52 protein-coding genes, 6 tRNA genes and 1 pseudogene (2 of these 59 running past the window's edge) are annotated in these 54,865 nt (G+C 71.8%); 39 read left to right on the top strand and 20 right to left on the bottom strand.

Annotated elements, in window-relative coordinates; translation table 11 throughout:
• From ACZ6BB_RS14180 to ACZ6BB_RS14170, 3 genes are all read left to right on the top strand, one after another.
• A protein-coding gene (locus ACZ6BB_RS14180; protein ID WP_471615493.1) for an aminotransferase-like domain-containing protein crosses the window boundary here: on the top strand, positions 1-504 show its final stretch. Its footprint begins 939 nt before the window's first position; the window shows 504 of its 1,443 coding nt (coding positions 940-1,443); its start codon lies beyond the left edge, outside the window; its stop codon occupies positions 502-504.
• A gap of 17 nt (positions 505-521) precedes the next feature.
• Positions 522-959 (top strand): GNAT family N-acetyltransferase, encoded by a 438-nt coding sequence (locus ACZ6BB_RS14175; protein WP_471615492.1) that lies wholly within the window; start codon positions 522-524, stop codon positions 957-959.
• Positions 960-1,085: 126 nt separating this feature from the next.
• Positions 1,086-1,661, top strand: a complete 576-nt coding sequence (locus ACZ6BB_RS14170; protein ID WP_471615491.1) for a histidine phosphatase family protein — start codon at positions 1,086-1,088, stop codon at positions 1,659-1,661.
• Positions 1,662-1,676: 15 nt separating this feature from the next.
• Here ACZ6BB_RS14170 and ACZ6BB_RS14165 read toward each other — a convergent pair whose 3' ends face one another.
• The gene (locus ACZ6BB_RS14165) at positions 1,677-2,126 is read right to left on the bottom strand and encodes a DUF6314 family protein (protein ID WP_471615490.1); all 450 of its coding nucleotides are present in this window, start codon (positions 2,124-2,126) and stop codon (positions 1,677-1,679) included.
• 161 nt (positions 2,127-2,287) lie between these two features.
• On the opposite strand from ACZ6BB_RS14165, the gene ACZ6BB_RS14160 reads away from it, so the two are divergent.
• A complete protein-coding gene (locus ACZ6BB_RS14160) occupies positions 2,288-4,771 on the top strand; it encodes an alpha-L-arabinofuranosidase C-terminal domain-containing protein (RefSeq protein ID WP_471615489.1) in 2,484 nt (827 codons plus the stop codon).
• A 41-nt stretch (positions 4,772-4,812) separates the two neighbouring features.
• Here the strand turns inward: ACZ6BB_RS14160 and ACZ6BB_RS14155 are convergent, their stop codons facing one another.
• A complete protein-coding gene (locus ACZ6BB_RS14155) occupies positions 4,813-5,595 on the bottom strand; it encodes a LysR substrate-binding domain-containing protein (RefSeq protein ID WP_471615488.1) in 783 nt (260 codons plus the stop codon).
• Positions 5,596-5,695: 100 nt separating this feature from the next.
• Between ACZ6BB_RS14155 and ACZ6BB_RS14150 the strand changes: the two genes are divergently transcribed.
• Both ACZ6BB_RS14150 and ACZ6BB_RS14145 read left to right on the top strand, forming a co-directional pair.
• Positions 5,696-6,100, top strand: coding sequence for a DUF5997 family protein (locus ACZ6BB_RS14150; protein WP_471615487.1), 405 nt, complete (start codon positions 5,696-5,698; stop codon positions 6,098-6,100).
• Between the two features lie 232 nt (positions 6,101-6,332).
• Positions 6,333-7,856: a hypothetical protein gene (locus ACZ6BB_RS14145; RefSeq protein ID WP_471615486.1), complete on the top strand. Its 1,524-nt coding sequence runs from the start codon at positions 6,333-6,335 to the stop codon at positions 7,854-7,856.
• Positions 7,857-7,916: 60 nt separating this feature from the next.
• Here ACZ6BB_RS14145 and ACZ6BB_RS14140 read toward each other — a convergent pair whose 3' ends face one another.
• On the bottom strand, positions 7,917-8,657 hold the full coding sequence (locus ACZ6BB_RS14140; RefSeq protein ID WP_471615485.1) for a VOC family protein: 741 nt from the start codon (positions 8,655-8,657) through the stop codon (positions 7,917-7,919).
• Between the two features lie 156 nt (positions 8,658-8,813).
• Between ACZ6BB_RS14140 and argC the strand changes: the two genes are divergently transcribed.
• The 5 genes from argC to ACZ6BB_RS14115 are packed head-to-tail and all read left to right on the top strand — an operon-like array spanning position 8,814 to position 13,659.
• On the top strand, positions 8,814-9,845 hold the full coding sequence (gene argC / locus ACZ6BB_RS14135) for an N-acetyl-gamma-glutamyl-phosphate reductase (RefSeq protein ID WP_471615484.1): 1,032 nt from the start codon (positions 8,814-8,816) through the stop codon (positions 9,843-9,845).
• Positions 9,842-10,996 carry a bifunctional glutamate N-acetyltransferase/amino-acid acetyltransferase ArgJ gene (gene argJ / locus ACZ6BB_RS14130; RefSeq protein ID WP_471615483.1) on the top strand — a complete coding sequence of 385 codons (1,155 nt, stop codon included), beginning with the start codon at positions 9,842-9,844 and terminating at the stop codon, positions 10,994-10,996. The genes argC and argJ overlap by 4 nt, the downstream gene beginning before the upstream one ends.
• Complete coding sequence (gene argB / locus ACZ6BB_RS14125; RefSeq protein WP_471615482.1) at positions 10,993-11,901, top strand: acetylglutamate kinase; 909 nt, start codon at positions 10,993-10,995, stop codon at positions 11,899-11,901. Before argJ ends, argB begins: the two co-directional genes overlap by 4 nt.
• Positions 11,898-13,115 (top strand): acetylornithine transaminase, encoded by a 1,218-nt coding sequence (locus ACZ6BB_RS14120; RefSeq protein WP_471615481.1) that lies wholly within the window; start codon positions 11,898-11,900, stop codon positions 13,113-13,115. The genes argB and ACZ6BB_RS14120 overlap by 4 nt, the downstream gene beginning before the upstream one ends.
• Before the next feature lie 7 nt (positions 13,116-13,122).
• Entirely contained in the window at positions 13,123-13,659 is a 537-nt protein-coding gene (locus ACZ6BB_RS14115; protein WP_013004946.1) for an arginine repressor, read from the top strand.
• 102 nt (positions 13,660-13,761) lie between these two features.
• On the opposite strand, the gene ACZ6BB_RS14110 is transcribed toward ACZ6BB_RS14115, so the two are convergent.
• The 5 genes and pseudogenes from ACZ6BB_RS14110 to ACZ6BB_RS14090 all read right to left on the bottom strand — a co-directional run.
• Positions 13,762-14,556: an FAD:protein FMN transferase gene (locus ACZ6BB_RS14110; RefSeq protein ID WP_471615480.1), complete on the bottom strand. Its 795-nt coding sequence runs from the start codon at positions 14,554-14,556 to the stop codon at positions 13,762-13,764.
• 4 nt (positions 14,557-14,560) lie between these two features.
• Positions 14,561-15,640, bottom strand: coding sequence for an FMN-binding protein (locus ACZ6BB_RS14105; RefSeq protein WP_471615479.1), 1,080 nt, complete (start codon positions 15,638-15,640; stop codon positions 14,561-14,563).
• Between the two features lie 204 nt (positions 15,641-15,844).
• Complete coding sequence (locus ACZ6BB_RS14100; RefSeq protein ID WP_471615732.1) at positions 15,845-17,182, bottom strand: ferredoxin reductase family protein; 1,338 nt, start codon at positions 17,180-17,182, stop codon at positions 15,845-15,847.
• Between the two features lie 180 nt (positions 17,183-17,362).
• A complete protein-coding gene (locus ACZ6BB_RS14095; RefSeq protein ID WP_471615478.1) occupies positions 17,363-17,950 on the bottom strand; it encodes a pyridoxamine 5'-phosphate oxidase family protein in 588 nt (195 codons plus the stop codon).
• A gap of 656 nt (positions 17,951-18,606) precedes the next feature.
• Positions 18,607-19,434: pseudogene (locus ACZ6BB_RS14090) on the bottom strand (hypothetical protein); the annotation flags it as partial.
• 206 nt (positions 19,435-19,640) lie between these two features.
• Between ACZ6BB_RS14090 and argH the strand changes: the two are divergent.
• The 4 genes from argH (at position 19,641) to ACZ6BB_RS14070 (ending at position 24,333) form a co-directional block, all read left to right on the top strand.
• A complete protein-coding gene (argH, locus tag ACZ6BB_RS14085; RefSeq protein ID WP_471615477.1) occupies positions 19,641-21,071 on the top strand; it encodes an argininosuccinate lyase in 1,431 nt (476 codons plus the stop codon).
• A 123-nt stretch (positions 21,072-21,194) separates the two neighbouring features.
• A complete protein-coding gene (locus tag ACZ6BB_RS14080; protein WP_471615476.1) occupies positions 21,195-22,166 on the top strand; it encodes an aldo/keto reductase in 972 nt (323 codons plus the stop codon).
• 80 nt (positions 22,167-22,246) lie between these two features.
• Positions 22,247-22,813, top strand: a complete 567-nt coding sequence (locus tag ACZ6BB_RS14075) for a TetR/AcrR family transcriptional regulator (RefSeq protein WP_471615475.1) — start codon at positions 22,247-22,249, stop codon at positions 22,811-22,813.
• Positions 22,810-24,333 (top strand): MFS transporter, encoded by a 1,524-nt coding sequence (locus ACZ6BB_RS14070; RefSeq protein ID WP_471615474.1) that lies wholly within the window; start codon positions 22,810-22,812, stop codon positions 24,331-24,333. Before ACZ6BB_RS14075 ends, ACZ6BB_RS14070 begins: the two co-directional genes overlap by 4 nt.
• A gap of 270 nt (positions 24,334-24,603) precedes the next feature.
• On the opposite strand, the gene ACZ6BB_RS14065 is transcribed toward ACZ6BB_RS14070, so the two are convergent.
• Positions 24,604-25,278 (bottom strand): lysophospholipid acyltransferase family protein, encoded by a 675-nt coding sequence (locus ACZ6BB_RS14065; RefSeq protein WP_037725637.1) that lies wholly within the window; start codon positions 25,276-25,278, stop codon positions 24,604-24,606.
• A 331-nt stretch (positions 25,279-25,609) separates the two neighbouring features.
• On the opposite strand from ACZ6BB_RS14065, the gene ACZ6BB_RS14060 reads away from it, so the two are divergent.
• The 3 genes from ACZ6BB_RS14060 to ACZ6BB_RS14050 all read left to right on the top strand — a co-directional run bounded on the left by ACZ6BB_RS14060 (position 25,610) and on the right by ACZ6BB_RS14050 (position 27,958).
• A complete protein-coding gene (locus ACZ6BB_RS14060) occupies positions 25,610-26,800 on the top strand; it encodes a glycerophosphodiester phosphodiesterase (protein WP_471615473.1) in 1,191 nt (396 codons plus the stop codon).
• Positions 26,801-26,908: 108 nt separating this feature from the next.
• Complete coding sequence (locus ACZ6BB_RS14055; protein WP_471615472.1) at positions 26,909-27,415, top strand: RNA polymerase sigma factor; 507 nt, start codon at positions 26,909-26,911, stop codon at positions 27,413-27,415.
• A 45-nt stretch (positions 27,416-27,460) separates the two neighbouring features.
• Entirely contained in the window at positions 27,461-27,958 is a 498-nt protein-coding gene (locus tag ACZ6BB_RS14050; RefSeq protein ID WP_471615471.1) for a GNAT family N-acetyltransferase, read from the top strand.
• 66 nt (positions 27,959-28,024) lie between these two features.
• On the opposite strand, the gene ACZ6BB_RS14045 is transcribed toward ACZ6BB_RS14050, so the two are convergent.
• Both ACZ6BB_RS14045 and ACZ6BB_RS14040 read right to left on the bottom strand, forming a co-directional pair.
• On the bottom strand, positions 28,025-28,462 hold the full coding sequence (locus tag ACZ6BB_RS14045) for a hypothetical protein (protein ID WP_471615470.1): 438 nt from the start codon (positions 28,460-28,462) through the stop codon (positions 28,025-28,027).
• A gap of 1 nt (position 28,463) precedes the next feature.
• Positions 28,464-28,823, bottom strand: coding sequence for a hypothetical protein (locus tag ACZ6BB_RS14040; RefSeq protein ID WP_318807939.1), 360 nt, complete (start codon positions 28,821-28,823; stop codon positions 28,464-28,466).
• A 419-nt stretch (positions 28,824-29,242) separates the two neighbouring features.
• Here ACZ6BB_RS14040 and ACZ6BB_RS14035 point away from each other — a divergent pair, with 419 nt between their 5' ends.
• The 8 genes from ACZ6BB_RS14035 (at position 29,243) to ACZ6BB_RS14000 (ending at position 41,324) form a co-directional block, all read left to right on the top strand.
• Entirely contained in the window at positions 29,243-30,277 is a 1,035-nt protein-coding gene (locus ACZ6BB_RS14035; RefSeq protein WP_471615469.1) for a methionine ABC transporter ATP-binding protein, read from the top strand.
• A complete protein-coding gene (locus tag ACZ6BB_RS14030; protein WP_471615468.1) occupies positions 30,274-31,005 on the top strand; it encodes a methionine ABC transporter permease in 732 nt (243 codons plus the stop codon). Before ACZ6BB_RS14035 ends, ACZ6BB_RS14030 begins: the two co-directional genes overlap by 4 nt.
• Positions 31,006-31,082: 77 nt before the next feature.
• The gene (locus tag ACZ6BB_RS14025; protein ID WP_471615467.1) at positions 31,083-31,913 is read left to right on the top strand and encodes a MetQ/NlpA family ABC transporter substrate-binding protein; all 831 of its coding nucleotides are present in this window, start codon (positions 31,083-31,085) and stop codon (positions 31,911-31,913) included.
• A gap of 204 nt (positions 31,914-32,117) precedes the next feature.
• Entirely contained in the window at positions 32,118-32,756 is a 639-nt protein-coding gene (locus ACZ6BB_RS14020; RefSeq protein ID WP_471615466.1) for a GNAT family N-acetyltransferase, read from the top strand.
• A 127-nt stretch (positions 32,757-32,883) separates the two neighbouring features.
• Positions 32,884-34,095, top strand: coding sequence for a precorrin-6y C5,15-methyltransferase (decarboxylating) subunit CbiE (gene cbiE, locus ACZ6BB_RS14015; protein WP_471615465.1), 1,212 nt, complete (start codon positions 32,884-32,886; stop codon positions 34,093-34,095).
• A 347-nt stretch (positions 34,096-34,442) separates the two neighbouring features.
• On the top strand, positions 34,443-38,972 hold the full coding sequence (gene cobT, locus ACZ6BB_RS14010; protein WP_471615464.1) for a nicotinate-nucleotide--dimethylbenzimidazole phosphoribosyltransferase: 4,530 nt from the start codon (positions 34,443-34,445) through the stop codon (positions 38,970-38,972).
• 193 nt (positions 38,973-39,165) lie between these two features.
• A complete protein-coding gene (gene cobA / locus ACZ6BB_RS14005; RefSeq protein WP_471615463.1) occupies positions 39,166-40,398 on the top strand; it encodes a uroporphyrinogen-III C-methyltransferase in 1,233 nt (410 codons plus the stop codon).
• 107 nt (positions 40,399-40,505) lie between these two features.
• The gene (locus tag ACZ6BB_RS14000; RefSeq protein ID WP_471615462.1) at positions 40,506-41,324 is read left to right on the top strand and encodes a TrmH family RNA methyltransferase; all 819 of its coding nucleotides are present in this window, start codon (positions 40,506-40,508) and stop codon (positions 41,322-41,324) included.
• A 63-nt stretch (positions 41,325-41,387) separates the two neighbouring features.
• Here ACZ6BB_RS14000 and ACZ6BB_RS13995 read toward each other — a convergent pair whose 3' ends face one another.
• A complete protein-coding gene (locus ACZ6BB_RS13995; protein ID WP_471615731.1) occupies positions 41,388-42,707 on the bottom strand; it encodes a serine/threonine-protein kinase in 1,320 nt (439 codons plus the stop codon).
• 196 nt (positions 42,708-42,903) lie between these two features.
• Between ACZ6BB_RS13995 and ACZ6BB_RS13990 the strand changes: the two genes are divergently transcribed.
• The 4 genes from ACZ6BB_RS13990 (at position 42,904) to ACZ6BB_RS13975 (ending at position 45,364) form a co-directional block, all read left to right on the top strand.
• A complete protein-coding gene (locus tag ACZ6BB_RS13990) occupies positions 42,904-43,143 on the top strand; it encodes a hypothetical protein (protein WP_383888046.1) in 240 nt (79 codons plus the stop codon).
• A gap of 254 nt (positions 43,144-43,397) precedes the next feature.
• Positions 43,398-43,598 (top strand): hypothetical protein, encoded by a 201-nt coding sequence (locus ACZ6BB_RS13985; RefSeq protein WP_020114444.1) that lies wholly within the window; start codon positions 43,398-43,400, stop codon positions 43,596-43,598.
• A 437-nt stretch (positions 43,599-44,035) separates the two neighbouring features.
• The gene (locus ACZ6BB_RS13980) at positions 44,036-44,983 is read left to right on the top strand and encodes a phosphotransferase family protein (RefSeq protein WP_471615461.1); all 948 of its coding nucleotides are present in this window, start codon (positions 44,036-44,038) and stop codon (positions 44,981-44,983) included.
• An 87-nt stretch (positions 44,984-45,070) separates the two neighbouring features.
• Positions 45,071-45,364 carry a TFIIB-type zinc ribbon-containing protein gene (locus ACZ6BB_RS13975; RefSeq protein WP_471615730.1) on the top strand — a complete coding sequence of 98 codons (294 nt, stop codon included), beginning with the start codon at positions 45,071-45,073 and terminating at the stop codon, positions 45,362-45,364.
• Positions 45,365-45,446: 82 nt separating this feature from the next.
• On the opposite strand, the gene ACZ6BB_RS13970 is transcribed toward ACZ6BB_RS13975, so the two are convergent.
• The 5 genes from ACZ6BB_RS13970 to ACZ6BB_RS13950 form a co-directional block, all read right to left on the bottom strand.
• Positions 45,447-45,518, bottom strand: a tRNA-Val gene (locus tag ACZ6BB_RS13970).
• A gap of 34 nt (positions 45,519-45,552) precedes the next feature.
• Positions 45,553-45,624, bottom strand: a tRNA-Val gene (locus ACZ6BB_RS13965).
• Positions 45,625-45,664: 40 nt separating this feature from the next.
• Positions 45,665-45,736, bottom strand: a tRNA-Val gene (locus ACZ6BB_RS13960).
• A gap of 1 nt (position 45,737) precedes the next feature.
• Positions 45,738-45,811 (bottom strand) — tRNA-Cys (locus ACZ6BB_RS13955).
• 40 nt (positions 45,812-45,851) lie between these two features.
• Positions 45,852-45,924, bottom strand: a tRNA-Gly gene (locus tag ACZ6BB_RS13950).
• A 157-nt stretch (positions 45,925-46,081) separates the two neighbouring features.
• Between ACZ6BB_RS13950 and ACZ6BB_RS13945 the strand changes: the two genes are divergently transcribed.
• Genes ACZ6BB_RS13945 through ACZ6BB_RS13935 form a run of 3 tightly spaced genes read left to right on the top strand, consistent with a single transcriptional unit; the run spans position 46,082 to position 48,821 of the window.
• Positions 46,082-47,125, top strand: a complete 1,044-nt coding sequence (locus ACZ6BB_RS13945) for a chorismate-binding protein (protein ID WP_471615460.1) — start codon at positions 46,082-46,084, stop codon at positions 47,123-47,125.
• Positions 47,122-47,943, top strand: coding sequence for an aminotransferase class IV (locus tag ACZ6BB_RS13940; protein WP_471615459.1), 822 nt, complete (start codon positions 47,122-47,124; stop codon positions 47,941-47,943). Before ACZ6BB_RS13945 ends, ACZ6BB_RS13940 begins: the two co-directional genes overlap by 4 nt.
• A 53-nt stretch (positions 47,944-47,996) precedes the next feature.
• Positions 47,997-48,821 (top strand): GNAT family N-acetyltransferase, encoded by an 825-nt coding sequence (locus ACZ6BB_RS13935; RefSeq protein ID WP_471615458.1) that lies wholly within the window; start codon positions 47,997-47,999, stop codon positions 48,819-48,821.
• Between the two features lie 162 nt (positions 48,822-48,983).
• Here ACZ6BB_RS13935 and ACZ6BB_RS13930 read toward each other — a convergent pair whose 3' ends face one another.
• The gene (locus tag ACZ6BB_RS13930) at positions 48,984-49,502 is read right to left on the bottom strand and encodes a DsbA family protein (RefSeq protein WP_471615457.1); all 519 of its coding nucleotides are present in this window, start codon (positions 49,500-49,502) and stop codon (positions 48,984-48,986) included.
• A gap of 160 nt (positions 49,503-49,662) precedes the next feature.
• Between ACZ6BB_RS13930 and ACZ6BB_RS13925 the strand changes: the two genes are divergently transcribed.
• Positions 49,663-50,118: a hypothetical protein gene (locus ACZ6BB_RS13925; protein WP_471615456.1), complete on the top strand. Its 456-nt coding sequence runs from the start codon at positions 49,663-49,665 to the stop codon at positions 50,116-50,118.
• A 178-nt stretch (positions 50,119-50,296) separates the two neighbouring features.
• Positions 50,297-50,449 (top strand): hypothetical protein, encoded by a 153-nt coding sequence (locus ACZ6BB_RS13920; RefSeq protein WP_013004980.1) that lies wholly within the window; start codon positions 50,297-50,299, stop codon positions 50,447-50,449.
• Between the two features lie 100 nt (positions 50,450-50,549).
• Here the strand turns inward: ACZ6BB_RS13920 and ACZ6BB_RS13915 are convergent, their stop codons facing one another.
• Both ACZ6BB_RS13915 and ACZ6BB_RS13910 read right to left on the bottom strand, forming a co-directional pair.
• The gene (locus ACZ6BB_RS13915) at positions 50,550-51,110 is read right to left on the bottom strand and encodes a CGNR zinc finger domain-containing protein (RefSeq protein ID WP_471615455.1); all 561 of its coding nucleotides are present in this window, start codon (positions 51,108-51,110) and stop codon (positions 50,550-50,552) included.
• A gap of 322 nt (positions 51,111-51,432) precedes the next feature.
• Positions 51,433-51,846, bottom strand: coding sequence for an SsgA family sporulation/cell division regulator (locus ACZ6BB_RS13910; protein WP_257850025.1), 414 nt, complete (start codon positions 51,844-51,846; stop codon positions 51,433-51,435).
• Positions 51,847-52,037: 191 nt separating this feature from the next.
• On the opposite strand from ACZ6BB_RS13910, the gene ACZ6BB_RS13905 reads away from it, so the two are divergent.
• The 4 genes from ACZ6BB_RS13905 to ACZ6BB_RS13890 form a co-directional block, all read left to right on the top strand.
• The gene (locus ACZ6BB_RS13905) at positions 52,038-52,517 is read left to right on the top strand and encodes a TIGR02611 family protein (protein ID WP_471615454.1); all 480 of its coding nucleotides are present in this window, start codon (positions 52,038-52,040) and stop codon (positions 52,515-52,517) included.
• Between the two features lie 78 nt (positions 52,518-52,595).
• Positions 52,596-52,667: transfer RNA gene (locus tag ACZ6BB_RS13900), tRNA-Val, on the top strand.
• A gap of 555 nt (positions 52,668-53,222) precedes the next feature.
• Positions 53,223-54,512 (top strand): ABC transporter substrate-binding protein, encoded by a 1,290-nt coding sequence (locus ACZ6BB_RS13895; RefSeq protein WP_471615453.1) that lies wholly within the window; start codon positions 53,223-53,225, stop codon positions 54,510-54,512.
• Positions 54,512-54,865 carry the beginning of a carbohydrate ABC transporter permease gene (locus ACZ6BB_RS13890; protein WP_471615452.1) on the top strand. The gene runs 648 nt beyond the window's last position, so the window shows 354 of its 1,002 coding nt (coding positions 1-354); the start codon lies at positions 54,512-54,514; its stop codon lies beyond the right edge, outside the window. Before ACZ6BB_RS13895 ends, ACZ6BB_RS13890 begins: the two co-directional genes overlap by 1 nt.

Here is a 54,865-nt window from a genome sequence, read left to right as displayed (position 1 = left end):
GTCTCCTCGCTCACCAAGGCCACCTCGCCCAGCTTCCGGGTGGGCGCCCTGGCCGCCCGCGGGCCGGTCCTGGAACGGCTGCGCGCCATCCAGGTCGTCGACACCTTCTTCGTCCCCCGCCCCCTCCAGGAGGCCGCCCTCGAACTGGTCGGCTCACCCGCCTGGCCCCGCCATCTGCGCGCGGTCTCCCGGGAGTTGCGCAACCGCCGCGACGCGCTCACCACCGAGCTGCGGATGCGCCTGCCCGAACTCGCCCTGCCCCACATCCCCTCCGGCGGCTACCACCTGTGGCTGCGCCTGCCCGACGGCACCGACGAGCCCGACCTGGTCGCCGCCGCCCTCCGCGCGGGTGTCGCCGTCACCCCCGGCCGCCCCTACTTCAGTGCCGAACCCCCCGCCGGACACCTGCGGTTGAGCTTCGCGGGTGTCGCGGGGGCGGGCGAGATCGCGGAAGGGGTACGGCGGCTGGCGACGGCCGTAAATTGGTCGACAGCGGGCCTGTGACCTGCGAACGTCCAGCCATGAACGACGAGCCGGCCCTCCCCGGGGGCTACGAGATGTCCGACGACCCCGACCGCCTGGACGTGGCCCGGGTTCACCACTGGCTGTCCACCGACGCGTACTGGGCCCTCGGCCGCCCCCGCGAGAAGCTGGAGAGCGCGATCCGCGGTTCCCTCAACTTCGGTGTGTACGCGGAGGGTTCGGGGGAGCAGGTCGCGTACGCCCGGGTGGTGACCGACCGGGCCACGTTCGCCTGGCTCTGCGACGTGTACGTCGACCCGTCGGTGCGCGGGAAGGGGCTGGGCACCGCCATGGTCGCGGCCGTCCGTGACCACCTGCGGCGGTACGGGCTGCGGCGCGTCCTGCTCGCCACGCACGACGCGCACGGGGTCTACGCCAAGCTCGGGTTCGAGCCGCTGGCCGAGCCCGACCGGTGGATGGCGCTGGTGTCCGAGTGAGGCCCGGGCGTGCGGACGAGTGCGTCGGGTGCGCGGACGAGTGTGTCGGGTGCGCGGCGCGATAGCCCTGGTAACTCCTGAGTAACGCCTCTTGACCTGCGCAGTCTCCCGTTCCACCATCGCCGCATGCCACTTCGGGTCACGTTCGTCGCCGCCGCGCGCTGCTCCTCGCTGCTCGCGGAACGCTTCGAGGACGACCGGCCGCTGGACCAGGCCGGCTGGGACGAAGTGCAGCGCGCCGCCCATGAGCTGGTGCCCCTGGCGGCGGCCGAGCTGCGCTACTGCTCCCCCACCCCCCGCAGCCGGGCCACCGGGGACGCCCTCGGCTACGCCCCGCTGGCCCAGCCCGCGCTGCGGGACTGCGACATGGGCCGCTGGCGCGGCTTCACTCTCGGTGAGGCCATGGCGCGGGAGCCCTCGGCCGTGGACACCTGGCTCGCCGACCCCCGCTCCACGCCGCACGGCGGGGAGTCGCTGACCACCTTCATCTCCCGCATCGGCGGCTGGCTCGAGACCCGGCCCGCCGAGGAGGGCTGCCGGATCGTCGCCGTGGCCGAGCCGTCCGTCCTGCGTGCCGCCCTGGTCTACGCGCTCAAGGCCCCGCCGTCGTCGTACTGGAACATGGACGTCGGCCCCTTGTCGACGGTCACGGTCGCGGGTCACGCGGGCCGCTGGAACCTGCGGCTGGGCGCCGCGCGGTAGACGGGCGCCGGCCCCTCAGCGCGCTCGCTCGCGGGTGAGGTCGGTGACCATGAGCAGGTCCTTCGCGGGGCCGCCGACCCGCCAGAGCGTCCGCCAGCGGTCCTCGTCGTGGACCTCGAACTCGCCCCGGTAGAGATCGGCGGCGCACGGATGGTCCGTACGCCAGTGGCCGGTGGTCAGGTCCAGGTCGTGGAAGGGGCGACCGTCGCCGAAACGCACGTCCGCCGTGCCGGGGGCGGAGCCCGGCAGGAAGCGCAGGGTGCGTTCGGCGGGGCGGGAGACGCCCTGCCACACGAAAGTTCCGGCCTCCCGGTGGAGCAGCCCATCGCCGTTCAGCGGGCTGAAAATGGTACTGCCCGTGAACACCCCCTCGGCCCCGCTCGTGAGGTCCCGCACCGATCGCACGACCCGCCAGCTGCCGGAGAGGTACGCCAGGGCATCGGGAACTGGCAGGAAATCGCTCATCCGTCCTTCACTTCCGACACTTTCGGTACCGCGCGACCCGTTGACGCTGCTCCGGTCACCTCCCTATCTTGCCGTTCGATGTGCTGATCATTGCCTGATATTTCGAACAACTCCCTGTTCCTCACGCCCTCATGCCCCCCACCCCGAGCCGCGGAGTATTCATGTCACGCAGCACCCGCGCCCGTTGGAGACTCGGCCTCACCGCCACCGCCCTCCTGACGACGGCCGCCCTGGTCCCGGCACCCGCACACGCCGAGGAAGTCACCGACTACGCGATCACCGTCGACCCCTCCACCGAGGGCGCGAAGATCGACGACACGATGTACGGCGTCTTCTTCGAGGACATCAACCGGGCCGCAGACGGTGGTCTGTACGCCGAGCTGGTCCAGAACCGGTCCTTCGAGTACTCGACCGCCGACAACCGCGCCTACACACCCCTCACCTCCTGGTCCGTCGACGGCACCGCGCGGGTCGTGGACGACGCCGGCCGGCTCAACGAGCGCAACCGCAACTACCTCTCCCTGGGCGCCGGTTCAGCCGTCACCAACACCGGCTACAACACCGGGATCCGCGTCGAGAAGGGCGAACGGTACGACTTCTCGGTGTGGGCCCGCGCCGAGAGCCGTACGGCGCTGACCGTCACCCTCCAGGACGCCGACGGCGCCCTCGCCGAGGCCACCGAGGTCACGGTCAAGGGCGGCTGGGCGAAGTACAAGGTCCGCCTCAGGGCGACGCGGGCCAGTTCCGACGGCCGGCTGACCGTCTCCACCGCCGGTGCCGCCGCCCTCGACGAGGTCTCCCTCTTCCCGCGCGACACCTACAAGGGCCACAGGAACGGTCTGCGTGAGGATCTCGCCGAGAAGATCGCCGCACTGAAGCCCGGCTTCGTCCGCTTCCCCGGCGGCTGCCTCGTCAACACCGGCTCCATGCAGGACTACAGCGCGGCCTCGAACTGGGAGCGCAAACGCTCCTACCAGTGGAAGGACACCATCGGCCCCGTCGAGCAGCGCGCCACCAACTCCAACTTCTGGGGATACAACCAGAGTTACGGACTCGGCTACTACGAGTACTTCCAGTTCTCCGAGGACATCGGCGCGATGCCGCTGCCCGTGGTGCCCGCCCTGGTCACCGGCTGCGGCCAGAACAGGGCCACCGAGGACGACGCCCTGCTCCAGCGGCACATCCAGGACACCCTCGACCTCATCGAGTTCGCCAACGGCCCCGTGACCAGCGAGTGGGGCGCCAAGCGCGCGAAGATGGGCCACCCGGAGCCCTTCCACCTCACCCACCTCGCCGTCGGCAACGAGGAGAACCTGCCGAACGAGTTCTTCGCCCGCTTCAGCCAGTTCCGGGCCGCCATCGCGGCGAAGTACCCCGGCATCACGGTGATCTCGAACTCCGGCCCCGACGACACGGGGGCCACCTTCGACACCGCCTGGAAGCTGAACCGCGAGGGTCACGTCGACATGGTCGACGAGCACTACTACAACAGCCCGCAGTGGTTCCTCCAGAACAACGACCGCTACGACTCCTACGACCGAAGCGGCCCGAAGGTCTTCCTCGGCGAGTACGCCTCCCAGGGCAACGCCTTCAAGAACGCCCTCTCCGAGGCCGCGTTCATGACCGGCCTGGAGCGCAACGCCGACATCGTGAAGCTCGCCTCCTACGCGCCGCTCCTCGCCAACGAGGACTACGTGCAGTGGAGCCCCGACATGATCTGGTTCAACAACCACGCGTCGTGGAACTCCGCCAACTACGAGACGCAGAAGCTCTTCATGAACAACGTCGGCGACCGCGTGGTCCCGTCGACGGCGACCGGCACGCCGGCCCTCTCCGGCCCCATCACCGGTGCCGTGGGCCTGTCCACCTGGGCCACGACAGCGGCGTACGACGACGTGCGGGTGACCGCGGCCGACGGCACGAGCCTGCTCACCGACGACTTCGGCGGTGACGCCTCGCAGTGGACCCACACCGGCAGGGGCAGCTGGAGCATCCAGGACGGGCAGTACACCCAGACCGACGTGGCCGCCGAGAACACCATGGTCTCGGCCGGTGACACCGCCTGGCACGACTACGACCTGAAGGTGAAGGCCACCAAGAAGGCGGGCAAGGAGGGCTTCCTCGTCGCCTTCGGCGTCAAGGACACCGGCAACTACTACTGGTGGAACCTCGGCGGCTGGAACAACACCACCAGCGCGGTCGAACAGGCCGTGGACGGCGGCAAGTCCTCGCTGATCTCCAAGCCGGGCACGATCGAGACGGGCCGCACCTACGACATCGAGGTCGAGGTGCGCGGGCGGAAGGTGACCCTGCTCCTCGACGGCAAGGAGTGGGGCAGCTTCACCGACGACAAGCCGGCCGAGCCGTTCCGCCAGGTCGTGACGCGGGACGCGGAGACCGGTGAGCTGATCGTCAAGGTCGTCAACGCCCAGCCGTCGGCGGCGCGTACGTCCATCGACCTCGGGGACGCGCAGGTGCGTTCCACCGCCCACGTGACCACGCTGACGGCCGCGCCGGAGGCGGTGAACACGGAGACGGCCACACCGGTCGCGCCGGTGAGGTCCACGTTCGGCGGGGTGGCCGAGAAGTTCAGCTACACGTTTCCGGCGAACTCCGTGACGTTCCTGCGGATCAAGAAGCGGTGAGGGGGCCGCGGCCTCCGCAGCAGTGGTGAGGAGGCCGGGCCCTAGGAGCGACGGCGGGGCTTTCCGGTCCTGCCGCCGCTCTTGGCGTTCCGGTTGCCGCCCGTGCCGCCACGGGGCTTGCGGGGCGCCGGCTTGCCTGCCGTGGGCTGGCGGCGGGCGCCGCCCTGGGCCGGGCGCCCGTCCTTCGGGGGCTGCTTCTCCGCCGGGTCCTTGGCACGGCCGCGTGAGCTGTTGACCGTACGGCCCCGGACGATGCCGATGAAGTCCTCGACCAGGTCGGTCGTCGCCTCCTGCGGCCAGGACAGGGCGACGCGGGATTCCGGGGCGTCCGTGACCGGGCGGTAGGTGAGGTCCTTGCGGTGGTGGAGCCGGGCCAGCGACTGGGGGACGACGAGCAGGCCGATCCCGGCCGCCACCAGCTCGATCGCGTCCGCCGTGGTGGCGGGACGCTCGAACGCCGGCTCTCCCGGCGGCCGCTCCCAGCCGAGGGTGTCGTCGAGAGGATGCAGGACGACCTCGTCCGCCAGGTCCCCGGTCGTCACCTCGTCGACCGCTGCCACGACATGGTCCCTGGGGACCACGACCACCGTGGTCTCGGCGTAGAGAGGGATCGCGCTGAGGTCGTCACCGTCCACCGGGAGCCGTACGAAGCCGGCGTCGGCGCCGCCGTCCCGCAGCACGCCGAACGCTTCGGCGGGGGAGACCTGGAGGAGGGTCAGGGGGACGTCGGGCAACCGCTCGTTCCAGATCCGCACCCACTTGGTGGGCGTCACTCCCGGGACGTAAGCGAGCCGGAACGAAGGGGATGCTTCCGAGCCTGTCACAGCACCAGGCTAACGGGCGGGGGCACCGGACCGGTCATCGCGGGCGGTGACCGCGGCGGTCGTGGTCGGCGGTCGTGCAAGCGGTCGATACCCTTGACCCATGACGTCGCACCAGACCGCCCAGACCATGAAGCCCGCCACCGCGGCGAAGAAGCTGGGTGTGTACCTCCAGGCCACGCCCGCCGAGTTCCAGGAGGGCGTCGTCTCCCGCGCCGAGCTGACCGCGCTCCAGACGAACCCGCCCGCCTGGCTGGAGGAGCTGCGCCGCAACGGCCCGCACCCGCGCCCCGTCGTCGCCGAGAGGCTGGGCGTCTCCATCGCGGGCCTCGCACGCGGCGGAGTCACCGAGGCCCTCACCACCGAGCAGATCGAGGCGCTCCGGCAGGACAGCCCGGAGTGGCTCCAGAAGGAGCGGGCCACCCAGGCCGAGGTCCGCAAGGAAGGCGCCCGCATCAAGAAGCGCAACGCGGAGCGGGCGGACCGGTCGGACGACCGCCGTTCCTGACCCGTCGTTCCCGACCTGTCGTTCCTGGCCTGTCGTTCCTGGCCTGTGATTCCTGACCCGTCGTTCCTGACCTTTCGTTCCTGAGCCGTCTGCCGTCTGCCGTCTGCCGTCTGCCGTCTGCCGTCTGCCGTCCGCCGTCCTGGGCGGGTCCGGGGCGTGGTCCGGCCCACGGGTCCCGCGGCCGGCGGAAATTCGTGAGCCGTCCGGCAGGGGCCCGGGGCAGGATGCCCCCGTGAACCACCTCCTGTGCGGGCTCGCCGTCAATCCGGCTCTGCCGGCCGAGCTGGTCGACCGGCTCGTCGCGCTGGCGGACGACGACGTCGACCACCACCTCACCGGCCGGGACGATCTCAGCCACGCGCAGACCCTCCAGCTGGCCTCGCGGAGCGAGCTGAACGGTGTGCAACTGGCGTACGGGGGCCGGCTGACCGCCGCCGACGTCGACCCCGCGGCCCAGCCGCGTGTCGCCCTCGCCCTGCTCGACGAGGGTGCCGGCGACCCCGCGTGGGCCCGCCTCCTCGCGGCGGATCCGGTGGTCGAGCACCGGGAGAGGCTGGCCGCCTGCCCCGGGCTGCCCGAGGACGTGGTGGAGACCCTCGCGGCCGATCAGGACATACGGGTCGTCGTGGAGCTGGCCCGGTGGGCCCCGCCGGACGTGGCCGCCCGGCTCGCCGGGCATCCGCATGCCGAGGTCCGCCGGGCGGTGGCGGCCAACGAATCGGCGCCGCCGGACGTGCTGGCGGCGCTCGTCGACGGGGAGGTCCTGCCGCCCGCGCGGCACTGCCTGGTCTGCGACCGCGACGAGCCGCCGTTCACGCACGACCCGGACTGCGCGCGCCACGACTGCGAGCTGCGGCCGGGCGCCTCCTGCGACGGCTCCCACGCATCCACCGCGCTGGACACCCTGTGGGCGGCCCTGGAGAATCCGTCCACTCCGGCTCACGCCGTCGCGGGCCTCGCCGGCCACCCCTCGGCGGTGCTGCGCCGGGCGCTCGCCGCCCGCCCCGGTCTGCCCCCGGAGGCGTACGCCCGGCTCGCCGGGGACCCCACCCCCGGCGTCCGCGCCGACCTCGCCGAGAACCCCGCGATCGACCGCACCCTGATGCTCGTGTCGGCCGGCGACAGCTCCCCCGACGTACGGCGCGCGCTCGCGCACAACCCACGGGTGCCGCTCGACGTGCTCACCCGCGTGGCCGTCGGCACCCGGATCGGCAGCACCCTGCTGCCGCGGATCGCCTCGGCCACACCCGCCGAGGTGGAGGAGCTGGCCAGGTCGCCGCACGCGGTCGTCCGTATGCTCCTGGCGCGACGGCGTGATCTGCCGGCTCCGATCAGTGCCGTGCTGGCCGACGACTCCGACGCCAAGGTCGCCGCGTCCGTCGCCGCGCACCCCGGCCTCGGTGAAGCACGGCTGCGGGCCATGGCCGACCGGCACGGTGTCCAGGTCATCGCCGGGGTGGCCGCCAATCCGGACGCCACCCCCTCCTTGCTGGAGCACGTGTCCCGGCACAGCCCTCCGGCCCGTAAGGCCCTGCGCGAGATCGCCCGCCATCCCCGTGCGACGGCACCGGCCCTGCTGGCCTGCCTGGCGGACGAGCGGGCGAAACGCCTGGCCGCCGGCCATCCGGCACTTCCGCCCCAGATCGTCACGGCCCTGCTGGCCGACCCCGACCCCGAGGTGGCGGAATCCGCGGCCGCCAACCCCGCGCTCCCGCGTGCCGCGATGCGGAGGCTGGCGGAGGAACCGGCGCATTAGCCGGACGGGGGGCGAAGACTCGGGCGTGTCCGCCACGAGGCCGGCCGTGCGGGCGCCGTGTCAGGAGCGGGCGAGGACGCAGAACGGGTGGCCCTCCGGGTCCGCCAGGCATCTCCACGGCACCTCGCCCTGTCCGACGTCGAGGTCGGTGGCGCCGAGGGCCCGCAGCCGGGTCGTCTCCGCCTCGTGGTCGTCGTCGGGGAACCGCAGCAGGTCGAGATGGACGCGGTCCTGTCCGGTCCGCGCTCCGGGCGTGCGGAGGAACTCCAGATACGGGCCGACGTCCTCGGCGGAGCGCAGCACCGCACGGTCGTCGGTCACCTCGCGCAGGGTCCAGTCCGTGGCCGCGTCCCAGAACCGCGCCATGGCCCGCGGATCCACGCAGTCGACCACCACCGCGGCGATCGGCCCGGTGTCGCGGTAGACCTCCCGCGGTTCCAGCACGCAGAACTCGTTTCCCTCCGGGTCGGCGAGGACCGTCCACGGCACATCGCCCTGGCCCACGTCGGCGGGCGTCGCACCGAGAGCCAGCAGGCGTTCGACCAGCTCCCGCTGATGGGCCGCGGAGGTGGTGGCCAGATCGAGGTGCGTCCGGTTCTTCGCCGTCGACCCGGCCTCGGGTACGGCGATGACGTCGACACCCACGCCGACCGGTTCACGCCAATCGAAGCCGGCGGGCTGGGCGGCGGTCGCGCCCGATCCCGAGCCGGAGACACTCCAGCCGAGCGCCCGCGCCCAGAACCGGCCGAGCGCCGAATCGTCCACAGCCTTGATGTTCACCTGAACAGGTCGCAGAGCCATGCCGGCGATCCTATGCAACGCTCGGTGACGCCGTCCGCGCCGTACGGGACCGGGAGGGACCCCGCGCTTTTCGGCCGAGACCCATGCACCGCCTCCACAAAGATTGCATAAACGTGCAGCGAAACGTATAGTCATGCCATCCAGGAGGAGGATTCCATGGCGGCGGTACGTGTGGCGGTGGCGGGAGCGAGTGGTTATGCGGGCGGCGAAGTGCTGCGCCTGCTGCTCGCACACCCCGAAGTGGAGATCGGTGCGCTGACCGGCAGTTCGAACGCGGGCCGACGGCTGGGCGGGCTCCAGCCGCATCTGCTGCCCCTGGCCGACCGGGTGCTGCAGGAGACCACGCCCGAGGCCCTGGCCGGACACGACGTCGTGTTCCTCGCGCTGCCGCACGGGCAGTCCGCGGCCGTGGCCGAGCAGCTGGGCCCGGACGTGCTCGTCATCGACATGGGCGCCGACTTCCGGCTCGAGAACCCCGCCGACTGGGAGCGCTTCTACGGCTCGCCCCACGCCGGGACCTGGCCCTACGGGCTCCCCGAACTTCCGGGTGCCCGCGCCGCGCTGGAGGGGTCCAAGCGCATCGCGGTACCCGGTTGCTACCCCACGGCCGTCACCCTGGCCCTGTTCCCGGCGTACGCGGCCGGCATCGCCGAGAACGAGGCCGTGATCGTCGCCGCCTCCGGCACCTCCGGTGCGGGCAAGGCACCCAAGACGCACCTGCTGGGCAGCGAGGTCATGGGGTCCATGACCCCGTACGGCGTCGGCGGCGGCCACCGGCACACGCCCGAGGTGATGCAGAACCTCGCCGGCGTGGCCGGCGAGCCGGTCACCGTGTCCTTCACACCGACCCTCGCCCCGATGTCCCGCGGCATCCTCGCCACCTGCAGCGCGAAGGCGAGGCCCGGCGTCACCGCCGACTCCGTGCGCGCCGCGTACGAGAAGGCGTTCGCCGACGAGCCGTTCGTCCATCTGCTCCCCGAGGGGCAGTGGCCCGCCACGGCGTCCGTCCACGGTTCCAACGCCGTTCAGGTGCAGGTCGCGTACGACGAGGCCGCGGGCAGGATCATCGCGATCAGCGCCATCGACAACCTCACCAAGGGCACCGCCGGTGGCGCCCTCCAGAGCATGAACATCGCCCTCGGACTCCACGAGACGACGGGGCTTTCGACGATCGGAGTCGCACCGTGAGCGTGACGGCAGCCAAGGGATTCACGGCGGCGGGCATCGCCGCCGGGATCAAGGAGAACGGCAACCCGGACCTGGCCCTCGTGGTCAACACCGGACCCCGCCTCGCCGCCGCCGGAGTCTTCACCTCCAACCGGGTGAAGGCCGCGCCGGTCCTCTGGTCCGAGCAGGTGCTGAAGGGCGGCCGTGTGTCGGCCGTCGTCCTCAACTCCGGCGGCGCCAACGCCTGTACGGGCCCGCAGGGCTTCCAGGACACGCACGCGACCGCCGAGAAGGCCGCGGAGGTCCTCGACGGCCACAGCGCGGGCGAGATCGCCGTCGCCTCCACCGGCCTCATCGGCGTACTCCTGCCCATGGACAAGCTGCTCCCGGGTGTCGAGACGGCCGCCGCGCAGCTCTCCGAGCACGGCGGTGAGAAGGCGGCCATCGCCATCAAGACCACCGACACCGTGCACAAGACGGCCGTCGTGACGAAGGACGGCTGGACGGTCGGCGGGATGGCGAAGGGCGCCGGCATGCTCGCTCCCGGCCTCGCCACCATGCTCGTCGTCCTCACCACCGACGCCGACCTGGAGAGCGACGCGCTCGATCGGGCCCTGCGCGCCGCGACGCGCACGACCTTCGACCGCGTCGACTCCGACGGCTGCATGTCCACCAACGACACCGTGCTGCTGCTCGCCTCCGGCGCCGCCGAAGTCACCCCGGGGTACGAGGAGTTCGCCGAGGCCGTCCGCGCGGTCTGCGACGACCTGGGCCAGCAGCTGATCCGGGACGCCGAGGGCGCGAGCAAGGACATCAGGATCGAGGTCGTGAACGCCGCGACCGAGGCCGACGCCGTCGAGGTGGGCCGCTCCGTCGCCCGCAACAACCTCCTCAAGTGCGCCCTGCACGGAGAGGACCCCAACTGGGGCCGGGTCCTTTCCGCGATCGGCACCACGTCCGCCGCCTTCGAGGCGGACCGCCTCAACGTCGCCATCAACGGCGTCTGGGTCTGCAAGAACGGGGGTGTCGGCGAGGACCGCGACAAGGTCGACATGCGCTACCGCGAGGTGCACATCGTCGCCGACCTCGCCGCGGGCTCCGAGACGGCCACCATCTGGACCAACGACCTCACCGCGGACTACGTCCACGAGAACAGCGCGTACTCCTCATGAGCACCACGCGGAAGCACACCGCCCTCCCCAAGGCCCAGATCCTCATCGAAGCGCTGCCCTGGCTGACCCGTCACAACGGCAAGACGGTCGTCATCAAGTTCGGCGGCAACGCCATGATCGACGAGGACCTCAAGGCCGCCTTCGCCCAGGACGTCGTCTTCCTGCGGCACGCCGGGCTCAACGTCGTCGTCGTGCACGGCGGCGGCCCGCAGATCAGCGCCGCCCTCGACCGGCACGGCATCGTCAGCGAGTTCAGGGCCGGCCTGCGCGTCACCACCGAGGACGCCATGGACGTCGTCCGCATGGTGCTCGCCGGACAGGTCCAGCGCGAACTGGTCGGCCTGCTCAACGAGCACGGACCGCTCGCCGTCGGACTGACCGGCGAGGACGCGCACACCATCACCGCCACCAGGCACCAGCCCGAGATCGACGGGGAGTTGATCGACATCGGGCGGGTGGGCGAGATCACCGCGATCGACACGGGCGCGATCGAGGCACTGCTCGCCGACGGCCGCATCCCGGTCGTCTCGTCGATCGCCCGTAGCCAGGACGACGGACATGTCTACAACGTCAATGCTGATACGGCGGCTGCGGCACTCGCTGCTGCTCTTGACGCCGAAACCCTCATGGTCCTCACGGACGTCGAGGGCCTCTACGAGGACTGGCCGAACAGCGACGAGGTGATCAGTCGCCTCACCGCCACCCAGCTGGAGAAGCTGCTGCCGGACCTGTCCTCCGGCATGGTGCCGAAGATGCAGGGCTGCCTGCACGCCGTACGCAACGGCGTCCAGACGGCCCGTGTCATCGACGGCCGGGTCCAGCACTCGATCCTGCTGGAGATCTTCACCGACGAGGGCATCGGCACGATGGTCGTGCCGGACGCGGAACAGGGGGACGCCGTATGACCGCCAACGAGGAGCTGACCCAGCGGTGGCGGGGCTCGCTCATGGACAACTACGGCACTCCGAAACTCTCGCTCGTCCGCGGCGCCGGCAGCAAGGTGTGGGACGCCGACGGCAAGGAGTACGTCGACTACGTCGGCGGGATCGCGGTCAACGCGCTCGGCCACGCCCACCCGGCGGTCGTCGAGGCCGTCAGCACCCAGATCGCCTCCCTCGGCCATGTCTCCAACCTGTTCGTCGCCGAACCGCCGGTCGCTCTGGCCGAACGGCTCCTGGAGATCTTCGGCCGCGACGGCAAGGTCTTCTTCTGCAACTCGGGCGCCGAGGCCAACGAGGCCGCCTTCAAGATCGGCCGGCTCACCGGGCGCACCCACATGGTCGCGACCGACGGCGGCTTCCACGGCCGCACCATGGGGGCGCTCGCCCTGACCGGCCAGCCCGGCAAACAGACCGGCTTCCACCCGCTGCCCGGCGACGTCACCCACGTCCCGTACGGCGACGCGCAGGCCCTGGCCGCCGCCGTCACCGAGGAGACGGCCCTCGTCATCATCGAGCCCGTGCAGGGCGAGAAGGGCGTGGTGGTCCCGCCGGCCGGCTATCTGAAGGCGGCGCGGGCCATCACGGCCGCCACCGGCTCGCTGCTCGTCCTCGACGAGGTGCAGACCGGCGTCGGCCGGACCGGGCACTGGTTCGAGTACCAGGCGCACGAGGGCGTCCTGCCGGACGTCGTCACCCTCGCCAAGGGCCTCGGCGGCGGACTGCCGATCGGCGCGACCGTCGCCTTCGGACGGGCCGCCGAGCTGCTCCGGCCCGGGCAGCACGGCACCACGTTCGGCGGCAACCCGGTCGCCTGCGCCGCCGGACTCGCCGTCCTGGAGACCATCCGGGCGGAGGGCCTGCTGGAGAACGTCAAGCGGCAGAGCGAGAAGCTGCGCGACGGCATCGAGTCGCTCGGGGACCCGATGATCGACCACGTCCGCGGCGCGGGCCTGCTGCTGGGTATCGTGCTCACCGAGCCGCTCGCGCCCCTGGCGCAACAGGCCGCACAGGACGCCGGTTTCCTGGTGAACGCGCCCGCCCCCGATGTCGTACGGCTGATGCCCGCGCTCAACGTGGCGGACGCGGACGTGGACGCCCTCCTCCGGGCGCTGCCCGGCATCCTCGACGCGGCCCGGGCGGCGCACGAAGCCAGCGGGGACGGACGAGCCGGAGAATGAGACGACGATGAGCCAGGCGCAGGAGCACGACCAGGCAGGGCCCGCCGTGCCGCAGACCCGCACCGCACGCCACCGGCGGATCGTGGACATCCTCAACCGGCAACCCGTGCGGTCGCAGAGCCAGTTGGCGAAGCTGCTGTCCGACGACGGGCTGAGCGTCACCCAGGCGACGCTCAGCCGGGACCTGGACGAGCTGAACGCGGTGAAGATCCGCAACACCGACGGCGACCTGATCTACGCGGTGCCGAGCGAGGGGGGATTCAGGACCCCTCGGGCGCCGCTCGGGGGGTCGGCCAAGGAGGAGCGCATGCGGCGGCTCTCCGCGGAACTGCTGATCTCCGCGGAGGCCTCGGCGAACCTGGTGGTGCTCCGGACACCGCCGGGCGCGGCCCAGTTCCTGGCCTCGGCCATCGACCAGGCCGAGCTGCACGACATCCTGGGGACCATCGCGGGTGACGACACACTGATGTTGATCAGCCGGGACCCCGTGGGCGGACAGGCGCTGGCCGACCACCTGCTGAGGCTCGCCCAGAACGGGCACTGACCCGTCCCGGAACGGACACCGAGGGGGAGCCGCGCGGGGTACCGGGCGGTTCCGCCCGCCGCTGCCCGATCACACCCGCCACCGCCCCGGCCCGGCCGCGGCTCAGCCCAGTCGAGCCGCCAGCCCTCCGGTGCAGCGGACCTCGTCGCCCGCCGTGATCAGCAGCGCCTCCGTGTCCTCCAGCGACTCCAGCCACGCCAGGCCCTCGCGGGATCCCATGGCGAAGGCGGCCGTGGCCCAGCAGTCGGCCCAGGTGAGGCTGGGGGCCACCACCGTCACCGAGACCAGGTCGGTCACCGCGGACTTCCTGGTGCGGGGGTCGACGATGTGCGCGCCCCGCTCGGCCGTGCCGGACGTGGCCACCGCCAGCCGGTCCGCGCCGGCGGCGGTGACGACGGCCGCGAGCCCCCCGGGGCGCAGGGGGTCCGCCACGCCGACGCGCCACGGCCGCTCCGGGCCGGGGACGCCGTACAACTGGACGTCTCCGCCCCCGTTCAGGTTCACCCCGGTCGCCCCGGCGTCGACCAGCAGCCGGGCCGCCCGTTCGGTGGCCCACCCCTTCACCAGCCCGGTCGGGTCGAAGCGGCCCTCGTACGTGGCGCTGAACCAGCCACCGCTCGACCGCTCGGCCTCGGCGCACAGGTCGAGCACCTCACCGACCTCGGGAGCGCACTCCTCGATCGAGACCTCGCCCCGCGCGAGCCGGGAGATCTGACTGTGTTCGCGGTAGGTGCTGAACACCTCGTCCACGGCGTGGAGCCCGGCCACCGCCTCGTCGAGCGCGGCCCTGACCGCGGCCTGCTCGCCTCCCCGTACGTCGAACGAGAAGACGGTCCCCATGACCTCCTCGGCGTGCCGCAGCTGGGTTGGCGCGGGGGCTCCGACGGGTTCGGCCATCGGGTCAGCCTGCCTGGTCCAGGGCGGACTGGAGGGACTGCTTGTAGCCACCGCTGGTGTATGTGGCGCCCGAGACAGCATCGATGTCAGCGCTCCCTGCCGAGACGGCGTTCTTGTTGAGCTGGGGGATGGCGGTACCGCTGATCTGGGTGGAACGGCCGCCGGTGGGCTGCTGCAGCGCCTCGGCGTTCGTGATCCTGCCGTCGGTGACCGTGATCCGGACCTGGACCGGCCCGTAGTCCGTCTTGACGGCGGAGCCCGTGAGCACCTGTGTGCCCGTCGCCTGCCCGGCCCCGGACCCCTCGGCGTCGCCGCCCGCGTCCTGCGCGTCGCCGCCCGCCTCGACCTCGGTGCCCGAGCCCTGCGCCTTGCCGGCCTGGTCCAGGGCGGACTGGAGGGATTCCTTGTAGCCGGCGCTGGTGTAGGTGGCGCCGGAGACGGCGTCGATGTCGGCGCTGCCCGCCGCCACGGCCGCCTGGTTCAGCTTCGGCACCGAGTCGCCGGTGATCTGGGTGGAACGGCCGCCGCTCGGCGCCTGTACGGCCTCGGCCTTGGTGATCTTGCCGCCGCTGACCGTGATCCGGACCTGGACCGGCCCGTAGTCCGTCTTGACGGTGGTCCCCGTGAGCACCTGGGCGCCCGAGTCCTGCGCCTTGCCGGCCTGGTCCAGGGCGGACTGGAGGGATTCCTTGTAGCCGGCGCTGGTGTAGGTGGCGCCGGACACCGCGTCGATGTCGGCGCTGCTCGCCGTCACCGCCGCCTGGTTCAGCTTGGGGATGGCGTCGCCGCTGATCTGGGTGGAGCGGCCGCCGCTGGGCTGCTGCACGGCCTCGGCCTTGGTGATCCGGCCGCCGTCGACGGTGATCCGGACCTGGACGGGGCCGTACTCGGTGTCGACGGCGGAACCCGTCAGGGTCTGCGCGCCCGCCGCCACCCCGCCCTGTGCCGAAGGGACGCCCCCGGCCGCCCCGGCCTGTACCGATCCGGCGTCCGAGGCCGGCTTCAGCGACAGCAGCAGCACGATGCCGGACACGGTGGCGGCGGTGGCGAGCAGGGTCCGCCGGATGGGGTGGCTCTTCTTCATCGCTCCTTCAGCTCCTGAGGTGTGAAGTCTCGCGGGGGAGACCCGTGGGGCGAACCCGTGGGGAAACCCATGGCCAGAAAGTCGGGGTGGGCAGGTCCTGGTGACCTGCCGCTGGGACGGTCCCCGGACCTACGGCTGGAACGGTCCGGGGCGGACGGCTGGGACGGCCGGGCGGGCGGGACCCACGCCCGGCCATCCCCTCGCTCACATCTCGAACGACTCGTGGTGGATACGGCGGGTCGGGACGCCCGCACCGCGCAGCGCCTCGTAGACGCCCTGCGCGAAGCCGGGCGGCCCGCACAGGAAGACGTCGTGGGTCTCGATGTCCGGGATCTTGCGGCGCAGGGAGTCCGGCGAGATGTCCGGGCGTTCGCCCTCCGGGCTGTTCACCGCGTACATCAGCCGCGCCCCGCGCTCCTCGGCGATCTGCGCCAGCTCGTCCCACAGGGCGAGGTCCTGGGTGGTGTTGGCCCGGTAGAGCAGGGTCAGGTCACCGGCCGCGCCGGGCAGCGTCTCGAACAGGGCCCGCATCGGGGTGATGCCCACACCGCCGGCCACCAGCAGCACCTTGCCCCGGCTGCGCTTGCCGGCGGTGAGCGCCCCGTACGGGCCCTCCGCCCACACCCGGACGCCGGGCTCCAGGTCGCGCAGGGCCGAGCTGTGGTCGCCGATCGCCTTGACCGTGATGCGTAGCATGTTGGGACGAGGGGCCGCCGACAGCGAGTACGGGTGCGAGCTGAAGCGCATGCCCGGGGCGAGGAAGCGCCAGCGGAAGAACTGTCCGGCCTCCGCGCCCATCCGGTGCAGCTTGCGCCCGCTCATCAGCACCGAGACGATGCCGGGCGACTCCTCGATGACCGCCTCGACCCGCAGCCGGTGCTTCATGTTCAGCTTGATCGGGCTGATGATCCGGTACCAGACCACCAGGGCGGTCACCGATCCGTACAGCGCGTACCAGCCGGTCTTCGCGGCGGGGGTGGCGGCGAACTCGTTGCCGGTGGTGATCTGGTGCCAGAACGTCAGGAACGTGGCCGCGTACGTCAGCAGGTGCGTGTGGTACCAGACGTCGTACGGGATCCGCTTGCGCACCGGGCCGATCGAGATGAGCCCGATGAACACCAGCAGACCGGTGCCGATGGCGGCCTTGCCCATGTCCGGCAGCTGGTTGATCGAGTCGATCGTCTGCTGGAGGATCGCGGTGTGGGTGAGGCCGGCCTGGAGGGCGTACCCGTACATCGTGAGGACGACGTGCGCGACGACCAGGCAGAGCGTGTAGCGGCCGGTCATCGCGTGCCAGCGGGCCACCCGGTCGGAGCCGACCCGCCGTTCCAGCGCGGGCACCCGGGCCATCTGGAGCACCACCAGGGCCATCAGGTATCCGGCGAGCAGACCCGTGATCCGCCCGGCGTTGACCATCTTGCTGCCCTGGTCCGCGATGGACGCGGTGTTGTCCCACCACAGCCACACCACCGCGGCCGCGCCCGCCCAGAAGGCGATCAGCAGCGGGACGGCGGGAGAACGACGAGGTCGGATGCGGCGCATCGTCTGGCGGCGCGCGGCGCGACCTCCGGCGATCGTGGACACGGTTCCTCCGTGGTGGGCTGGACCCTTGGCCCTCACGTACGTGCAGGGAGTGCCGTGTGTTCAACCGTGTGGACAACTCGCCGCGCCGGAGGACCGGTGGCGCGGGGACGGCCGCGCCGCCCGCGCGCCGCCCGCGCGTCAGCCGCCGGAGGGCGGCAGTGGCAGCGGCAGCCCGGGAAGACCGTCCAGGCTGGTCGCGATGTGCTCCTTGGAGCCGAAGTAGGCGCTGAGCGAGTCGTCGTCCTCGCGGGCGAAGCGCCTGCCGTGCAGGTCGCGGTCGTCCTCGTACGCCATGAACGGCACGGCGTAGCCGCAGCTGTCGCGGATGCGCTCGGCGCGGACCACGATGACGGCGCGCAGACCGTGCGGGGCGGGGTCGATGTCGGGGAAGCGGGCGAGGAGCCCGGCGAAGCGCGGATCGTCGCGGAAGACGGCCTCACCCGTGCCGTGCACCCGCACGATGGTGGGCGGGCCCTGGAAGGCACACCACATGAGGGTGATCCGGCCGTTCTCGCGCAGGTGGGCGATCGTCTCCGCGTTGGAGCCCGCGAAGTCCAGGTAGGCGACGGTGAGTTCGTCGAGGACCACGAACGAACCCCGCAGACCCTTGGGGGAGAGGTTGACCGTGCCGTCGGCCGACAGGGGCGCCGAGGCGGTGAAGAAGAGGGGCTGGGCCTCGATGAAGGTACGGAGGCGGCCGTCGATGCGCTCGTAAGTCTTTCCCATGTCTAACGATTATTGACGGAAAAACTTCGCCTGTCTAAGGAATTCTTCGAGGGGCCGGGCACGGAGCCGGGTGTGCGGATCGGGTGCGGGAACGCGAATTCCGGGTGGGTCCCCTTGCGGGGATCCACCCGGAACCGGGTCTTCCGTGGCCGCCCCGGTCGGCGCGCGGGGCGGCCACGGCCCCTGTCGCCCCGATCAGGAGCGCAGGAGGTCACTCCGGCCGAGCCGGAGGACTACTGGTTGAGCTGGCAGGGGGCGAGCTTCTCCAGGCCCTCGGGCTTGGCGGCGGCGCGGCCGATGGCGGTCTCGATGCGGTTCAGCGCGGCGACGCGCTTGTCCTCCAGCGGGCCGAGGATGGCGTTGTCGACGAAGTTCGCGCCGCCCTGGCCGACGGTGTCGATCAGGCGCTGGTTGGCTTCCTGGATCTGGGTGTCGAGGAGGGCGAGGTTGCGGTCGACCTCGGCCTGGGCGGAGGCGGGGATCGCCGGGAGGCTGCCCTCGACGGCCGGGCAGGAGATGGTGCCCGCGGCACCCGCGTTGTCCTCGGCACCGGCGTCGCCGGCGTCGCCGGCCTCGGCGGCGTCCTCACCCGCACCGGCCTCGGCTCCGGCCTCCTCGCCCGCGCCCGCTTCCTCGCCGGCGCCCGCGGCGCCGCCCTGGTCGAGCTGGCAGGGGGCGAGCTTCTCCAGGCCCTCGGGCTTGGCGGCGGCGCGGCCGATGGCGGTCTCGATGCGGTTCAGCGTCGCGACGCGCTTGTCCTCCAGCGGGCCGAGGATGGCGTTGTCGACGAAGTTCGCGCCGCCCTGGCCGACGGTGTCGATCAGGCGCTGGTTGGCTTCCTGGATCTGGGTGTCGAGGAGGGCGAGGTTGCGGTCGACCTCGGCCTGGGCGGAGGCGGGGATCGCCGGGAGGCTGCCCTCGACGGCCGGGCAGGAGATGGTGCCCGCGGCACCCGCGTTGTCCTCGGCACCGGCCTCGCCCGCTCCGGCCCCGGCGTCCGCACCCGCTCCGGCGCCCGCCTGGTCGCCGGCGCCCGCGGCGTCGCCCTGGTCGAGCTGGCAGGGGGCGAGCTTCTCCAGGCCCTCGGGCTTGGCGGCGGCGCGGCCGATGGCGGTCTCGATGCGGTTCAGCGCGGCGACGCGCTTGTCCTCCAGCGGGCCGAGGATGGCGTTCTGGACGAAGTTCGCGCCGCCCTGGCCGACCGTGTCGACGAGGCGCTTGTTGGCTTCCTGGATCTGGGTCTGCAGCTGGGCGAGGTTGCTGTCGACCTCGGCCTGGGCGGAGGCGGGGATCGCCGGAAGGCTGCCCTCGACCGCCGGGCACGAGATGGTGCCGGGGGACGCGGCGGCGTCCTGCCCGTCGTTGTTGGCACCCTCACCGGCGAGAGCGGAACCCGCGATGACCGCTCCGGAGAGCACGACCGCGGCGGCGCCGCCGATGATCCCTACGCGACGCTTGTTGTACTTCGGAAGAGCCCTGGACATGCGGATGCCTCACTCGGGTCGGGTGTGGTCGGTGTGAACTAACGCGGCGCCTGCGTTCGGTGAGAGTTACGAGCAAGCGGTTTCATTTGTTCAAAGCTTTCTCCGCATCTCCCAAAGTTCTCTCGGATTGACGATTCATGCAGAGTTCTGCATACTCATGCATGACAGCGAACAGCGCAGTACGCGGAGATCTAGGAGCAACGCGAGTGAGCAGCAACAGCGGTGACGTACGGCTCTGGGGCGCCCGTTTCGCCGACGGTCCCGCGGAGGCCCTGGCGAAGCTGTCCGCGTCGGTCCACTTCGACTGGCGTCTGGCCCCGTACGACATCGCGGGCTCCCGCGCCCACGCGCGCGTGCTGCACAAGGCCGGCCTGCTCACCGAGGACGAGCTGACCCGGATGATCGCCGGCCTGGACCGGCTCGAAGCGGACGTGGCGTCGGGCGAGTTCCTCGGCACCGTCGCCGACGAGGACGTGCACACCGCCCTGGAGCGCGGCCTCCTGGAGCGTCTGGGCCCCGACCTGGGCGGCAAGCTGCGCGCCGGCCGGTCCCGCAACGACCAGGTCGCGACCCTCTTCCGGATGTACCTGCGCGACCACGCCCGTACGGTCGGCGGTCTGATCGCCGAGCTGCAGGAGGCGCTGATCGGTCTGGCGGAGGCCCACCCGGACGTGGCGATGCCCGGCCGTACGCACCTCCAGCACGCCCAGCCGGTCCTGTTCGCCCACCACGTCCTCGCCCATGTCCAGTCCCTCTCGCGGGACGCGGAGCGGCTGCGCCAGTGGGACGAGCGCACGGCCGTCTCCCCGTACGGATCGGGCGCCCTCGCGGGCAGCAGCCTCGGACTGGACCCGGAGGCGGTTGCCAGGGACCTGGGCTTCGAGCACGGCAGCTCCGCGAACTCCATCGACGGCACGGCCTCCCGTGACTTCGTCGCCGAGTTCGCCTTCATCACCGCGATGATCGGCGTGAACCTCTCCCGGATCGCCGAGGAGGTCATCATCTGGAACACGAAGGAGTTCTCCTTCGTGACCCTCCACGACGCCTTCTCGACGGGCTCGTCGATCATGCCGCAGAAGAAGAACCCGGACATCGCGGAGCTGGCCCGGGGCAAGTCCGGCCGCCTGATCGGCAACCTCACGGGCCTGATGGCGACGCTGAAGGCCCTGCCGCTGGCCTACAACCGCGACCTCCAGGAGGACAAGGAGCCGGTCTTCGACTCCATCGACCAGCTGGAGATCCTGCTCCCCGCCTTCACCGGCATGATGGCCACGCTCACCGTCCACCGCGAGCGCATGGAGGAACTGGCCCCGGCCGGCTTCTCCCTCGCGACCGACGTCGCCGAGTGGCTCGTCAAGCAGGGCGTCCCCTTCCGTGTCGCCCACGAGGTCGCCGGTGAGTGCGTCAAGGTCGCCGAGTCCGAGGACAAGGAGCTGAACGATCTGACGGACGACCAGTTCGCCAAGATCTCCGCCCATCTGACCCCCGAGGTCCGCACGGTCCTCAACGTCCCCGGCGCCCTCGCCTCCCGCAACGGCCGCGGCGGCACGGCCCCGAGCGCGGTGGCGGTCCAGCTGGCCGACATCAAGCGGGACGTCGCGGCCCAGCACGCCTGGGCGACCGCGAAGAAGGGCTGAACGCGAACGCGCCCCGAAAGGGGCGCGGGGACCCCTCCACCCTCGCCCCCGCCCCACGACGAAGGTCATCACGGGTTACGTTGGCTCAGGAACCGCAAGGAGCCGACCCGAACGGAGCCCGCGATGCCCTTCGCCCGACTGGCCGCCGCGACCACCCCGACCTGCCACATCGGCTTCGGGCTGGCCGCGGTCGCCCGCCCCGGCTACATCACCCTCGGCCGTGACACCGACCTCGGACAGACCCGCACCGTCGAAGCCCTCCGCGCCCGCACCCACGAACTCCTCGACGCCGCCTATGCCCAGGGCGTCCGCTACTTCGACGCGGCCCGCTCGTACGGCCGCTCGGAGGAGTTCCTCGCCGACTGGCTGACGGCCCGCCCCGGCCTCGACGACATCGTCGTCGGCAGCAAGTGGGGCTACACCTACACCGCCGACTGGACCACCGACGCCGAGAAGCACGAGGTCAAGGACCACAGCCTCGGGACGTACGAGCGACAGCGCGCCGAGAGCGCCGAACTCCTCGGCGACCGCCTGGACCTCTACCAGATCCACTCGGTGACCCCGGACAGCCCGGCCCTCACCGACAAGGAACTCCACGCCCGGCTGGCGGAGGCCGCCGCCCAGGGTGTCACCATCGGCTTCTCCACCAGCGGCCCGGCCCAGGCGGAGGCCATCCGTACCGCCCTCACGGTCACCGTGGACGGCGAACCCCTGTTCCGTACCGTCCAGTCGACGTACAACGCGCTGGAGACCTCCGCCGCGCCCGCGCTCGCCGAGGCGTACGACGCCGGGCTCACCGTGATCGTCAAGGAGGGCATGGCGAACGGCAGGCTGGCCGGCCCGCACGCCCCGGACGCGCTCCGGGCCGTCGCCGAACAGACGGGTCTCGGCTGCGACGCGGTCGCCCTCGCGGTGGTCCTGCGGCAGCCGTGGGCCGGTGTCGTCCTCTCCGGCGCCGCCACCACCAACCAGCTCGCCTCCAATCTGCACGCGGCGGTCGTCGACCTCGACGACGAGCAGCTGGCCGGGCTCGCCGGTCTGGCCGAGGACCCGCGGACCTACTGGGGCAAGCGCGGACAGCTGCCCTGGCACTGACTGCGTCCCCTTGAGCACGGCCATGAGACACCCATGCCCACGATGAGACAAGAATGTCTCATATGGTTTATCGTTGTCTCATGGCCGTCGATCGTGAACACGTGCTGCGCAGCGCAGCCGCCCTGCTGACCCGCAAGTCCACCGCGACGATGGACGAGGTCGCGAAGGCCGCCGGGATCAGCCGGGCCACGCTGCACCGCCTCTTCGCGGGGCGCGACGCGCTCGTACGGGCGCTGGAGGCGCTCGGCATCGCGGAGTGCGAGGCCGCGCTGGACGCGGCCCGCCCCACCGAGGGCCCCGCACGCGAGGCCGTACGACGGCTCGTGCGGGAGATCGAACCGGCCGCGGGGCTCCTCGCCTTCCTCTACACCGAGGCACAGCTGTTCGAGGGGGAGGCGCAGCACGAGGGCTGGTCCCGGATCGACGACCGCATCGCGGCCCTCTTCGCGCGCGGCCAGGCGGCGGGCGAGTTCCGTATCGACCTCACCCCGGCCTGGCTCACCGAGGCGCTCTACGGCCTGCTGGCCTCCGGCGCCTGGGCGGTCGCGGACGGCCGTGTGGCCGCCAAGGACTTCACCTACATGACCACCGAGCTGCTGCTCGGCGGCGCTCTGCGGCATCCCGGACAACCGAGAGAGGAATCATGACCAGCACCCTGCGGCCGGCCGGCGCGACGGAGACGGAGAAGAGGCCGGGCCGCTGGCTCGCGCTCTCCGTCCTCGTGCTCGCCGTGCTGCTGGTGGCCGTCGACGCGACCGTCCTCGGTCTCGCGACCCCCTACATCAGCGAGGATCTGCAGCCGTCGGGCAACCAGCTCCTGTGGATCGGTGACGTCTACTCCTTCGTCATCGCGGGCCTGCTCGTGTCGGCCGGCAGCCTCGGCGACCGCATCGGCCGCAAGAAGCTGCTGCTCGTCGGGGCCACGGCGTTCGGCGCGATATCCGTGCTCAACGCCTATGCGACGTCGCCCGAGACGATGATCGTCGCGCGGGCCCTGCTCGGTGTCGCGGGCGCCACCCTGATGCCCGCCACCCTCGCCCTGATCCGCAACCTCTTCCACGACCCGCGCGAACGCAGCCTCGCCATCGGCATCTGGGGCGCCACGGCCTCCGCGGGCACGGCGGTCGGCCCGGTCGTCGGCGGGTTCCTGCTGGAGCACTTCTGGTGGGGTTCGGTCTTCCTGATCAACCTGCCGGTGATGGCCGTGCTCGTCCTCGTCGGCATCAAGCTGCTCCCCGAGTCCCGCCATCCGAGCGCGGGCCCCTGGGACATGCTCAGCGTCGGCCTGTCGCTGGTCGGCATGATCGGTGTCGTGTACGCGGTGAAGGAGACCGCCTCCCACGGCCCGGGCGGCAACGCGATCGCCGCGGGCCTGTTCGGCCTCGCCGGACTGTTCTTCTTCGTACGCCGTCAGCTGACCCTGCCGCACCCGCTGCTGGACATGCGCCTGTTCCGCAACCGGGGCTTCTCCGGCGCGGTCCTCGCCGACCTGCTGACCATTCTCGGCCTGTCCGGCCTGGTCTTCTTCCTCTCGCAGTTCCTGCAACTCGTGCAGGGGCGGGGACCGCTGGAGGCGGGACTCGCCGAACTGCCGGCGGCCGTCGGCGCGGTCGCCGCGGGCCTGATCGCCGGAGCCGCCGCCCGCCGCTTCTCGGTCCGTTCCGTGGTCGCGGGCGGTCTGGGAGCCATCGGCGTGGCCCTCGCCCTGCTCACCCTGGTCGACCGCTCCACCGGCTACCCCCTGATCGGTGCCGCGCTGCTGATCGTCGGCGTCGGCGCGGGTCTCTCCTTCACCGTCACCGCCGACGTCATCCTCTCCAGCGTCCCCAAGGAACAGGCGGGCGCGGCCTCGGCCGTCTCGGAGACGGCGTACGAGCTGGGCGCCGCCCTCGGTATCGCGGTCCTGGGTTCGATCGTGACGGGCGTCTACCGCGACTTCACGGCCCCGGCGGGCACCCCGGCCGAGGCCCACGAGTCCCTGGGCGGAGCGGTGGAGGCGGCGGCGAGCATGCCGCCGAACACGGCGCAGCACATGCTCACATCGGCTCAGGAAGCCTTCGTGGACGGCCTGACCATCGCCGCGGGCGCGGGCGCGACAGTCCTCCTGGCGACAGCGGCAACGGCTTGGCTCCTCCTACGCACCCAACACCTGCCCACGACCCCCTGACCCCCAAGGCCCCACGCGAACACCGACGCCCCCCTGAGAGCCCCACCCCGCCCCAGCAAACAATCCGGTCCCAGGGGGCGCAGGGGCACCCGACAACGAACGGGTCCCCTCTCAGGGGCGCGGGGAACGGCGCGAGATCCCCCCACGGTCCGGCACCCGACAACGAACGGGTCCCCTCTCAGGGGCGCGGGGAACGGCGCGAGAACCCCCACCATCCCGCACCCGACAACGAACCGAGCCCCCACGCACCCACCCGCCCAACCAGCGGAGCTACGCCGCTTCCTTGGCCTTCGACGCGTACATGTCCACGTACTCCTGCCCCGACAACCGCATCACCTCAGCCATCACCGAGTCGGTCACCGCCCGCAGCACATACCGGTCCCGGTCCATCCCCTCGTACCGGGAGAACTCCATCGCCTCACCGAACCGCACCGTCACCCGGTGCGGCCGGGGCAGCCCCGCGCCGCCGGGCTGGATCTTGTCCGTCCCGATCATCGCGAAGGGGACGACCGGCGCCCCGGTCATCAGCGTCAGCCGGGCGATGCCCGTACGCCCCCGGTACAGACGGCCGTCGGGCGACCGCGTCCCCTCGGGGTAGATGCCGAACATCCTGCCCTCGTCCAGCACCCGCCGTCCGGTCATCAGCGCCGCGACACCGCCCCGGCCGCCGTCGCGGTCGACGGGGATCATGCCGACGCCGGTGAAGAACCAGGCCATCAGCCGGCCCTTGATCCCCTTGCCGGTGACGTACTCGTCCTTGCCGATGAACACGACCTGCCGGTCGCAGACCAGCGGCAGGATCATCGAGTCGATGAAGGTCAGGTGGTTGCCGGCGAGGATCACCGGACCGTCTCCCGGAATGTGCTCGGCGCCCTCCACCCGGGGGCGGAACATCAGGCGCATGATCGGTCCGAGCACTGCCTTGATGAGCACGAAGCGGGACAACGGGCCCTCCCATGTCAAGCGTTCCGGTACAAGTCTGTGCAGGTGAGGACGATACTCCCGGCTCAGGGGCCGGCGCACACCGGGTTCACCGAGTGGATACCAAGTGTTGACGCTGTTTTACCTGCGGTGACGCCCAGGTGGCGGCGTGTCACGGGTCCGAAACATGTGACGGACATCGCGCCACCGAACGGACGACCCGTCATATTGCGCCTCTCGTGCGACACGAGGCGTCTTCCGCGTGTTCGGTCCCAGGTCTCCCGACGGTCACCTCCGGACACCTACGATCGTCCCGCTTTGACAGGTGCAGGGCATCACGGTGGAGGAGCCGGTCATGGGGACGCAGGAGTCGCGGCAGTCGCAGGACTCGAACGAGCAGGGACGCGGAGCGGGCCGACGGGCACTGCTCGGCGCCGCGATGCTCGGCGCGGGCGGAGCGGTCCTCGGACTGCCGGCCACGGCCACGGCCGGCGAGGCCGCGTCGGGCGCGAAATCGGGCGGCGGGTACCGCAGACTGCCCGTGCCGACGATCATCGGGCACCGCGGCGCCAGCGGCTACCGCCCGGAACACACGCTCGGCTCGTACCAGCTCGCCCTCGACCTGGGCGCGCACGTCATCGAGCAGGACCTCGTGCCCACCAAGGACGGCCACCTCGTGTGCCGTCACGAGAACGACATCACCGCCACGACCGACGTGGCGACGCACTCCGAGTTCGCCGGCCGGAAGACGACGAAGGTCGTCGACGGTGTCACCTACACCGGCTGGTTCACGGAGGACTTCACTCTCGCCGAGCTGAAGACCCTGCGCGCCAAGGAGCGCATCCCGGGCAACCGCCAGGAGAACACCCTCTACGACGGCCGCTGGGAGATCCCCACCTTCGAGGAGGTGCTGCGCTGGGCCGAGAAGGAGGGCAGGAAGCGGGGGGAGCGGGTCTGGCTGCACGTGGAGACCAAGCACCCCACCTACTTCCGCAAGCTGGGCCTCGGCCTGGAGGAGCCGCTCGCCAAGCTGCTGCGCACGTACGACCGGCACAAGAAGAACTCGCCGGTCTTCCTGCAGTCGTTCGAACCGAGCAGCATCCAGCGCCTGAACGGCCTGGTGGACAGCCCCCTCGTCGTCCTGCTCTCCGGCGCCGCCACCCGGCCCTGGGACTTCGTCGAGGCCGGTGACCCGCGCACCGTCGCCGACCTGGTCAAGCCGGCCGGGCTCGCCTGGATCGCCTCCTTCGCCAACGGCATCGGCCCGACGCTCGACCTGGTCATCCCGCGCGACTCGGGCGGCAACCTGACGACCCCCACGACCCTCGTGGCGGACGCGCACGCCGAGGGCCTGATCCTGCACCCGTACACCATGCGCAACGAGAACACCTTCCTGCCCGCGAACTTCCGCAGGGGCACGGACGCCAACGCCTACGGTGACGCCTTCGGCGCGTTCAAGGTGTACTTCGACACCGGCATCGACGGCATCTTCACCGACAACCCCGACACCGGCCTGCTGGCCCACGCGGACTTCGTCGGCGACTGAGCCGACCGGGGGAACTCCGGCCGTCAACACATGAGCCCCCGGCCCCGATTGGGGTGACTCCCGTCCGCCCCGGCAACCCCCTGCCGGGGTGGTGGCGTCCCGGGGCATATGACACACGACATGCTGACCATCCTCCGCCCCCTGCTGGTCGCGGAGGCGTCGGCCGAGGCCCCCGCCGCCGGCACCGAGGCGGGGGACCTGGAACAGGCGGTCTGGCTGCGCCTGCTGGAACGGCTCGACGCCGACGGCCCGCCCGCCGACCCGGAGGGCTGGCTGCGCAGCGCCGTCCGCTTCGAGGCGCGCCTGAGCCGCCGAACGGCCCGGCGCGAACTGCCCTACACCGCCGAGCCCGCCGACGAGCACGCGCCCGGCCCCGAACAGCAGGCCCTGACCGCCGCCCGCCGCCGCGCGCTGTACGCGGCCGTACGCCGGCTCCCCGGGCGCTGCCCCCGGCTGCTCGCGGCCCTGCTGTCCCCGAGCGACCCCACCTATCGCGAGATCGCGGGGGAGTTGGGTATCTCACAGGGCAGCCTGGGTCCGGAACGTTCCAGATGTCTGGGATGTCTTCGACGATTGCTGTCCGCGGAGGTTGCGGCACGCGAACCACGGGGATAGGAGTGAAGGACATCGGGTGAGCAGGTGAGCGGGAGGCGTGCACACATGGGCATGAGCGTGACCATCTCGGTGGCGACCGAGCAGGACGCCGAGCAGATCTTCAGGCTGCAGTACCTGTGCTTCCAGGGCGAGGCGGCCCTGTACGGCAACTACCGCATCGACCCGCTCGTCCAGAGCCTCGACTCCGTCCGCGAGGAGGTCGCCTCGGACTGTGTGTTCGTGGCCAGGCTGGGTGACGAAGTGGTCGGCTCCGTGCGCGGCGCTCTCGACGCCGACGGCACCGCGGCCATCGGCAAGCTCTGCGTCCACCCGCGCCTCCAGGGCCACGGCATCGGCGCGCGGCTCCTGCGCGCCGCCGAGTCGGCCCTCGCAGGGGAGCGCGGCGCCACCAGGTTCCGCCTCAGCGCGGGCCACCGCAGCGAGGGCAACCTGCGGCTGTACCGCCGGGTCGGCTACGAGACCGTGGGCACCAGCCAGGGCCGCGACGGGGTGCCGATGGTGGTGCTGGAGAAGCCGGCGGAGGCGTACGCGACGACAGCGTGACAGGGGCCTCGGAAGGGAGCGGGACGGCGCGCAGGCCGCGACGAGTCCTCGGCCGCCCGACGAACCTCAGGCGGCCGCCTCCCGGCGCGCACCCTTGCGCAGCCAGTACATCGCGGTGACCGGAAGGATCACGGGGATGAACAGGTAACCGATCCCGTAGTCCGACCACACCGTCCTGTCCGGGAACGCCGACGGCTCCACCAGCGTCCACGTGCCCACGATCAGCACGCCCGCCAGCTCCACCGCGCAGCACACCCGCGCCGCCTTCCGGGCGAACTCGCCGCCCCGCACCAGCGAGTACGTGATGAACCCGTAGACGACACCGGCCACCGCGGACAGTGTGTACGCGAGCGGCGCGTGCTCGAACTCGGTGGAGATCTGCACGGCGGACCGCGACACGGCCCCGACGACCATCACGCCGTACAGCCAGACCAGCAGCATCCCCGGTCCGCTGATCAGCCGCGCCCGCTTGGTGTCCTGCGGCACCTCGTTCGTCGCGCTCACGTCAGCCTCCCCAGATGTCGTAGAGCCGCACCTGAAGCACGGCGAGCACCACACCGCCGGCCGCGACGGTCACGCTGCCCCAGCGGGTGCGCTCCGCCAGTGACATGAACCCGGTGACCGGGACGCAGGCGAACGCTCCGAGCAGATAGGAGACGAAGATCGTGGTCCCCTGCTCCGGCTTCTCCCCGCGCGCCAACTGCACGATCCCGACGACCAGTTGCACAAGAGCCAGCACCGACACCACGGCCATGCCGATGAAGTGCCAGTCCTTGGTCGGCTGATCGCGATACGCGGCCCAGCCGCACCAGGCGGCGAGCAGAAGCGCGGCGACGGCGGTCGTCACCGTCAGGGGAACAAACATGCCGCGACCCTATTACGGCGCAAAACCCCGCCGCGCCCGGCCCCGCCCCGGGAAACCCGCAGGCCGCGCATCGTGGCCTTGGCCACAACCACGGATGACCACAGGGTGGATGCCCCCGCACTCCACCTGCAGATATGTATCGCAAGGTCGTCCGTATCGCGGACAGCCCGCTCTCAACTGCCGCATACATCTGTTTTACTGATCTCATGACCACGACGAGCTGCCGCACCCTTGCGACCGAGGCGACGATGACGCCCGGTGCTCGTTGTATGTGTCGAATGTGCGCCTGCTAGAGGACCCCGCTCCCGGCACGTCCGTACGCGCTGAACGCCGTACGTGACCCCTGTGCCCGCGCACGACTTCCCTCCCGTACCCGGGCACACCCATGCCCCGCGTACTCGACAGTGATGGAAACCCCAGTGATCACGACATCAGGCCTGACCAAGGTCTACCGCTCGCGCGGCCGTGAGGTCACCGCCCTCGACGGCGTCGATCTCCACGTCCGCGAGGGCGAGGTGTACGGCGTCGTCGGCCAGTCCGGCGCCGGCAAGTCCTCCCTCATCCGCTGCGTCAACCTGCTGGAGCGCCCCACCGCCGGCACCGTCACGGTCGCCGGCCAGGACCTCACCGCCCTCGCCGGGCGCGGCCCCCGCGCCGGCAAGGAGCTGCGGCAGGCGCGCAGCCGTATCGGCATGGTCTTCCAGCACTTCAACCTGCTGTCCACCCGGACGGTCCAGGACAACGTCGAGCTGCCCCTGGAGATCCTCGGCCGCTCCGGCAAGGAGCGCTCCCGCAAGGCCCTCGAACTCCTCGACCTCGTCGGGCTCGCCGACCGGGCGAAGTCCTACCCCGCCCAGCTCTCCGGTGGTCAGAAGCAGCGCGTCGGCATCGCCCGCGCCCTCGCCGGCGACCCCAAGGTGCTCCTGTCCGACGAGGCCACCAGCGCCCTCGACCCGGAGACCACCCGCTCGATCCTGACGCTGCTGCGCGACCTGAACCGCGAGCTGGGCCTGACCGTCCTGCTGATCACCCACGAGATGGACGTCGTGAAGTCGATCTGCGACTCGGCCGCGCTGATGGAGAACGGGCGCATCGTCGAGTCCGGCACCGTGAGCGAACTGCTCGCGACCCCCGGTTCCGAGCTCGCCCCCGCCCTCTTCCCGGTGACCGGCGACGCCACCGACGAGGACCGCACCGTCGTCGACGTCACCTTCCAGGGCGAGGCGGCCACCCAGCCCGTCGTCTCACGGCTGTCGCGCACCTACAACATCGACATCTCGATCCTCGGTGCCGCCATCGACACCGTCGGCGGCCTCCAGGTCGGCCGGATGCGCATCGAACTGCCCGGCCGCTACGAGGACAACGTGGTGCCGATCGGCTTCCTGCGCGAACAGGGCCTCCAGATCGACGTCGTGGGCCAGGAGCCCGTCCTGGTGAAGGAAGGTGCCAAGTGACCTGGTCCGAGATGCGGCCCCTGCTGGAGCAGGCGTGTGGGGACACCCTCTACATGGTCGGCTGGGCCACGCTCATCGCGGTCGTCGGCGGCCTTCCCCTCGGCATCCTGCTCGTCCTCACGGACCGGGACGGGCTGCTGCGCAACGTCGTCGCCAACAAGGTCATCGGTCAGGTCGTGAACGTCGCCCGCTCGATGCCCTTCATCATCCTGATGGTCGCGCTGATGGGCTTCACCCGCTGGGTCACCGGTTCGACCATCGGCCGCGAGGCGGCCGTCGTGCCGCTCGCCATCGGGGCGATCCCGTTCTTCGCGCGCCTGGTCGAGACGGCCGTCCGCGAAGTGGACCACGGGCTCGTGGAGGCGGTGCAGGCCATGGGCGGCAACACCTGGACCGTCGTCCGCAGGGTCCTCGTTCCGGAGTCCCTGCCCTCGCTGATCTCCTCGGCCACCACGACCGTCGTCGCCCTCATCGGCTACTCCGCCATGGCCGGCACCGTCGGTGCGGGCGGCCTCGGCGACATCGCCATCCGGTACGGCTACCAGCGCTTCGAGACCGAGCTGATGTGGATCACCGTGGTGGTCCTCGCGGTCGTCATCTCCGTCATCCAGTTCGCCGGCGACTACGCGGCCCGGGCCCTGCACCGGCGCGGCGGCCCCTCCGGCACCGCACCCCGGCTCCGGCTGCTGAAGTCCAGGGCCGCCACCGCGGACATCACCAAGTCCTAGCCCGCACTCCGGGCACCCGCAGACGTCCCGTCCCACCCAAGACGGGATGGCTCCACCCAAAAGGAAAGGCACTTTTCGTGCGTAACACCGCCAAGTTCACCACCGCCGTACTCGCCGGGGCCCTCACCCTCGGGCTCACCGCCTGCGGCGCGGACAAGGCCGACAGCGCGTCCGACACGAGCGGTCCCCTCGTCGTCGCGGCCAGCCCCACCCCGCACGCCGACATCCTCAACTTCGTGAAGGACGAGCTGGCGAAGGACGCGGGGCTGGAGCTGGAGGTCAAGGAGTTCAGCGACTACGTCCTGCAGAACCCGGCCACGGAGGACGGGTCCGTCGACGCCAACTACTTCCAGAACCAGCCGTACCTCGACGACTACAACAAGAAGAACGGCACCCACATCGTGCCCGTCGTCACCGTGCACCTGGAGCCCCTCGGCCTCTACTCGAACAAGCTCAAGAGCAAGGACGACCTCAAGAGCGGCGCGACCGTCGCCGTCCCGAACGACACGGTCAACGAGGCGCGCGCCCTCAAGCTCCTCGACTCCGCCGGGATCATCACGCTCAAGGACGGGGCCGGCACCGACGCGACCCCCGCCGACATCACCGCGAACCCGAGGAAGCTGAAGTTCAAGGAGCTGGAGGCGGCCCAGACCCCGCGCTCCCTGGACGACGTCGACGCCGCGGTGATCAACGGCAACTACGCCCTCGAAGCCGACCTCTCGCCCGCCGACGACGCCCTCGCCGTCGAGCCCGCCGAGGACAACCCGAACGGCAACTTCCTCGCCGTCGAGCAGGGCCACGAGGACGACCCGCGCGTGAAGAAGCTCGCCAAGCTCCTCACCTCCGACGAGGTGCGGAAGTTCATCGAGGACAGGTGGAGCAACGGCTCCGTCATCCCGTCCTTCTGACTCGGGTCCCTCCGAGTCGGGTCCCTCCGACCCGCTTCCTTCCCGCTCCGGTCCTTCCGTGCCGACGGCACGTATACGGCGTATCGCCACGCATGGGGTCCGCTCCCGCACGGGGGAGGGCCCCTGGTGCGCTTCGGTGCTTTCATGCTGCATGCTGGGCAGTTCGGCAGGCTCTCAAAGTTTTCGAAGTTTACGGAGCGGCGCATGATGAGCACCTTTCCCGACATCTCCATCAACACGGATCGGTTGGTTCTGCGCCCGTTCGACGAGGACGACATCCAGGCCTTCACCGAGATGATGAACGACGAGCAGGTGATGGCCTGGACCGATGTCCCCCAGCCCTTCACCGAACGCGAGGCGCGTTCCTGGATCACCGGGTACGCGCCCACCGAACGCACGTCGGGACGCGGCCTCGACCTCGCGGTCACCGAGTTCCTCACCCAGCGCCTGGTCGGCGTCATCCAGCTGACCAAGACCGACTGGCACGTACGAGCGACGGAACTGTCGTACGTCGTCGCCCCCTGGGCGCGCGGCGAGGGCTATGCCTCCGAGGCGGCCCTCGCCACCGCCCAATGGCTGTTCCGTGAGCAGAAGTTCGAACGCATCGAGCTGCGCACGGCCGCCGACAACACCGCCTCCCAGCAGGTCGCGCAGAAGATCGGCTGTATCAGCGAGGGAGTGCTGCGCAACGCCTGTATAGCGCGCACCCGCACCGCCGAGGACGGCTGGACCGAGGTCCGCACGGACTTCATCGTCTGGAGCCTCCTCCCGGAGGACATCGAGGGTGTCAGCGAGGAACTGGCCGACAGCGGCGGTTACGGGGCCTACTCGGACTGGAACTGAACCACCCACGGTCATGCGGGGGGCCGCGAACCCGGCCGCCGGGCCCCACCGCGCCACCGGGTAGTCTCAACGGACCCCGTGCGGGCATTCCCGACGACCTGCGAAGACCCTCTGGAGACTGACGAAGATGGCCGACCGGGTCACGGTGATCGGCTGGGACGGCTCCCCCCTGACCGCCGCGGCACGCTCCGCCCTCGCCGCCGCCACGCTGGTGGCCGGCGCGGCCCACCATCTCGCCCTGCCCGAGGTGCCCCCGCGCGCCGAACGCATCCGCCTCGGCAGCGTCGCCCTCGCCGCCCGCCGCATCGCCGGCCACCGGGGCACCGCCGTCGTCCTCGCCGACGGAGACCCGGGCTACTTCGGTGTCGTCCGCACCCTCCGGTCCCCCGAGTTCGGCCTGGAGGTCGAGGTCGTCCCCGGCGTCTCCTCGGTCGCCGCCGCCTTCGCCCGCGCGGGCATGCCCTGGGACGACGCGGAGGTCGTCGTCGCCCACCGCCGTACGCTGCGCCGCGCGGTGAACGTCTGCCGAGCCCACACCAAGGTCGCCGTCCTGACCTCACCGGGCGCCGGACCCGCCGAACTCGGCCTGCTCCTCGACGGAGTCCACCGCACCTTCGTGGTCTGCGAGGAACTCGGCACGGAACGCGAGCGGGTCACCGTCCTCTCCTCCGACAAGGCCGTCGACCGCACCTGGCGCGACCCCAACCTCGTCATCGTCATCGGCGGTCACGCGGGCGCGGCCGAGGGCGGCGGCTGGCTCGCCGGGCGCGACCCCGCCGCCGGACCGCGCGGCTGGGCCCTGCCCTCCGCCGTCTACGGCGGCGCCCTGGGCGAGGGCGAGGCCGAACTGCTGCGCTCCTCCCAACTCGCCTGCCTGGGTCCCCGCGTGGGCGACCTCGTGTGGGACATCGGCTCCGGCAGCGGTGCGTTCGCCACCGAGGCCGCCCGCTGCGGCGCCGCCGTGATCGCCGTCGACCACGACCCCGAGGCCTGCGGCCGGACGACCCTCGCCGCCCGCCGCTTCGGCGTGCAGCTCCAGGTGGTGCACGGCGCCGCCCCGCACGTCCTGGAGAACCTGCCCGAACCCGATGTCGTACGCGTCGGCGGCGGGGGAGCCAGGGTGGTCGCGGCCGTCGCCGACCGCCGCCCGCGGCGCATCGTCACCCACGCCCTGACCCGGCCCGCTGCCGAGCGCGTCGGACGGGACCTGACCGAGCACGGGTACGAGGTCCGCTGCGACTTCGTCCAGTCCGTGGAACTCGACACCAGGGCCTGGACGGAACGGGAGCGGAGCGTCGCGTTCCTGCTCAGCGGGACCTTGCCCGAACGTTCCGTGTGATCCGGTTGTCGTACCGGCGCGGTAGGCTGGCCGACTGTTGTACCGCACTTCGACATCCGGCACTTCGTCGGTCAATGTCCTAAAAGCACGCCCGTTTTGAGGGCGTGTGTGGTACGGCGAAACGGGGAGGACGCGCAACGTGGCGCAGTCCACAGCGGACCGTCGCGGATCAAGCTGTCGCGACGGGGGGACGACCGGGACAATGGCCCTTCGATGGCTTTGTCGACATGCAGCCGGGTCGTCACGTGCCGCTGGGCACGCACGCTCGTTCTCCACAGTGGGGCGGTAGGTGCGCCGTTCCCGGGCCAGCTGGCATGGAGGCACTAACCGATGGGCGAGGGGTACGCATGACCGACACCGGCCAGGTCCCGGGCGAGGGACTGCCGGAGAGCGCAGGCATGGTGGAGCAGCCGGGCGTCCCTGCGCCGGGTGCGTACACCTACCTCTCCGAGACCGCCGCCGAGGACGAAGACCTCCTGCTGCCGGGCGCCCAGGGCGCGTGGGGCAACGAGATGCCGCCGCCCGCCCCCGAGCCCGTCGTCCAGGTCGTCCACGAGCCCCCCGTCCATGAGCCGGGCCCGCACGAGATGTCCGGCCGCGACAGCGGCTCGCACGACCTGAGCGCCGTCCGTACTCCCGTCGCGACTCCCGTCCCGCAGCCGCCGGTGGCCCGCCGCCCGCTGCACCTCGGCCCGCCGACCCCCGACGCCTCCGCCAGCCCGGTCCGCTCCCTCGCCGATCGCGGTCCGGCGGGCGCCCCCGTCCCGCCGAGCGCCGTACGCCACCCCGGCCCGCCCGCCGCCGGCCCGGAGTACCTCGACGTGCCCCAGCAGCCCGTGTCGCAGTGGGTCGGCGCCCCTGCGCAGGCCGCCCCGGGGGTGGCTCCCGGGGGAGCGGCCGCAGAAACGGTCGTGCCGCAGGAGGCACAGCTTTCCGTGACCGTGGCGGAGACGACGCCGACCGAGGAGACGCCGCAGGCCGCGGACGCTGCCGACGAGCTTCAGGACGCCGAGGCTCTCCACCAGGCCCAGGACGCCGCGTACGCCCTGGCGCAGGAGGCCGCGGCCGCCCAGTTCCGGAACCCGGAAGTCGTGGGGACGCCGGTCGCCGCGCAGTTCCAGGCCCCGGAGACGGCCGAGCCGCAGGCGGACGCACCGCAGCCGGACGCCCCGGAGGCCGTGGCGGCTCCGGTCGCCGCCGAGGAGCAGGTGCAGGAGACGGTCGAGGCACCGGTCGCCGAGCAGGCAGCCGTGGTCGCTGAGGCGGCCGAGCCCCAGACACACCCCGCAGAGGCCGAGGAAGCGCCGGTCGCCGTCGAGGCACAGGCGCAGGAGACGGCCGAGGTGCCGGTCGCCGAGCAGACCGGGGTTCCCGGGGCGGCCGAGCCGCAGACGCACGCCCCGGAGACCGGGGAAGCGCCGGTCGCCGTCGAGACACAGATGTCGGAGACGGCCGAAGCGCGGACCGCAGGGCAGGAAGAGGCCCCCGAGGCCGCCGAAGAGCCCTCCGTGCCCGAGACCGCGTCCGGCGTCGAGGCCCAGCAGGCAGTGGCCCGGCAGGCCCCCGAGCCCGTGGAGACGACCCCCGAGGTGCAGGAACCCGCGGCGCGGGTCTCCGAGGAGGCCGCGCCCGTCGATCCGGCCGAGCATCTGCCGGAGGCGGCGGTCTTCCCCCCGGCCGCCGAGGACCCCGAGCCGGTCCCGGCCCAGAGCATCGCCCAGCCCCAGGACGCCCTCCAGGTTCCTCAGGAGCCCGAGGCGGAGGCCCAAGAGGCCCAAGAGGCCCAAGAGGCCCAGGACGCCCCCGAGCCCGCCGACGCGTCCGCTCCGGCCGCGCCCGACGAGGCGGAGGCGCTGCCGCAGGCCTACCCCGCCCTGTCCGAGCAGGCCGACGCGCCTGTCGCGGAGGACGCCGGACAGCCCGCCGCTCCCGAGCAGCAGGCGCAGCCCGACGAGGCCGAGGGGACCGACGAGCAGGCGACCCCCGCCGCACCGGAGCAGGAGAGCACCCCCACCCCCGCGCAGGAGCCTCAGCAGGCGGCGCCGACCCCGGTCGCCGAGCAACCCCGGCCCGCGGAGGCCGAGGCGGACCAGGCCCTGACGCCGGAAACCCCGGCGGAGGCCGCGCCCGCGGTGGAGGCCGTGGAATCCCAGCCGCTGGAGCCCGCGCAGCCGGAAGCCGAGGCCGTCGCGCAGGACCCGCAGGCCACGGAGCCGGTCGACCCCGGCGCGGACGAGGAAGCGGACGAGGAAGAGGAGCAGGTCGGGAACGAGGACGGGGACCGGGCCGCGGCCGAGCAAGCCGCGGCCGAGCAGACCGCCACCTCCGACAACGCTGCTCAGCAGCCGGAGGCCGTACCGTCGCCCGACCCCGCCGAAGCCGTCGTCGAGCCCGAGGGCACCGAGGTGAACACGGCCGGCGAGCCGCCCGCCGACGCGGAGCCCCAGGAGCAGTCCGGGCCCACCGACGAGACGATCGCCGAAGCACCGGCCGACCCGGCAGCCGACCCGTCGACCCTGGACCCCGAGAGCGCCGACCCCGAGAGCGCCACGCCCGCGACCGTGGACGCCGCGACCGCCGAGCCCTCCCCGGCCGAGGCACCGAGCCCCGTGGCCACCGGGATCGCCGCCCCCCAGGGCGCGGTGGTCCGGCCCCCGGCCGAGCCCGCCGCGGACGAACCGCTCGCCGGAACGCCCCAGGAGCCCGCACCCGAGACCGGTGCCGTCCGTCCGCCGGAACCGTTCGTGCCCATCCTCGGCTCCCTGCCGGCCGCCGCCCCGCACACGGCCCCGACCCCGCGCCACGCGGTGACGGTTCCGCCGTCGGCACCCGCCGCCACCGAGTTCCCGCCGGCCGACGGGCAGACGGAAGCGCCGGCCGGGCCCGCCGTCCCCGCCCCTCGGGACTCCGAGGCCGAGACGATCGTCGTACCGCAGCCGCACGCGGCGACCGATGCGGAACCCGGCCTCGTCCAGAACGCCGAGGACCTGGCCACCCGGGCCGCCGACCAGGAGGACGGCGAAGCGGCGCCGGAAGCCGAAGCAGTGGAAGCAGCATCCGACGAGAGCACGGCCCCGGTGGACGAGACGCCCGAAGACGTTCCGGCGCAGGACGTACAGGAGGACGAGGCACGGCAGCCCGCGGGCCCGGCCGCGCCGCCCTACGACGACGCCGAACGCGAGGCCGTCCTCAGGGTCATGCGCGAGCGCCGCGACATCCGCAACGGCTTCCGCAGCGACCCGATCCCGCACGACGTCCTGCTCCGTGTCCTGGAGGCCGCCCACACGGCGCCCTCCGTCGGCCACTCGCAGCCCTGGGACTTCGTCGTCATCCGGTCCGCCGAGACGCGCCGCACGATGCACGAACTCGCCCAGCGCCAGCGCGAGGCGTACGCGAAGTCGCTGCCGAAGGGCCGGGCGAAGCAGTTCAAGGAACTGAAGATCGAGGCGATCCTCGACACTCCGGTGAACATCGTCGTCACCGCCGATCCGACCCGGGGCGGCCGGCACACCCTCGGCCGCCACACCCAGCCGCAGATGGCCCCGTACTCCTCCGCACTCGCGGTCGAGAACCTGTGGCTCGCGGCCCGCGCCGAGGGGCTCGGCGTCGGCTGGGTCAGCTTCTTCGACGAGCGCGAGATGGTCCGCACCCTCGGCCTGCCGGAGCACCTGGAGGTCGTGGCGTACCTGTGCGTCGGCTACGTCGACGAGTTCCCGGCGGAGCCCGAGCTGATGCAGGCGGGCTGGGCCAAGCGCCGCCCGCTCTCCTGGGTCGTCCACGAGGAGACGTACGGCCGCCGCGCCCTGCCCGGTGCCGAGCCGCACGACCTGCTGGCCGAGACCGTCGCCGGTATCCGCCCGCTGGACGCCAAGGCGCTCGGCGAGGCGTGGGAGCGCCAGAAGCGCATGACCAAGCCGGCGGGCGCGCTCGGCATGCTGGAGATCATCTCCGCCCAGCTGTCCGGTCTGTCCCGGCAGTGCCCGCCGCCCATCCCGGAGCCCGCGGCCGTCGCGATCTTCGCGGGCGACCACGGTGTCCACGCCCAGGGCGTCACCCCCTGGCCCCAGGAGGTGACGGCCCAGATGGTCGCCAACTTCCTCGGCGGGGGAGCGGTCTGCAACGCCTTCGCCGCCCAGGTGGGTGCCGAGGTGTGCGTCGTGGACGTGGGCGTGGCGAGCGACCTCCCGGCCACGCCGGGGCTGCTGCCGCGCAAGATCCGTGCCGGTACCTCCGACATGACCACCGGCCCCGCGATGACCCGCGAGGAGGCCAAGCAGGCCATCGAGGTGGGCATCGAGACCGCCCGCGACCTGGTCGCGGCCGGCAACAAGGCGCTGCTCACGGGCGAGATGGGCATCGCCAACACCACGGCGTCCGCCGCCCTGATCGCCGTCTTCACCGGCGCGGACCCCGCCGAGGTCACGGGCCGGGGCACCGGTATCAACGACGAGACCCTCGCCCGCAAGACCGAGGTCGTCCGACGGGCCATCGAGCTGCACCGGCCCGACCCCGCCGACCCCATCGGTGTCCTCGCGGCCATCGGTGGCTTCGAGCACGCCGCCATCGTCGGACTGCTCCTCGGCGGCGCCTCCCTGCGTACGCCGGTGATCCTCGACGGCGTCAGTGCCGGCGCCGCCGCGCTGGTGGCCCGAGCCATCGCCCCCGAGGTCCTCGCCGCCTGCATCGCCGGCCACCGCAGTGCCGAGCCGGGCCATGTGGCCGCCCTGCAGAAGCTGGGCCTGCGCCCCCTGGTCGACCTCGATCTCCGTCTCGGCGAGGGCACCGGCGCCCTCCTCGCCCTCCCGGTCGTCCAGAGCGCGGCCAGGGCGATGCACGAGGTGGCGACGTTCGACTCGGCGGGGGTGACCGAGAAGTAGGGGAGCGGGCGCCGGGTGCGCCACGGACCCCGGAGGGCGCTCGCGCCCACCGGCCCCGCACCCGGCGAGGCCGCTCGGCCCACGCACCTGCTGAGCCGCACCCCTCGCCCGCCCCTTAGAATCCGCACGTCAGGGTCGCTCCACAGTCGCAGCGCGCCCGCCGCACCGCCGCCGCAGGAGGAGCCGCACCCTCATGGCCGAACACCCCGCCTACCCCGTAGGCCTCCGCCTCACCGGCCGCCGAGTGGTCGTCGTCGGCGGCGGCCAGGTCGCCCAACGCCGCCTCCCCGCCCTCATCGCGGCCGGCGCCGACATCGTCCTCGTGTCCCCGAGCGCCACCCCCTCCGTGGAGGCGATGGCGGACGCGGGCGAGCTGACCTGGGAGAGGCGCAGGTACGCGGAGGGCGACCTCGCCGAGGCCTGGTACGTCCTGGTCGCCACCGGCGACCCGGTGGCGAACGCGCGCGCGTCCGCCGAGGCGGAGCGCCATCGCATCTGGTGCGTCCGCTCCGACAGTGCGGAGGAGGCCACCGCCTGGACCCCGGCGACCGGCCACAGCGAGGGCGTCACGGTCGCCGTGCTCACGGCCAACGCCCAGGAGCGCGACCCCCGCCACACCGCCGCGATCCGTGACGCGGTCGTCGAGGGCCTGCGGGACGGCACGCTCGTGGCCCCCCATCACCGCACCCGCACCCCCGGTGTCTCCCTCGTCGGCGGCGGCCCCGGCGACCCGGACCTGATCACCGTGCGCGGCCGCCGTCTCCTCGCCGAGGCCGACGTCGTCATCGCCGACCGTCTCGGCCCCCGCGACCTCCTCGCCGAACTCCCGCCACACGTCGAGGTGATCGACGCGGCGAAGATCCCGTACGGCCGTTTCATGGCCCAGGAGGCCATCAACAACGCGCTGATCGAGCACGCCAAGCAGGGCAAGTCGGTCGTGCGCCTCAAGGGCGGCGACCCGTACGTCTTCGGCCGCGGCATGGAGGAACTGCACGCGCTCGCCGAGGCCGGTATCCCGTGCACGGTCGTGCCCGGCATCTCCAGCTCGATCTCCGTCCCGAGCGCCGCCGGCATCCCGGTCACCCACCGGGGTGTCGCCCATGAGTTCACCGTGGTCAGCGGCCATGTGGCTCCCGACGACGAGCGCTCGCTCGTCGACTGGCCCGCCCTCGCCCGGCTGACCGGCACCCTCGTGATCCTCATGGGTGTCGACAAGATCGGCCGGATCGCCGAGACCCTGGTGGCGCACGGCAAGTCCCCGGACACCCCGGTAGCCCTGGTCCAGGAGGGCACCACGGCCGCCCAGCGCCGGGTGGACGCCACCCTCGCCACGGTCGGCGAGACGGTGCGTACGCAGGGAGTCAAGCCGCCGGCCGTCATCGTGATCGGCGAGGTCGTGAAGGTGGGGCCCGGGACGAACGCGTGACACCCGGGCGGCGAACCCGGACCGTGCGGGAGCGGAACCGTAACCACCGGTAACCCAACCCGTACCCAGCCGTTGGCACCACACCCAGGACAAGGCAGTATCACCCTGTGGCCGATCTCATCACCGTTGACGACCCCGACGACCCGCGCCTGCGCGACTACACCGGCCTGACCGACGTGGAGCTGCGCCGCCGGCGCGAACCCGCCGAGGGCCTGTTCATCGCCGAGGGCGAGAAGGTCATCAGACGGGCCAAGGAAGCCGGCTACGAGATGCGCTCGATGCTGCTCTCCGCGAAGTGGGTCGACGTCATGCGCGACGTCATCGACGAACTCCCGGCGCCCGTCTACGCGGTCAGCCCCGAACTCGCCGAACAGGTCACCGGCTACCACGTGCACCGGGGCGCTCTCGCCTCCATGCAGCGCAAGCCCCTGCCGACGGCCGACCAACTCCTGGGCTCCGCCCGCCGGGTCGTCATCATGGAGTCGGTCAACGACCACACCAACATCGGCGCGATCTTCCGCTCGGCCGCCGCCCTCGGCATGGACGCGGTCCTGCTCTCGCCGGACTGCGCCGACCCGCTCTACCGACGCAGCGTCAAGGTCTCCATGGGCGCGGTCTTCTCCGTGCCCTACGCCCGCCTGGACGCCTGGCCCAAGGGGCTCGACGCGGTCCGCGACGCCGGTTTCACCCTGCTCGCCCTCACTCCGGACGAGAAGGCGAAGTCCCTCGACGAGACCGCCCCGCACCGTATGGACCGGGTCGCCCTCATGCTCGGCGCCGAAGGGGACGGCCTCTCCACCAAGGCCCTGATGTCCGCCGACGAATGGGTCCGCATCCCCATGGCCCACGGAGTCGATTCCCTCAACGTGGGCGCGGCGGCGGCGGTGGCCTTCTACGCGGTGGCGACGGGGCGTCCGCGGAACTGAGCCGGCGCCAGCCTGCTCGTCACGTCGTTCGGGGTCCCCGGGCCGGCGGTCGCCCGCCGACGCTCAGCCGTCGTGCCGCGGCTCCAGGAACGACCGCTCGTGCCGGAGGCCCCCGTCGATGCCGAGCCCCCGCGACGGCCCCTGGCACCCCTGAGCCGTGGCGATCCCCAGCGCGGCCAGCAACGTCACGACGACGAACACGAAGAGACGCTGCCGCAGCAACCGCGGATTGGCGGGCCGCCGCCCGGTCCCGTTGGTCCGCGGGCCCGGCCGTCCCGCACCACTGCGCGGCGCGGGACGCCTGCCGGACCCGGTCGTGTTGCGCGCCGGCGCGGGCCGCGCACCGGGCCGCGACCCGCCACCGGTCCGCGCGCCGCCGGCCCCACCGCCCGTCCGGGAACCGCCCCCGGTCCGCGGCGACGGAGCCCCCGGCTGCGACCGGCGCGTGTCCGGCGGCTGCCGCAGCGTGCGCTGCTCGACGTACTGCTCCGCGAGCCGTCCCGAGGCCCGGTCCGGGTCGGTCCGGGGCGCGGGCGGCCGCAGGTCGGACAGGCCCTGCGCCTCACGGGCGGCGATCTCCTTGAGCCGCAGCGACAGTTGCAGCGTGCTGGGCCGTTCCTCGGGGTCCTTCGCCAGACAGGCGCGGACGAGGGGCGCGAGTGCGTCGGGCACCCCGCGCAGCTGCGCCTCCTCGTGCACCACCCGGTAGAGCATGACTTCCGAACTGCCGTGTCCGAAGGGCGAGTCGGAGGTCGCCGCGTAGGCGAGCGTGGCACCGAGCGAGAAGACGTCCGTGGCCGGCGTGACGGCGGCCCCGCGCACCTGTTCGGGCGCCAGGAAGCCGGGTGATCCCACGGCCGTACCGACATGGGTCAGGGTCGAGGCCCCGGTCGCCCACGCGATACCGAAGTCGATGATCCGCGGCCCCTTCGGGGACAGCAGGATGTTGGACGGCTTCAGGTCCCGGTGGACGACACCGGCCTCGTGCACGGCCACGAGTCCCTCGGAGAGGGCGGCGCCGACGGCGGCCACGTCGGCGGCCGACATGGGCCCCTCCTCGGCGACCTTGTCGTGCAGCGAGGGCCCCGGTACGTACTGGGTGGCGAACCACGGCCGTTCCGCGTCCAGATCGGCGGCGACCAGCCGGGCCGTGCATCCGCCCCTGATCCGCCGCGCCGCCGACACCTCGCGCGCGAACCGCGACCGGAACTCCTGGTCCTCCGCCAGGTCCGGCCGGATGACCTTGAGCGCGACACGCTGTCCACGCCGGTCGGAGCCCAGGTAGACGACGCCCATTCCCCCCGCGCCGAGCCGTCTGTGGATCCTGAACGAGCCGACGACGCGCGGGTCCTCGCGCCTCAGGCGCATCATCGCCATGTTCATCCCCGCTGCCCGTTCCGTCTGACGAGCCACAGCTTACGTTTCCACGGCCGGGCGTGCGCAGAGGCCGCGCCCTCGCGACCCGATGGATTGTCAGTGCCGGGTGAGAAACTTGAAGAGTGGTCAGGGAACAGGAGTTCGGGGCGGTGTTGGGCGCATCTTGATCCCAACCAGCCACCACAGAAGGGGGATTGAGCCCGTGAAGGGTGACCGAGTGGAGATAGTCGTGGACGCCGGGGACACGACGCGCACGTACGAGGTGATCGCGAGCAGGGCGGGCCGCCGGGTGGAGACGGCGGTACGACGAGGAGTGGTGGAAGTGAGCGAAGTCACCCGGAACGGCTCCGTGGTGCGGACGGCCAGGTTCATGGCGAACCGGGTCCTCGCGCTGGTCGAGCAGCCGGTGCCCCGCGAGGACGGCGCGGAGCGGGACGGGTAGCAGACGGGGCAGACCGGACACCCCCTCCGGGAAGACCCCGAGACCTAGGACCTCGTCTCCACCCTGGGGAGTACACCGCGGGTCCTCGCTCATCCTCCGGGAGGCCCGGCAATCGGTACGAGGGCATGACGACCAGGTTCGGTCGCGCGCCTAGATTTGAGGTCAAGCGGCGGGTGCAGCACTCGTCCCCCGAGGTCAGACACCCGCCGCTGCCAACGACAAGCAACACCGACGAGAAGGTCAGAGGAGGGACCATGGCCCACACGGCACCGCGGACCGCGATCCGCACACGGGAGCGCAGGACGTTCACCGCCGACCGCCGTCCGGGGCGTCGCCACCCCTTGGTGGCGACCGCGATGGTCCTCCCTCTGGCGGCCCTGCTCGTGTACGCCTTCGGCGGCTGGGAAGCAGTGGTCACACAAGCGTCGTCCGTGGGTGTGATGCTGGGGCGCTGAGCGGCGACCCCAGGCCCGGAAGAGCGGTCCGGGCGGGGACATCCATCCATGAAACCCCGTGGGGACGGGGGTGCGGCGGACGGCAAAAGACGCCCGCGCAGCTGGGGAGCTGCGCGGGCGTTGTCTTTTCCTGCTCCCCTGCCGGTTCGAAACCTTCTCCCACTGCGGACCGGTCCTGGCGGCGGTCGAGGGCGCGGGCGATGGCGATGGCGGTGGCGCGGCGGGGACGTTGGCGCGGGCAGTGGCGGTGGCACGGCAGGGACGGTGGCGCGGGCGGTGGCACGGCGGCACCTCGTGTCCCGCCGAGCCGTTGAAGCCCCAGCCCGAGCCACCCCCGCAAACCCAGACAGAACCGGGACGATCCACCCCGCACACTCCAGCGGGACGCTCCCGAACCGTAGGCTCACGGGCAGCGCCGCACCCGAGCAGGGGGACCCATGACCACCACAGCCGACGCCGACGTGCTCCCCGCCCTGAGGGCCAAGGTGCGCGGCACGGCCCACCCGGGGGCCGCCCCGTGTTCCCACCCGGACTCGGTCCTCGCGGAACGCGCCGACGGCGTCGTCGTCCGCCATGGCGACACCGTGGCCAAGGCGCACGCCCCCGGCACCGACCCCGCCCACCTGGCCCTCCGCATGACCGTCGCCGCATCCCACCCGGACATCCTGCTCGCCCCGCTCACCCCCACGCCGGCCGCCCTCCACGACCGCCTCGTCACGTTCTGGCCGTACGGAAGGCCGGTCGACCCCGAGGCCCCGGAGGCCGCTCCCTGGGAGGCGGCGGCCACGCTCCTCGCCCGCCTCCACCGGCAGCCGGCACCTGCCGGCCTGCCGCCCATGCGGGGCCCGGCCAAGGCGGCCCAGGCCGTCGCCCGCCTCGGATCCGCCGCACCGCACCACCCCGCCACGCCCTCGGTACTGCGCGCCTGGCACGCTCTCCCCGCCTGGGCCAGGGCCGAGGCCCCCATGACCGGCACGGCCACGGTCTGTCACGGGGATCTGCATCTAGGTCAGCTCGTCCGGCATCCGGCGGGCACGGGCGCCTGGCGTCTCATCGACGTCGACGACCTGGGCGTGGGCGTCGCCGCCTGGGATCTCGCCCGCCCGGCGGCCTGGTACGCCTGCGGCCTCCTCCTGCCCGAGGAGTGGGCCCGCTTCCTGACCGCCTACCGGGCGGCCGAGGGCCCGGCGGTCCCCGCGCACGGCGACCCCTGGCCGGTACTGGACGTACCGGCCCGCGCACTCACCGTGCAGACCGCGGCCCTGGCGATAGCGAAGTGCACGGCGGCCGGCCGGCCCCTCGACGAGGCCCAGCGGTCCGTTGTGGACGCATGTGACCGAATGAGTGGCATCCCGCCGGAGTTGGACGGCCCTTTCCCGAAGTAGGGTGCAACCGACCGCAGCCGGACAGTGTCTGTCCTGGCGTAACGCGAAGCAGGACCGAACGCCGAGGAGTTGACCCGAACCATGCACATGCAGTGTCCCAAGTGCCATGCGCCGATGCACACCTACAACCGCAGTGGCGTCCAGATCGAGCAGTGCAGCGGCTGTCGTGGGATCTTCCTCGACTACGGCGAGCTGGAGGCACTGACCCGCCTGGAGGGCCAGTGGGGCGGCGGCCCGGCCGTTCCCCCGCCGCCGGCCGCTCCGCAGTACCCCGCGGGCGGCGGTCACAACGCTCCCGCGTGGGGCGCCCCGCACGGTGGTCACCACGGGGGTCACGGTCACCACAACCGCGGCTTCGGCCACATGCTGTTCTCCAGCTGACCGAGCCGGGCGTGGGGCGCGTCGCGCCCCTGCGCACGACGAAGCCCCCGGCCGTACGAGACGGCCGGGGGCTCGGTGCGTGTGGACGATACTGGGATTGAACCAGTGACCTCTTCCGTGTCAGGGAAGCGCTCTCCCGCTGAGCTAATCGTCCTCGGGATCACAGCCCGGGGGCGGTGCATCCTGCGTGCGCGATACTGGGATTGAACCAGTGACCTCTTCCGTGTCAGGGAAGCGCTCTCCCGCTGAGCTAATCGCGCGGGTCGAAGCCGTCCGGCTCCGGAAGCCCTCAGGCCTCAGTGGACGATACTGGGATTGAACCAGTGACCTCTTCCGTGTCAGGGAAGCGCTCTCCCGCTGAGCTAATCGTCCTTGGAGGTGGAGACGGGATTTGAACCCGTGTAGACGGCTTTGCAGGCCGTTGCCTCGCCTCTCGGCCACTCCACCAGGAGTGCGGGGGGTCGGGAAGATCCCCCACGTTCCTGCGAGCGGACGACCAGGTTCGAACTGGCGACCTCAACCTTGGCAAGGTTGCGCTCTACCAACTGAGCTACGTCCGCTTGTCGTTTCCGGCCCGCTTGCGCGACCCGGCGACGAGTTGAACTCTAGCGGATTCCGGGGCCAGCACAAAAACGCGTTTGTGCAGCGTGCTGCGGTGCGTCCAGTCCGAGACCCGGCCGGGCCCGCCCGTGGGGCACCCGTCCTAGACTCGACTGCGTGTCCGACCTCCCTCCCCTCGCCCGCTTCGGCGACCTCGTGGCCACCGGTCTCGCCGATGTGACCAGCGACGCCGCCGCCCTGGACTCCTCCGGCTTCTGGGCCGTGTGCGCGGACTACGAGGGCGGTCTGGTGTGCGCGCGCTTCGGTGACGTACGTCGCGAGCCCGCGCCGGCCCCGGTGCCGGGGGAGTGGCGCGGGCCCGGAGCCGGTGACTGGACGACGTCCCTCGACCGCGCCGCGTACACGGCGGGTGTCCGCCGGATCCGCGAGCACATAGCCGTCGGCGAGGTGTACCAGGCGAACCTCTGCCGGGTGCTGTCGGCGCCCGTCGCCCCGGACGCCGACGTGGACACCCTGACCGCGCTGCTGGCCCGTGGCAATCCGGCGCCCTATGCAGGAACGATTCGCCTTCCGGGGCACGGTGTCGAGATCGCCACCGCCTCGCCCGAACTCTTCCTGCGCCGCGACGGCCGGGTCGTCGAGTCGGGCCCGATCAAGGGCACGGGACGCACCGAGGCGGACCTCCTGGAGAAGGACTACGCCGAGAACGTCATGATCGTCGACCTGGTCCGCAACGACATCGGGCAGGTCTGCGCCACCGGGTCGGTGACCGTGCCCGACCTGTGCGTCGTCGAGAAGCATCCGGGGCTCGTGCACCTGGTGTCGACGGTACGCGGCGAACTGCGCGACGGCGCCGGCTGGCCGGAGCTGCTCGCCGCCGCCTTCCCGCCCGGCTCCGTCACCGGCGCGCCGAAGTCGAGCGCCCTGCGCATCATCGACGCCCTGGAGACCGCGCCGCGCGGCCCGTACACCGGCGGCATCGGCTGGGTCGACGCCGACCGGGGGACGGGAGAGCTGGCGGTCGGGATCCGCACCTTCTGGATCGACCGGGCGGCGGGCGAACTGCGCTTCGGCACGGGCGCGGGCATCACCTGGGGGTCGGACCCCGAGGCGGAGTGGCGGGAGACCGAGCTGAAGGCCGCCAGGCTGCTCGCGGTAGCGTCGGGGACGTACGAGGCGAGTGGGAGGACCCTTACGTGAAGATCTGGCTCGACGGCGGACTGCAGGACATCGACTCCGCCCGTGTCTCCGTCCTCGACCACGGACTGACCGTGGGTGACGGCGTCTTCGAGACCGCGAAGACGGTCGACGGCCGGCCGTTCGCGCTGACCCGCCATCTCGACCGTCTGGCTCTCTCGGCACGTGGGCTCGGTCTGCCCGAGCCCGACCTCGACGAGGTGCGCCGCGCCTGCTCGGCCGTCGTGGAGGCCAACCCGGTGGCACTCGGCCGGCTCCGCATCACCTACACCGGAGGCGTCTCCCCGCTCGGCTCCGACCGGGGCGACCACGGACCGACCCTGGTCGTGGCCCTCGGCGAGACCGTCCGCCGTGCCGACTCCACCGCCGCGATCACCGTCCCGTGGACCCGCAACGAGCGCGGTGCCCTCACCGGCCTGAAGACCACCTCGTACGCCGAGAACGTCGTCGCCCTCGCCCGCGCCCACGAACGCGGCGCCACCGAGGCCCTGTTCGCCAACACGGTGGGGCGGCTCTGCGAGGGCACGGGCTCCAACGTCTTCGTCGTCCTCGACGGCGAGATCCACACCCCGCCCATCGCCTCCGGCTGCCTCGCGGGCATCACCCGGGCCCTGGTCGTCGAGTGGACCGGCGCCCGCGAGACCGACCTGCCGCTGGACGTCCTGGACCGCGCCGACGAGATCTTCCTGACGTCCAGCCTGCGCGACGTGCAGGCCGTGCACCGCGTCGACGCCCGTGAACTCTCTCCCGCGCCGGGCCCGGTGACGGCCAAGGCGATGCGGATCTTCGACGAGCGGTCCGGCGACGACCTCGATCCGTGACGGCCGCGGATATTCGGCGGACTCCACCCGCCGCGGCGGGTAGAACACCCCTGATGACCACCACCCTGCGGCCCATCGAGCCGCTTCAGCACGCCGCCGACGGATCCCGTTCGCGCCGCTACCAGGTGTGCGTGAACAGCCGTCCCGCGGGCGAGATCCACCTCGGTACGCGCCCCGGCCCCGGCTCCTCGGCCGCCCGGATCCTGGACCTGCGCATCGACGAACCGGACCGGCGGCGCGGCAGAGCGACGGTGGCCGCGCTCGCCGCCGAGGAGGTGGCCCGGGGCTGGGGCTGCCGGCGGATCGAGGCGTCCGTCCCGGCGGGCGCCGAACCTGCGCTGCGGCTGACCCAGGCGCTCGGCTACGTCCTGCGCAACCGGAGCATGCGCAAGCCCCTCGGCGGCACCCCGCCCGCACTGCCCGAGGGCAGCAGGGGCCGGCCCATGACCGAGGCGGAGTACGAACCCTGGAAGGAGGCCGGGCTGGAGGGGTACGCCCAGGACCTGATCACCCGCGGCGTGCCCGAGGCGGAGGCGTACGCCAGGGCCGCCGAGGACTATGTGCGGTGCCTGCCGCAGGGGGTGGCCTCCGCGAACAACCTGTGCAGCGTGCTGGAGCACGAGGGCACGAGGGTCGGCACGCTGTGGCTGTGGCTGGCCGACGACTCCGCCTTCGTGTACGACGTGGAGGCGGACGCCGCGCACCGGGGCCGGGGCCACGGCCGTTCGCTCATGCTGCTGGCCGAGGCCCAGGCGGTGGCGGCGGGGAAGACCGCCATCGCGCTCAACGTCTTCGCGGGCAACGCCCGGGCCGAATGCCTCTACGACTCCCTCGGCTACGAGACGACGGCACACCACCTGTCCAAGCCCCTGCTCTGACGACCACGCCGGTAGCGGCACGACGGGCGGCGGACGTGACGGCGGCGGCGGACGGGCCGGCGGCGGACGGGCCGGGGCGGAGGCGGGGCGGACGGCCCCCCGCCGCCCGGCGCGCTTCCCCGGAGGTCTCGGAGCCGAACCCGGTCGGGCGCCCGGCCGAGGTCAGGCGCCCTCGGCCAGCAGCCGGTCGGCGATCTCCTCGATCCGCTCGCGCAGCCCTGCCTGGCTCTTGCCGCCGTCGAGCCGCTCGCCGCCGATGACGTACGTGGGCGTGCCCGTCACCCCGATCGCCTTGCCCTCGGCCTGGTCGGCGTCGACGATCAGGATGTGCCGGCCGTCGATGAGCGCGGTGTCGAACTCCTCGGCGTCCAGACCGAGTTCACGGGCGACCTCGACGAGGAAGGGCTCTCCGGTCCGGTCCAGCTCCTCGACCCGGCCGAGCACGGCCTCGACGTACGGCCACGCCCGCCCCTGCTCCGCGGCCTCCTCGGCGGCCTGCGCGGCGGCGAAGGCGTGCTTGTGCTTCTCCAGCGGGAAGTGCCGCAGCCGCACGTCGAGCCGGTCGCCGTAGCGCGCCCGCAGCGCGCGGATGTCGTCGAGGGCGCCGCGGCAGTCGGAGCACTGGAGTTCGCACCAGACGTCCAGGACGACGGCGGTGGGGACGGGGGAGGAGTCGCTCATGGAGATCAGTGTCCCAGCTGTCCGGAGCCGGGGCCGACCCCGAGGTGACCCGGAGATGTCCCTGAGGTCTCCCCGGACCGTGGCATATCGGACGCGTGGCGGTGCAGGATGGAAGGGACGCCACGAGACCGACCCGACCACGCACCGCCTGGAGGACCGGATGATTGCCGAGACCGTGTGTGCCGCCGTCTCCGCGGCAGGCCTGGGCATCGCCGCGATCACGGCGTACCGGAAGCGTTTCCTCAGGGCGACCCGCATCGCGGCCTACTCCCTCGTGCCCCTCGGTCTGGTGATGACGGGGGTCGTCGAATGGCTGGCCGACACCGCGTTCAGCCCGACCGCCTGGGCCGGCTTCGGAGTGCTCGGCGTCGCCTGGTTCCTGTTCACCACCACCCGCGCCGTGGAGCGGCGCCGTGGAGCCCCGGGCAAGGACCGCAAGGAGGCCGAGGCGTCCCGCACCGGAGCGATAGCCCCGGCGGCCTCGGCACCCTCACTGGGCCAGGGTGCACGGCCGTCGGCCCGTCCGGCGGCGGCACCCCGGGCCACCGGTTCGGGTGCGTCGGCGGGGGACGACTTCAGCGACATCGAGGCGATCCTGAAGAAGCACGGCATCTGACCCGGAGAAGCCCGGGGTACCGGCCGCCGGGGCCGCGGACTGAAACGACACAGAAGGTCGGGCGGCGACCGCGAAGTGATCACGTTCGTTCCACACTTTGTGGATATTGGCGAACTCTCCGTCATTCCGGGTGGGTTGATCGCGCGGGGGGTCTTCGCTGCGTCATCATCGCGGCGAGATGCTGGACACAACACAGAGCGACACTGTCGCCCCACCGGAGGAGCGTCGAGGTTGTCTCTTCGCGCTCTCCCAGCCACCGCTGATGATCTTCCTAGCGGTGATCGGCTGCCTGCTGCTCATGGCGTCACTGCACGATCTGCTGATGCTCTGAGCCGTAAACGGAGCCCCTGGCGTCATCCGTCGAGGGCTCCGTCAGTCCCCGTGCCCAGCCTCGACCCTGCACCGGCCTGCTCGCGCGGCCGGCGGCCGGTTCAGCCCGCGGCCTCCTTGCGGCGTGCCCGGTAGGCGGCCACATGCAGGCGGTTTCCGCAGGTGCGGCTGTCGCAGTAGCGACGCGAGCGGTTGCGGGAGAGGTCGACGAAGGCGCGCCGGCAGTCGGGAGCCTCGCAGCGGCGCAGCCGCTCCTGCTCCCCGGCGACCACGAAGAAGGCCAGCGCCATGCCGCAGTCGGCGGAGAGATGGTCGGCGAGCGACGCGCCGGGCGCGAAGTAGTGCACGTGCCAGTCGTAGCCGTCGTGGTCGGTGAGGCGGGGGGTGGTGCCCGCCGCGGCGATCAGCTCGTTGATGACCGAGGCGGCCGAGGCCGCGTCGGCTGCCGCGAAGATCTCGGCGAACCGGCCGCGAACCCGCCGCACGGCCGCGAGGTCGAACTCGGACAGCCCCCTGACATCGCTGATGTCGTGCCTTCGTACGAACTCGGCGAGCGCCGCGACGGTCGCGAGCTCGTCGGTCGCCGTCTCGTCGTCCGGCGCGGTGTTCACCAGATCCACCACGGCATCGAGGGAACACCGGGTGTCGTGGGTGATCAGCACGTTTCGCTCCCTGGCCTGCGTGGGTCGGGCGGGCGCCCGCCGATGCTGGCCGATGGTAATCGCTCGGCGAGGCGGTGGGCCGGTGCCGACCGGCCAGGAGCGCCCTGCCAAGGGCGGAACGGGCCAGGAGAGCCGGCCGCGGAGCGGAGCGGGGACGAAGGGGACCCGGACTTCGTCACGCAGGGTCACGACATGGCGACGCCGTCGCGCGGGGGTCCGCGACGACGGCGCCGTTGGGTCGGCCCGAAGCCGTATTCGGTTGTTCGGGCCCGAGCCGTCTCCCCGAGTGGACGGCGCCGGGCGGCTCTGTGGAGGCCTCGCCCTAGCTCTCGGCGAGGATGTGCGAGAGCTCCTGATCGAGGTCGAAGTGCCGGTGCTCCGTGCCGGGTGGCACGGCGGCGTCTGTGCGCTTCAGGAAGGACTCCAGGGCTCGCGCCGGGGCTTCGAGGAGGGCTTCGCCCTCCGGGGAGCTCAGGGCGATGCACACGACGCCCTGACCGTGGCTGCGGGACGGCCAGACTCGGACGTCGCCGGTGCCGGTGGGCCGGTGCAGGCCCTCGGCGAGGAGGTCGCGGGCGAACACCCATTCGACCGTTTCCTCTGCTCCGGTGTGGAAGGTGGCGTGCACGGCGTAGGGATCGGCCGTGGCATACCGAAGTCCCGCTGGAACGGGCAGTGAGGACTCGCTCGACACAACGAGGCGCAGGTGCAGCTCGCAGCTGACCGTGGTGTTCATAAGCGCCAAGGCCTTTCGCTCAGTGTGCGCTCGGGGATTCGCACGTCGGCGAAATCGACATGCCACCTACGGTGCCGTTGTAAACCCCTCTGGGGGTTTTGCGTCGCTTTTGGTAGCTCATCCGGCCGAGACCGTCTTCGGTGGGTACGACCATTCCAGTGACCGGTTTCTCTCCGGTAGGGTTTGGCCGTATGGACACGGGGAGTCACGGAACGGGGGAGGTCGGTGTGGCGGCCGACGGAACGAAGAGTGACACGGACGTAGCGAACGGTGAGGCCGATATGGCCAAGGACGAAGCGCCGCTCGGATCCCGAGCGCCGGAATTCGTCAAGGCGCGACGGATGCTGCACGTGAGCTGGCAGGTGGCCGTCTTCGTCGTCGGCCTCGCGGTGGTCGTGGCGGGTGTGATCATGCTTCCGCTGCCCGGACCGGGCTGGCTCGTGATCTTCGGCGGCATGGCGATCTGGGCGACGGAGTTCGTCTGGGCCCAGCTGGTGCTCCGCTGGACCAAGCGGAAGGTCTCCGAGGCCACCCAGCGCGCCCTCGACCCGAAGGTCCGGCGCCGCAACATCGTGCTGACGACGATCGGCCTGGTGATCGTGGCCGTTCTGGTCGGTGTCTACGTCTGGAAGTTCGGCTTCGAGATGCCCTGGAACATCAAGGACCAGTGATCCCGGACGGGCCGGCACGGGGCCGGGGAACGTGGTCGAAGGCACCCGCTGACATGGGGTAATGTTCTTCCTGCGTCCGGGCGATTAGCTCAGTGGGAGAGCGCTTCGTTCACACCGAAGAGGTCACTGGTTCGAACCCAGTATCGCCCACCGGATGATGGCGGCCCGGTCCACGGAAACGTGGGCCGGGCCGCTTTTCGCGGTCGTGCGGGTCGGTGCCGGGCGCCGGGCCGGGCCGGGGAAATTCGGGGTCCACGAGCGCCGGGCGGTCTGAGGGTTCGCGACCGATGGGGGCCGGCTGACGGCCGGAGTGCGGGGCGAGTCTCCGGCTCCGCCTCGATTTGGCCGAATCCAGTGCTCTCCCGTCCCTGTGCGAGGGGTGGCTGTCGGCTGGTCCGCCTTGCTCCGCGGGCGGTTCGACGAGGGGCCCCGGGGACCGCCCCACTGACTCCTTTCAGCCTCTTCCGTTCGCGGCTCCTCGGCCGCCCCCGCGTTCGGCCCGTCGACCGCAACTGCCGGACCTGCGCTTTCGGTTGACCAGCCGTCACCTGCGGCCTCTGTGTGCCCGGCCCTCGGGTGACGCCGCTTTCCATCAATTCCTGTCCGAATCATTGACGTCTCCTGAGGCTCTCCGTACCTTGTGCCAGCAAGCGCTTACTTGAAACGATTCACGGCGCGGACGCAACGGCGCGGGGAGGCTCAACCATGCAGCAGAACAGGAACGTTGAGAGGCGGACGGTCCTCAAGGCGGCCGGAGCCTCACTGGCCGTCGCGGGGCTGGGGGCGACCGCCACGGCCTGTGGCGGCGGCAGCGGCGCGGGGGACGGAACGGTGACGATCCGTTACGCCTGGTGGGGCGCCGAGGACCGCGCGGCACGCATCAAGAAGACCATCGCGCTTTTCGAGAAGAAGTACCCGAAGATCAAGGTCAAGACCGACTTCCAGCCCTATCCCGACTTCTGGAAGAAGTTCAACACCCAGGCGTCCGGTGGAAATCCGCCGGACGTGTTCCAGAATGCCATCGGTTTCCTGCGGAAATACGACGCGAAGAATGTGCTGCTCGATCTCGGCCCGCAGGTCGAGGCGGGCCACCTGTCGCTGGAGGGCTTCAGAGCGGGCCTGGAGAAGTTCGGTGAGGTCGACGGAAAGCTGCTCGGAGTGCCGGTCGGGTCCAACTCGATGGCCCTGGTGATCGACAAGCCCGTCTACACCAAGTCCGGGGTGAAGCCCGAGCAGGGCTGGACCTGGGACGACTTCGACGCGGCGATGAAGAAGATCCGCGACAGGACGGGGCGGGCCGGCGACAGCGGCATGTACGGCGTGATGTACCTCTACGACCTCTACCTGCGCCAGAACGGCAAGGCGTTCTTCACCGAGGACGGACTCGGCTTCACCGAGGCGGATCTCGAGCAGTGGTGGGCGAAGGCCAGGAAGGGCATCAAGGAGGGCCTCTACGCCAACCCGAAGAAGGTCGCGCAGATCAAGCCCAAGTCGGCGGTCGCCGCGGAACTCGCCGCCGGTGAGTTCACCTGGGACAACTTCACGGTCCGTTACACCTCCGAGGGCAAGAGCGAGTACGGCCTGGCCCCCATCCCCACCACCGACGGCAAGAAGACCGGCCAGTACCTCGGCTCCCTGATGCTCAGCGCCTCCAAGCGCACCCAGCACCCCAAGGAGGTCGCGCAGTTCATCGACTTCATGGTGCACGAGCCCGAGGTCGCCAAGATCATGGGCTACGACCGCGGGGTGCCCGCGACGCAGGCCCAGTACGACGCGTTCCAGCCGACCGACCCGGTCAACAAGGCGATCGCCGCGTACGAGGAGTCCCTCGTCGCGGCCGGCGTCCTGGAGCCCATCACCCCGCACCCGAACGGCGCGGACATCTGTGAGGCCGCGTTCCTGCGCATCGGCGAGGAACTCGGTCTGGGCACGCGCTCGGTGGACGACGCCGTCAAGCAGTTCTTCACCGAGTCGAAGACGGCTCTCGGCAGCTGATGGGAACCGCCGTGACACACGCCCCTGCGACGGAGGACCTGACCCGGGACTCCGAGCCGCGGCAGCGTCCGGCCAAGGCTCCCCGCCCCGCCGCGCTCAAGCGGCGGGGCCGCCGGGAGAACCTGGCCGGCTATCTCTTCATGTCCCCCTGGATCGCCGGATTCCTGCTGCTCACGGCAGGCCCGATGATCGCCTCGCTCTACTTCGCCTTCACCGACTACAACCTGTTCGACGCACCCAGGTGGATCGGCCTCGACAACTTCTCCGAGATGTTCGCCGACCCGCGCTGGCGCCACTCGGTGCGGGTCACCCTCTGGTACGTCGCCGTGGGCACGCCCCTGAAGCTGATCGCG

It is taken from the genome of Streptomyces sp. NPDC041108 (genome assembly GCF_055592645.1).
This window is presented reverse-complemented; position numbering and strand designations above follow the sequence as displayed.

What these genes read in the sequence shown, in the direction of transcription:
- ACZ6BB_RS14175 (WP_471615492.1), top strand. Translation starts at nt 522, where the DNA reads ATGAACGACGAGCCGGCCCTCCCCGGGGGCTACGAGATGTCCGACGAC.
- ACZ6BB_RS14170 (WP_471615491.1), top strand. Translation starts at nt 1,086, where the DNA reads ATGCCACTTCGGGTCACGTTCGTCGCCGCCGCGCGCTGCTCCTCGCTG.
- ACZ6BB_RS14165 (WP_471615490.1), bottom strand. Translation starts at nt 2,126, where the DNA reads ATGAGCGATTTCCTGCCAGTTCCCGATGCCCTGGCGTACCTCTCCGGC.
- ACZ6BB_RS14160 (WP_471615489.1), top strand. Translation starts at nt 2,288, where the DNA reads ATGTCACGCAGCACCCGCGCCCGTTGGAGACTCGGCCTCACCGCCACC.
- ACZ6BB_RS14150 (WP_471615487.1), top strand. Translation starts at nt 5,696, where the DNA reads ATGACGTCGCACCAGACCGCCCAGACCATGAAGCCCGCCACCGCGGCG.
- ACZ6BB_RS14140 (WP_471615485.1), bottom strand. Translation starts at nt 8,657, where the DNA reads ATGGCTCTGCGACCTGTTCAGGTGAACATCAAGGCTGTGGACGATTCG.
- argC (WP_471615484.1), top strand. Translation starts at nt 8,814, where the DNA reads ATGGCGGCGGTACGTGTGGCGGTGGCGGGAGCGAGTGGTTATGCGGGC.
- argB (WP_471615482.1), top strand. Translation starts at nt 10,993, where the DNA reads ATGAGCACCACGCGGAAGCACACCGCCCTCCCCAAGGCCCAGATCCTC.
- ACZ6BB_RS14120 (WP_471615481.1), top strand. Translation starts at nt 11,898, where the DNA reads ATGACCGCCAACGAGGAGCTGACCCAGCGGTGGCGGGGCTCGCTCATG.
- ACZ6BB_RS14115 (WP_013004946.1), top strand. Translation starts at nt 13,123, where the DNA reads ATGAGCCAGGCGCAGGAGCACGACCAGGCAGGGCCCGCCGTGCCGCAG.
- ACZ6BB_RS14110 (WP_471615480.1), bottom strand. Translation starts at nt 14,556, where the DNA reads ATGGCCGAACCCGTCGGAGCCCCCGCGCCAACCCAGCTGCGGCACGCC.
- ACZ6BB_RS14105 (WP_471615479.1), bottom strand. Translation starts at nt 15,640, where the DNA reads ATGAAGAAGAGCCACCCCATCCGGCGGACCCTGCTCGCCACCGCCGCC.
- ACZ6BB_RS14100 (WP_471615732.1), bottom strand. Translation starts at nt 17,182, where the DNA reads ATGCGCCGCATCCGACCTCGTCGTTCTCCCGCCGTCCCGCTGCTGATC.
- ACZ6BB_RS14095 (WP_471615478.1), bottom strand. Translation starts at nt 17,950, where the DNA reads ATGGGAAAGACTTACGAGCGCATCGACGGCCGCCTCCGTACCTTCATC.
- ACZ6BB_RS14080 (WP_471615476.1), top strand. Translation starts at nt 21,195, where the DNA reads ATGCCCTTCGCCCGACTGGCCGCCGCGACCACCCCGACCTGCCACATC.
- ACZ6BB_RS14075 (WP_471615475.1), top strand. Translation starts at nt 22,247, where the DNA reads ATGGCCGTCGATCGTGAACACGTGCTGCGCAGCGCAGCCGCCCTGCTG.
- ACZ6BB_RS14070 (WP_471615474.1), top strand. Translation starts at nt 22,810, where the DNA reads ATGACCAGCACCCTGCGGCCGGCCGGCGCGACGGAGACGGAGAAGAGG.
- ACZ6BB_RS14060 (WP_471615473.1), top strand. Translation starts at nt 25,610, where the DNA reads ATGGGGACGCAGGAGTCGCGGCAGTCGCAGGACTCGAACGAGCAGGGA.
- ACZ6BB_RS14055 (WP_471615472.1), top strand. Translation starts at nt 26,909, where the DNA reads ATGACACACGACATGCTGACCATCCTCCGCCCCCTGCTGGTCGCGGAG.
- ACZ6BB_RS14050 (WP_471615471.1), top strand. Translation starts at nt 27,461, where the DNA reads ATGGGCATGAGCGTGACCATCTCGGTGGCGACCGAGCAGGACGCCGAG.
- ACZ6BB_RS14040 (WP_318807939.1), bottom strand. Translation starts at nt 28,823, where the DNA reads ATGTTTGTTCCCCTGACGGTGACGACCGCCGTCGCCGCGCTTCTGCTC.
- ACZ6BB_RS14020 (WP_471615466.1), top strand. Translation starts at nt 32,118, where the DNA reads ATGATGAGCACCTTTCCCGACATCTCCATCAACACGGATCGGTTGGTT.
- cbiE (WP_471615465.1), top strand. Translation starts at nt 32,884, where the DNA reads ATGGCCGACCGGGTCACGGTGATCGGCTGGGACGGCTCCCCCCTGACC.
- cobT (WP_471615464.1), top strand. Translation starts at nt 34,443, where the DNA reads ATGACCGACACCGGCCAGGTCCCGGGCGAGGGACTGCCGGAGAGCGCA.
- cobA (WP_471615463.1), top strand. Translation starts at nt 39,166, where the DNA reads ATGGCCGAACACCCCGCCTACCCCGTAGGCCTCCGCCTCACCGGCCGC.
- ACZ6BB_RS13995 (WP_471615731.1), bottom strand. Translation starts at nt 42,707, where the DNA reads ATGAACATGGCGATGATGCGCCTGAGGCGCGAGGACCCGCGCGTCGTC.
- ACZ6BB_RS13985 (WP_020114444.1), top strand. Translation starts at nt 43,398, where the DNA reads ATGGCCCACACGGCACCGCGGACCGCGATCCGCACACGGGAGCGCAGG.
- ACZ6BB_RS13980 (WP_471615461.1), top strand. Translation starts at nt 44,036, where the DNA reads ATGACCACCACAGCCGACGCCGACGTGCTCCCCGCCCTGAGGGCCAAG.
- ACZ6BB_RS13975 (WP_471615730.1), top strand. Translation starts at nt 45,071, where the DNA reads ATGCAGTGTCCCAAGTGCCATGCGCCGATGCACACCTACAACCGCAGT.
- ACZ6BB_RS13935 (WP_471615458.1), top strand. Translation starts at nt 47,997, where the DNA reads ATGACCACCACCCTGCGGCCCATCGAGCCGCTTCAGCACGCCGCCGAC.
- ACZ6BB_RS13930 (WP_471615457.1), bottom strand. Translation starts at nt 49,502, where the DNA reads ATGAGCGACTCCTCCCCCGTCCCCACCGCCGTCGTCCTGGACGTCTGG.
- ACZ6BB_RS13925 (WP_471615456.1), top strand. Translation starts at nt 49,663, where the DNA reads ATGATTGCCGAGACCGTGTGTGCCGCCGTCTCCGCGGCAGGCCTGGGC.
- ACZ6BB_RS13920 (WP_013004980.1), top strand. Translation starts at nt 50,297, where the DNA reads ATGCTGGACACAACACAGAGCGACACTGTCGCCCCACCGGAGGAGCGT.
- ACZ6BB_RS13910 (WP_257850025.1), bottom strand. Translation starts at nt 51,846, where the DNA reads ATGAACACCACGGTCAGCTGCGAGCTGCACCTGCGCCTCGTTGTGTCG.
- ACZ6BB_RS13905 (WP_471615454.1), top strand. Translation starts at nt 52,038, where the DNA reads ATGGACACGGGGAGTCACGGAACGGGGGAGGTCGGTGTGGCGGCCGAC.
- ACZ6BB_RS13895 (WP_471615453.1), top strand. Translation starts at nt 53,223, where the DNA reads ATGCAGCAGAACAGGAACGTTGAGAGGCGGACGGTCCTCAAGGCGGCC.